This window comes from Joostella sp. (genome assembly GCF_048266025.1).
Lineage (GTDB): Bacteria > Bacteroidota > Bacteroidia > Flavobacteriales > Flavobacteriaceae > Galbibacter > Galbibacter atrarenae.
Genome location: NZ_JBLXAF010000010.1, coordinates 57,672 through 115,342 on the forward strand (window position 1 = coordinate 57,672; position 57,671 = coordinate 115,342).

General features: G+C 33.4%; 61 protein-coding genes and 1 tRNA gene (2 of these 62 cut by a window edge). 45 read left to right on the forward strand and 17 right to left on the reverse strand.

Features of this window, described 5'->3' with window-relative positions; genetic code table 11:
• The 4 genes from gcvP to ACN0TY_RS14870 all read left to right on the forward strand — a co-directional run.
• Positions 1-705: the end of an aminomethyl-transferring glycine dehydrogenase gene (gcvP, locus tag ACN0TY_RS14855; RefSeq protein WP_417445112.1), read on the forward strand. Its footprint begins 2,145 nt before the window's first position; only the last 705 of its 2,850 coding nucleotides appear in the window; the start codon falls outside the window, past its left edge; the stop codon is at positions 703-705.
• 172 nt (positions 706-877) lie between these two features.
• Positions 878-1,936, forward strand: coding sequence for a 3-oxoacyl-ACP synthase III family protein (locus tag ACN0TY_RS14860; RefSeq protein WP_417445113.1), 1,059 nt, complete (start codon positions 878-880; stop codon positions 1,934-1,936).
• A gap of 1 nt (position 1,937) precedes the next feature.
• The gene (locus ACN0TY_RS14865) at positions 1,938-2,462 is read left to right on the forward strand and encodes a methyltransferase (protein ID WP_236959844.1); all 525 of its coding nucleotides are present in this window, start codon (positions 1,938-1,940) and stop codon (positions 2,460-2,462) included.
• A gap of 13 nt (positions 2,463-2,475) precedes the next feature.
• Positions 2,476-3,327 (forward strand): glycosyltransferase family 2 protein, encoded by an 852-nt coding sequence (locus ACN0TY_RS14870; RefSeq protein ID WP_417445168.1) that lies wholly within the window; start codon positions 2,476-2,478, stop codon positions 3,325-3,327.
• A 109-nt stretch (positions 3,328-3,436) separates the two neighbouring features.
• On the opposite strand, the gene pafA is transcribed toward ACN0TY_RS14870, so the two are convergent.
• Positions 3,437-5,083: an alkaline phosphatase PafA gene (gene pafA, locus ACN0TY_RS14875; RefSeq protein WP_417445114.1), complete on the reverse strand. Its 1,647-nt coding sequence runs from the start codon at positions 5,081-5,083 to the stop codon at positions 3,437-3,439.
• Between the two features lie 111 nt (positions 5,084-5,194).
• Here pafA and ACN0TY_RS14880 point away from each other — a divergent pair, with 111 nt between their 5' ends.
• Together ACN0TY_RS14880 and ACN0TY_RS14885 are read left to right on the forward strand one after the other, a co-directional pair.
• Complete coding sequence (locus ACN0TY_RS14880) at positions 5,195-5,932, forward strand: MlaE family ABC transporter permease (protein ID WP_236959842.1); 738 nt, start codon at positions 5,195-5,197, stop codon at positions 5,930-5,932.
• A 1-nt stretch (position 5,933) separates the two neighbouring features.
• The gene (locus tag ACN0TY_RS14885; RefSeq protein ID WP_417445115.1) at positions 5,934-6,698 is read left to right on the forward strand and encodes an ABC transporter ATP-binding protein; all 765 of its coding nucleotides are present in this window, start codon (positions 5,934-5,936) and stop codon (positions 6,696-6,698) included.
• Between the two features lie 202 nt (positions 6,699-6,900).
• Here the strand turns inward: ACN0TY_RS14885 and ACN0TY_RS14890 are convergent, their stop codons facing one another.
• From ACN0TY_RS14890 to ACN0TY_RS14900, 3 genes are read right to left on the reverse strand one after another with little or no spacing between them, the layout of a single operon-like run.
• Positions 6,901-8,295 (reverse strand): radical SAM protein, encoded by a 1,395-nt coding sequence (locus tag ACN0TY_RS14890; protein ID WP_417445116.1) that lies wholly within the window; start codon positions 8,293-8,295, stop codon positions 6,901-6,903.
• Positions 8,285-9,031: a prolipoprotein diacylglyceryl transferase gene (locus ACN0TY_RS14895; RefSeq protein ID WP_417445117.1), complete on the reverse strand. Its 747-nt coding sequence runs from the start codon at positions 9,029-9,031 to the stop codon at positions 8,285-8,287. Before ACN0TY_RS14895 ends, ACN0TY_RS14890 begins: the two co-directional genes overlap by 11 nt.
• Positions 9,032-9,046: 15 nt before the next feature.
• Positions 9,047-9,778, reverse strand: a complete 732-nt coding sequence (locus tag ACN0TY_RS14900) for a biotin--[acetyl-CoA-carboxylase] ligase (RefSeq protein WP_236959837.1) — start codon at positions 9,776-9,778, stop codon at positions 9,047-9,049.
• Positions 9,779-9,869: 91 nt separating this feature from the next.
• Between ACN0TY_RS14900 and rsfS the strand changes: the two genes are divergently transcribed.
• The 6 genes from rsfS (at position 9,870) to ACN0TY_RS14930 (ending at position 14,795) form a co-directional block, all read left to right on the forward strand.
• On the forward strand, positions 9,870-10,235 hold the full coding sequence (gene rsfS / locus ACN0TY_RS14905) for a ribosome silencing factor (RefSeq protein WP_236959836.1): 366 nt from the start codon (positions 9,870-9,872) through the stop codon (positions 10,233-10,235).
• Positions 10,236-10,340: 105 nt separating this feature from the next.
• Positions 10,341-12,308, forward strand: coding sequence for an ATP-dependent zinc metalloprotease FtsH (gene ftsH, locus ACN0TY_RS14910; protein ID WP_236959835.1), 1,968 nt, complete (start codon positions 10,341-10,343; stop codon positions 12,306-12,308).
• Positions 12,309-12,428: 120 nt separating this feature from the next.
• Positions 12,429-13,037, forward strand: coding sequence for an LUD domain-containing protein (locus tag ACN0TY_RS14915; protein WP_417445118.1), 609 nt, complete (start codon positions 12,429-12,431; stop codon positions 13,035-13,037).
• A 42-nt stretch (positions 13,038-13,079) separates the two neighbouring features.
• Positions 13,080-13,895: a phosphatidate cytidylyltransferase gene (locus tag ACN0TY_RS14920; RefSeq protein WP_236959833.1), complete on the forward strand. Its 816-nt coding sequence runs from the start codon at positions 13,080-13,082 to the stop codon at positions 13,893-13,895.
• Positions 13,885-14,532 carry a phosphatidylserine decarboxylase family protein gene (locus tag ACN0TY_RS14925; protein ID WP_236959832.1) on the forward strand — a complete coding sequence of 216 codons (648 nt, stop codon included), beginning with the start codon at positions 13,885-13,887 and terminating at the stop codon, positions 14,530-14,532. Before ACN0TY_RS14920 ends, ACN0TY_RS14925 begins: the two co-directional genes overlap by 11 nt.
• 2 nt (positions 14,533-14,534) lie before the next feature.
• On the forward strand, positions 14,535-14,795 hold the full coding sequence (locus ACN0TY_RS14930) for an acyl-CoA-binding protein (protein WP_417445119.1): 261 nt from the start codon (positions 14,535-14,537) through the stop codon (positions 14,793-14,795).
• A gap of 55 nt (positions 14,796-14,850) precedes the next feature.
• Here ACN0TY_RS14930 and ACN0TY_RS14935 read toward each other — a convergent pair whose 3' ends face one another.
• Positions 14,851-17,481 carry a valine--tRNA ligase gene (locus tag ACN0TY_RS14935; RefSeq protein WP_417445120.1) on the reverse strand — a complete coding sequence of 877 codons (2,631 nt, stop codon included), beginning with the start codon at positions 17,479-17,481 and terminating at the stop codon, positions 14,851-14,853.
• A 129-nt stretch (positions 17,482-17,610) separates the two neighbouring features.
• Here ACN0TY_RS14935 and ACN0TY_RS14940 point away from each other — a divergent pair, with 129 nt between their 5' ends.
• Positions 17,611-18,000 (forward strand): DUF1573 domain-containing protein, encoded by a 390-nt coding sequence (locus tag ACN0TY_RS14940; RefSeq protein WP_417445169.1) that lies wholly within the window; start codon positions 17,611-17,613, stop codon positions 17,998-18,000.
• A 76-nt stretch (positions 18,001-18,076) separates the two neighbouring features.
• Here ACN0TY_RS14940 and ACN0TY_RS14945 read toward each other — a convergent pair whose 3' ends face one another.
• Complete coding sequence (locus ACN0TY_RS14945; RefSeq protein ID WP_417445121.1) at positions 18,077-19,396, reverse strand: PDZ domain-containing protein; 1,320 nt, start codon at positions 19,394-19,396, stop codon at positions 18,077-18,079.
• 149 nt (positions 19,397-19,545) lie between these two features.
• Here ACN0TY_RS14945 and ACN0TY_RS14950 point away from each other — a divergent pair, with 149 nt between their 5' ends.
• The 10 genes from ACN0TY_RS14950 (at position 19,546) to ACN0TY_RS14995 (ending at position 29,951) form a co-directional block, all read left to right on the forward strand.
• On the forward strand, positions 19,546-20,736 hold the full coding sequence (locus ACN0TY_RS14950; protein WP_417445122.1) for a pyridoxal phosphate-dependent aminotransferase: 1,191 nt from the start codon (positions 19,546-19,548) through the stop codon (positions 20,734-20,736).
• Positions 20,729-21,751, forward strand: a complete 1,023-nt coding sequence (gene murB / locus ACN0TY_RS14955) for a UDP-N-acetylmuramate dehydrogenase (protein ID WP_417445123.1) — start codon at positions 20,729-20,731, stop codon at positions 21,749-21,751. Before ACN0TY_RS14950 ends, murB begins: the two co-directional genes overlap by 8 nt.
• 125 nt (positions 21,752-21,876) lie before the next feature.
• Entirely contained in the window at positions 21,877-22,443 is a 567-nt protein-coding gene (locus ACN0TY_RS14960; RefSeq protein ID WP_236959826.1) for an RNA polymerase sigma factor, read from the forward strand.
• 4 nt (positions 22,444-22,447) lie between these two features.
• Positions 22,448-23,236, forward strand: a complete 789-nt coding sequence (locus ACN0TY_RS14965) for an anti-sigma factor domain-containing protein (protein ID WP_417445124.1) — start codon at positions 22,448-22,450, stop codon at positions 23,234-23,236.
• Between the two features lie 177 nt (positions 23,237-23,413).
• Complete coding sequence (locus ACN0TY_RS14970; RefSeq protein WP_236959824.1) at positions 23,414-23,617, forward strand: membrane or secreted protein; 204 nt, start codon at positions 23,414-23,416, stop codon at positions 23,615-23,617.
• 118 nt (positions 23,618-23,735) lie between these two features.
• The gene (locus ACN0TY_RS14975; RefSeq protein ID WP_236959823.1) at positions 23,736-24,305 is read left to right on the forward strand and encodes an RNA polymerase sigma factor; all 570 of its coding nucleotides are present in this window, start codon (positions 23,736-23,738) and stop codon (positions 24,303-24,305) included.
• Between the two features lie 51 nt (positions 24,306-24,356).
• Positions 24,357-25,571, forward strand: coding sequence for an Nramp family divalent metal transporter (locus tag ACN0TY_RS14980; RefSeq protein WP_236959822.1), 1,215 nt, complete (start codon positions 24,357-24,359; stop codon positions 25,569-25,571).
• 83 nt (positions 25,572-25,654) lie between these two features.
• Entirely contained in the window at positions 25,655-26,533 is an 879-nt protein-coding gene (gene lipA / locus ACN0TY_RS14985; protein ID WP_236959821.1) for a lipoyl synthase, read from the forward strand.
• 193 nt (positions 26,534-26,726) lie between these two features.
• Positions 26,727-27,728, forward strand: a complete 1,002-nt coding sequence (gap, locus tag ACN0TY_RS14990) for a type I glyceraldehyde-3-phosphate dehydrogenase (protein ID WP_236959820.1) — start codon at positions 26,727-26,729, stop codon at positions 27,726-27,728.
• A gap of 78 nt (positions 27,729-27,806) precedes the next feature.
• Positions 27,807-29,951 carry a response regulator gene (locus ACN0TY_RS14995; RefSeq protein WP_417445125.1) on the forward strand — a complete coding sequence of 715 codons (2,145 nt, stop codon included), beginning with the start codon at positions 27,807-27,809 and terminating at the stop codon, positions 29,949-29,951.
• A gap of 2 nt (positions 29,952-29,953) precedes the next feature.
• Here ACN0TY_RS14995 and lpxK read toward each other — a convergent pair whose 3' ends face one another.
• Positions 29,954-30,952 (reverse strand): tetraacyldisaccharide 4'-kinase, encoded by a 999-nt coding sequence (gene lpxK / locus ACN0TY_RS15000; RefSeq protein ID WP_417445126.1) that lies wholly within the window; start codon positions 30,950-30,952, stop codon positions 29,954-29,956.
• 44 nt (positions 30,953-30,996) lie between these two features.
• Here lpxK and ACN0TY_RS15005 point away from each other — a divergent pair, with 44 nt between their 5' ends.
• The 3 genes from ACN0TY_RS15005 to ACN0TY_RS15015 all read left to right on the forward strand — a co-directional run bounded on the left by ACN0TY_RS15005 (position 30,997) and on the right by ACN0TY_RS15015 (position 34,865).
• Positions 30,997-32,091, forward strand: a complete 1,095-nt coding sequence (locus tag ACN0TY_RS15005; RefSeq protein WP_417445127.1) for a Nif3-like dinuclear metal center hexameric protein — start codon at positions 30,997-30,999, stop codon at positions 32,089-32,091.
• Positions 32,092-32,096: 5 nt separating this feature from the next.
• Complete coding sequence (locus ACN0TY_RS15010; protein WP_236959817.1) at positions 32,097-32,876, forward strand: zinc ribbon domain-containing protein; 780 nt, start codon at positions 32,097-32,099, stop codon at positions 32,874-32,876.
• A gap of 150 nt (positions 32,877-33,026) precedes the next feature.
• The gene (locus ACN0TY_RS15015; RefSeq protein ID WP_417445128.1) at positions 33,027-34,865 is read left to right on the forward strand and encodes an ABC transporter ATP-binding protein; all 1,839 of its coding nucleotides are present in this window, start codon (positions 33,027-33,029) and stop codon (positions 34,863-34,865) included.
• A gap of 1 nt (position 34,866) precedes the next feature.
• Here the strand turns inward: ACN0TY_RS15015 and ACN0TY_RS15020 are convergent, their stop codons facing one another.
• From ACN0TY_RS15020 to ACN0TY_RS15030, 3 genes are all read right to left on the reverse strand, one after another.
• Positions 34,867-35,514, reverse strand: a complete 648-nt coding sequence (locus tag ACN0TY_RS15020; protein WP_417445129.1) for an NAD(P)-dependent oxidoreductase — start codon at positions 35,512-35,514, stop codon at positions 34,867-34,869.
• Positions 35,515-35,609: 95 nt separating this feature from the next.
• The gene (locus ACN0TY_RS15025) at positions 35,610-35,954 is read right to left on the reverse strand and encodes a n-acetylglutamate synthase (RefSeq protein ID WP_417445130.1); all 345 of its coding nucleotides are present in this window, start codon (positions 35,952-35,954) and stop codon (positions 35,610-35,612) included.
• Positions 35,954-37,297, reverse strand: a complete 1,344-nt coding sequence (locus ACN0TY_RS15030) for an FAD-dependent oxidoreductase (protein WP_417445131.1) — start codon at positions 37,295-37,297, stop codon at positions 35,954-35,956. Before ACN0TY_RS15030 ends, ACN0TY_RS15025 begins: the two co-directional genes overlap by 1 nt.
• A gap of 138 nt (positions 37,298-37,435) precedes the next feature.
• Between ACN0TY_RS15030 and ACN0TY_RS15035 the strand changes: the two genes are divergently transcribed.
• From ACN0TY_RS15035 to ACN0TY_RS15055, 5 genes are all read left to right on the forward strand, one after another.
• The gene (locus ACN0TY_RS15035; protein WP_417445132.1) at positions 37,436-38,554 is read left to right on the forward strand and encodes an alkene reductase; all 1,119 of its coding nucleotides are present in this window, start codon (positions 37,436-37,438) and stop codon (positions 38,552-38,554) included.
• Between the two features lie 76 nt (positions 38,555-38,630).
• A complete protein-coding gene (locus ACN0TY_RS15040; RefSeq protein ID WP_236959811.1) occupies positions 38,631-38,873 on the forward strand; it encodes a hypothetical protein in 243 nt (80 codons plus the stop codon).
• A gap of 370 nt (positions 38,874-39,243) precedes the next feature.
• Complete coding sequence (locus tag ACN0TY_RS15045) at positions 39,244-39,402, forward strand: lmo0937 family membrane protein (RefSeq protein ID WP_236959810.1); 159 nt, start codon at positions 39,244-39,246, stop codon at positions 39,400-39,402.
• Positions 39,403-39,605: 203 nt separating this feature from the next.
• Complete coding sequence (locus ACN0TY_RS15050; RefSeq protein ID WP_417445133.1) at positions 39,606-40,184, forward strand: Crp/Fnr family transcriptional regulator; 579 nt, start codon at positions 39,606-39,608, stop codon at positions 40,182-40,184.
• Between the two features lie 163 nt (positions 40,185-40,347).
• Positions 40,348-41,019: a hypothetical protein gene (locus tag ACN0TY_RS15055; RefSeq protein WP_417445134.1), complete on the forward strand. Its 672-nt coding sequence runs from the start codon at positions 40,348-40,350 to the stop codon at positions 41,017-41,019.
• A gap of 1 nt (position 41,020) precedes the next feature.
• On the opposite strand, the gene ACN0TY_RS15060 is transcribed toward ACN0TY_RS15055, so the two are convergent.
• On the reverse strand, positions 41,021-42,175 hold the full coding sequence (locus tag ACN0TY_RS15060; RefSeq protein ID WP_417445135.1) for an MFS transporter: 1,155 nt from the start codon (positions 42,173-42,175) through the stop codon (positions 41,021-41,023).
• Positions 42,176-42,282: 107 nt separating this feature from the next.
• On the opposite strand from ACN0TY_RS15060, the gene ACN0TY_RS15065 reads away from it, so the two are divergent.
• Positions 42,283-42,993 (forward strand): pirin family protein, encoded by a 711-nt coding sequence (locus tag ACN0TY_RS15065; protein ID WP_417445136.1) that lies wholly within the window; start codon positions 42,283-42,285, stop codon positions 42,991-42,993.
• Between the two features lie 126 nt (positions 42,994-43,119).
• Here the strand turns inward: ACN0TY_RS15065 and kynU are convergent, their stop codons facing one another.
• Positions 43,120-44,394, reverse strand: a complete 1,275-nt coding sequence (kynU, locus tag ACN0TY_RS15070; RefSeq protein ID WP_417445137.1) for a kynureninase — start codon at positions 44,392-44,394, stop codon at positions 43,120-43,122.
• A 239-nt stretch (positions 44,395-44,633) separates the two neighbouring features.
• Here kynU and ACN0TY_RS15075 point away from each other — a divergent pair, with 239 nt between their 5' ends.
• From ACN0TY_RS15075 to ACN0TY_RS15085, 3 genes are all read left to right on the forward strand, one after another.
• Positions 44,634-45,350 carry a M15 family metallopeptidase gene (locus ACN0TY_RS15075; RefSeq protein WP_417445138.1) on the forward strand — a complete coding sequence of 239 codons (717 nt, stop codon included), beginning with the start codon at positions 44,634-44,636 and terminating at the stop codon, positions 45,348-45,350.
• Positions 45,351-45,405: 55 nt separating this feature from the next.
• Complete coding sequence (locus ACN0TY_RS15080) at positions 45,406-46,179, forward strand: M48 family metalloprotease (RefSeq protein ID WP_417445139.1); 774 nt, start codon at positions 45,406-45,408, stop codon at positions 46,177-46,179.
• A gap of 179 nt (positions 46,180-46,358) precedes the next feature.
• The gene (locus tag ACN0TY_RS15085; protein ID WP_317207879.1) at positions 46,359-46,526 is read left to right on the forward strand and encodes a DUF6747 family protein; all 168 of its coding nucleotides are present in this window, start codon (positions 46,359-46,361) and stop codon (positions 46,524-46,526) included.
• 123 nt (positions 46,527-46,649) lie between these two features.
• On the opposite strand, the gene ACN0TY_RS15090 is transcribed toward ACN0TY_RS15085, so the two are convergent.
• Positions 46,650-47,051: an ankyrin repeat domain-containing protein gene (locus tag ACN0TY_RS15090; RefSeq protein WP_417445140.1), complete on the reverse strand. Its 402-nt coding sequence runs from the start codon at positions 47,049-47,051 to the stop codon at positions 46,650-46,652.
• A 224-nt stretch (positions 47,052-47,275) separates the two neighbouring features.
• On the opposite strand from ACN0TY_RS15090, the gene gpmI reads away from it, so the two are divergent.
• The 4 genes from gpmI (at position 47,276) to ACN0TY_RS15110 (ending at position 50,541) form a co-directional block, all read left to right on the forward strand.
• A complete protein-coding gene (gene gpmI, locus ACN0TY_RS15095; protein ID WP_417445141.1) occupies positions 47,276-48,793 on the forward strand; it encodes a 2,3-bisphosphoglycerate-independent phosphoglycerate mutase in 1,518 nt (505 codons plus the stop codon).
• 266 nt (positions 48,794-49,059) lie between these two features.
• On the forward strand, positions 49,060-49,620 hold the full coding sequence (locus ACN0TY_RS15100) for a thioredoxin family protein (protein WP_417445142.1): 561 nt from the start codon (positions 49,060-49,062) through the stop codon (positions 49,618-49,620).
• An 88-nt stretch (positions 49,621-49,708) separates the two neighbouring features.
• On the forward strand, positions 49,709-49,981 hold the full coding sequence (locus ACN0TY_RS15105; RefSeq protein WP_236959799.1) for a Sec-independent protein translocase subunit TatA/TatB: 273 nt from the start codon (positions 49,709-49,711) through the stop codon (positions 49,979-49,981).
• Positions 49,981-50,541 (forward strand): phosphatase PAP2 family protein, encoded by a 561-nt coding sequence (locus tag ACN0TY_RS15110; protein ID WP_236959798.1) that lies wholly within the window; start codon positions 49,981-49,983, stop codon positions 50,539-50,541. Before ACN0TY_RS15105 ends, ACN0TY_RS15110 begins: the two co-directional genes overlap by 1 nt.
• Here the strand turns inward: ACN0TY_RS15110 and ACN0TY_RS15115 are convergent.
• The 3 genes from ACN0TY_RS15115 to ACN0TY_RS15125 form a co-directional block, all read right to left on the reverse strand.
• Complete coding sequence (locus ACN0TY_RS15115) at positions 50,524-51,165, reverse strand: O-methyltransferase (protein ID WP_417445143.1); 642 nt, start codon at positions 51,163-51,165, stop codon at positions 50,524-50,526. The two genes, ACN0TY_RS15110 and ACN0TY_RS15115, sit on opposite strands and share 18 nt — an antisense overlap.
• A gap of 70 nt (positions 51,166-51,235) precedes the next feature.
• Positions 51,236-51,673 (reverse strand): GNAT family N-acetyltransferase, encoded by a 438-nt coding sequence (locus ACN0TY_RS15120; RefSeq protein ID WP_417445144.1) that lies wholly within the window; start codon positions 51,671-51,673, stop codon positions 51,236-51,238.
• 10 nt (positions 51,674-51,683) lie between these two features.
• Positions 51,684-51,971 carry a GNAT family N-acetyltransferase gene (locus ACN0TY_RS15125; protein ID WP_236959795.1) on the reverse strand — a complete coding sequence of 96 codons (288 nt, stop codon included), beginning with the start codon at positions 51,969-51,971 and terminating at the stop codon, positions 51,684-51,686.
• Positions 51,972-52,266: 295 nt separating this feature from the next.
• Between ACN0TY_RS15125 and ACN0TY_RS15130 the strand changes: the two genes are divergently transcribed.
• Both ACN0TY_RS15130 and rluF read left to right on the forward strand, forming a co-directional pair.
• Positions 52,267-52,339: transfer RNA gene (locus tag ACN0TY_RS15130), tRNA-Gly, on the forward strand.
• 59 nt (positions 52,340-52,398) lie between these two features.
• A complete protein-coding gene (gene rluF, locus ACN0TY_RS15135; RefSeq protein WP_236959794.1) occupies positions 52,399-53,133 on the forward strand; it encodes a 23S rRNA pseudouridine(2604) synthase RluF in 735 nt (244 codons plus the stop codon).
• Positions 53,134-53,241: 108 nt separating this feature from the next.
• On the opposite strand, the gene pepE is transcribed toward rluF, so the two are convergent.
• The gene (gene pepE, locus ACN0TY_RS15140; RefSeq protein ID WP_417445145.1) at positions 53,242-53,943 is read right to left on the reverse strand and encodes a dipeptidase PepE; all 702 of its coding nucleotides are present in this window, start codon (positions 53,941-53,943) and stop codon (positions 53,242-53,244) included.
• Positions 53,944-54,141: 198 nt separating this feature from the next.
• Between pepE and ACN0TY_RS15145 the strand changes: the two genes are divergently transcribed.
• The 4 genes from ACN0TY_RS15145 to ACN0TY_RS15160 form a co-directional block, all read left to right on the forward strand.
• On the forward strand, positions 54,142-54,891 hold the full coding sequence (locus tag ACN0TY_RS15145) for a carboxypeptidase-like regulatory domain-containing protein (protein WP_417445146.1): 750 nt from the start codon (positions 54,142-54,144) through the stop codon (positions 54,889-54,891).
• Positions 54,892-54,952: 61 nt separating this feature from the next.
• Positions 54,953-55,639 (forward strand): carboxypeptidase-like regulatory domain-containing protein, encoded by a 687-nt coding sequence (locus tag ACN0TY_RS15150; protein ID WP_417445147.1) that lies wholly within the window; start codon positions 54,953-54,955, stop codon positions 55,637-55,639.
• 2 nt (positions 55,640-55,641) lie between these two features.
• Positions 55,642-56,142 (forward strand): DUF6702 family protein, encoded by a 501-nt coding sequence (locus tag ACN0TY_RS15155; protein WP_417445148.1) that lies wholly within the window; start codon positions 55,642-55,644, stop codon positions 56,140-56,142.
• A 63-nt stretch (positions 56,143-56,205) separates the two neighbouring features.
• On the forward strand, positions 56,206-57,671 hold the 5' portion of the coding sequence (locus ACN0TY_RS15160) for a M1 family metallopeptidase (protein WP_417445149.1). Its footprint extends 841 nt past the window's final position; only the first 1,466 of its 2,307 coding nucleotides appear in the window; the start codon lies at positions 56,206-56,208; its stop codon lies beyond the right edge, outside the window.

The following is a 57,671-nucleotide window of genomic DNA, read 5'->3' on the forward strand; positions in this document are numbered from 1 at the left end:
ATTTGTGTTGCAGAACATTTAGTATCGTTTTTACCTTCTAATCCTGTTATTAAAACAGGTGGAGAAAATGGAATCGACGCAATATCTGCAGCTCCATGGGGAAGCTCATTAGTTTGCTTAATTTCCTACGGATATATTAAAATGTTAGGTGCAGGAGGCTTAAAACAGTCTACAAGCATGGCAATTTTAAATGCAAACTATATTAAAAATAGACTGAGTGGATCTTTTGATGTTCTTTATACAGGAGAAAAAGGAAGAGCAGCACACGAAATGATTATTGACTGTCGTCCATTTAAAGCTAAAGGAATTGAAGTAACTGATATTGCAAAAAGACTTATCGATTACGGTTTCCACGCTCCTACAGTATCATTTCCAGTTGCTGGAACAATGATGATTGAGCCTACAGAAAGTGAAAATTTAGCTGAATTAGATCGTTTTTGTGATTCTCTTATAGCAATTACTAAAGAAATTGAAGAGCTAGAAGAAGGAGATACAAATAATGTTTTAAAGAACGCTCCTCATACTTTAAAAATGCTGACTGCTACAGATTGGGACTTCCCTTACTCTAGAGAGAAAGCAGCATATCCTATGGACCATATTGCAGATAATAAGTTCTGGCCAACGGTAAGACGTGTGGACGAAGCTTATGGAGATCGTAATTTAATGTGTACTTGTGCACCTATTGAAGATTACATCGATGCATAAAAAAAGTGTATAAACACTATGAATATTTAAAAGCCTTTCATTAACTTGAAGGGCTTTTTATTTTAAAACCAGCTAGTAAGCTTAAAAAAACTTACGTTGGGCATCGTAAAATAAATTATGCATGCATAACATATTATGTATATAATCGTACCTTTGGCAAAATTGACTCTCAATGAATATAAAGATTACGGGAACAGGAAGCTATATTCCATCTCAAGTGACTGCTAACAGCTCATTCTCGAAGCATGAATTTTTAAATGCCGACGGGAGTCCCTTTAAGCACGCTAATGAAGTTATCATACAAAAATTCAAAGCCATAACCGGAATTGAACAAAGGAGGTATGTTAACGACCAATACACAACTTCAGATATTGCATTTTTTGCTGCTGAAAAGGCTATTGAAGACGCTAAAATAGATAAAGAAACTATAGATTATATCATTGTTGCTCACAATTTTGGCGATATTAAAAAAGGAACTATCCAATCGGATATGGTTCCGAGTATTGCTTCTAGAGTGAAGCATTCGCTAAAAATAAAAAATCCAAGATGTGTTGGTTATGATGTTCTTTTTGGATGCCCTGGTTGGATTGAAGGCGTTGTACAAGCACATGCTTTTATAAAAGCTGGAATAGCAAAAAGATGCCTTGTTATCGGAGCAGAAACACTTTCTAGAGTTGTAGATGATCACGATAGAGATTCTATGATTTATTCTGATGGTGCTGGCGCTACAATCATTGAAGCTACCGAAGAGGAAGGCGGAATAAAATCTCATCTTTCTGCTACCCATGCGCATGATGAGGCTTACTATCTTTTTAACGGATGTTCTTATAACAAAGATGCAGATCAAGACACGAAGTACATAAAAATGTATGGTCGCAAGATCTACGAATTTGCTGTAACCCACGTTCCAAAAGCAATGAAGGAGTGTCTGGATAAAAGCGGATATGGTATTGATGATGTGAAAAAAGTTTTTATCCATCAGGCGAACGAAAAAATGGATGAAGCCATCTTACAGCGTTTTTATAAATTATATGATAAAACAATTCCTGAAGGTATTATGCCTATGACTATTCAAGAACTTGGAAACAGCTCTGTAGCTACGATTCCTACGTTATTTGATTCTGTAAAAAAAGGAATGGTGAAAAATCAGGAAGTACATAAAGGAGATGTTGTTATATTTGCAAGCGTTGGCGCTGGTATGAATATAAATGCGCTCGTTTATAAAATATAATATGTACGAAAATAGCTTTCCAAACAAACGCTATAAAAAAACAATAGAATTTCTAGAATCTTCTATTAACAAACCTGCAAATATCTTAGACTTAGGGGTTAAAAACCCCTTTAGTGAGATTATGCAATCTCGTGGCTATGAAGTAGAAAATACAGGAGGTGAAGATTTAGATAATGATTTCAATACTGTTTTAAATTCTGACGCTTCTGTAGTTACTGCCTTCGAAATTTTCGAACACCTTATTGCTCCTTATAATGTGCTTAAAAACATAAAGGCTGATAAATTAGTTGCTTCTGTTCCGTTAAAATTGTGGTTTTCTCCTGCTTATAGAAGTAAAACTGATATGTGGGACAGACATTATCATGAGTTTGAAGATTGGCAATTCGATTGGCTTTTAGAAAAAGCTGGTTGGGAAATTAAAAGTCGTGATAAATGGACAAATCCTGTTAAGAAAATAGGACTTAGACCTTTACTACGTACTTTTACTCCGAGGTATTATATTGTCTATGCGGAAAGAAAGCAATAATATATCTGGCGTTATGGAATATTATGTTGTTATCCCAGCACATAACGAAGAGGCCTTTATAGCGCTAACTTTAAATAGCTTAACCCAGCAAACATTACTCCCAAAAAAGGTAATTGTAGTAAATGACAATTCATCTGATACGACAGAAAACATTATAGATTCTTTTACTGCTGAATACAATTTTATAGAGAAGCTAAATTTAGTTTCTTCTTCAGAGCACATGCCTGGAAGTAAAGTTGTTAACGCCTTCAACAAAGGACTTGAAAAGCTGGATGATAATTATGACTTCATTGTAAAATTAGATGCCGACCTTATTCTTCCTGAAAATTATTTCAAAACGATTGCCACTATCTTCCAAGAAGATAATAAGATAGGTATTGCTGGAGGTTTTGTTTATGAAAAAAATGAAACTGAAGAATGGACACTTAATCATCCGATGGACAAAAATCATGTTCGCGGTGCTTTTAAGGCCTATACTAAAGCTTGTTTTAAAGCTATTGGCGGCCTAAAAACAGCAATGGGATGGGATACGGTAGATGAACTCCTTTGCAAATATCATGGTTTTTCTACACAAACAAAAGACAGTCTTAAAGTAAAACATTTACGCCCTACAGGGAAATCATACAATAAAAAAGCGAAGCTCCTACAAGGGAAAGCGATGTACACCATGCGATACGGTTTCTTAATTACCGCCATCGCTTCTGCTAAAATGGCTTTAAAGCAAAATAAACTTCAGACTTTTATAGATAATATGAAAGGCTTTATGAATGCTAAAAAGAATAACACCCCTTTTTTAGTTTCTGAAGAAGAAGGTGATTTTATTAGAGCATATCGGATAAAAAATATTAAAAGAAAACTTTTTTAGCCCTGATTGAAGCGGCATCCTTTTAAAAAAACAGCCTTCTCTTGCGAAACAAAAGAAGGCTATTTTTTTAAAAGATATAGCGTAAAGCAGGATATCGCTCCTAAAGAAATTACTGTATAACCTCTGGAATTGGCTCTCCACTTTTACCGCTAGGAAATGTAATTCCCAATAACGAACAAATGGTATTTGCTATATCTGGAATCTCAGTGCGTTTAACCGTTTGCCCGTGATTTATTCCCTGACCAAAAAATAACAATGGCGCATGTGTATCGTAAGCGTAACCAGTTCCGTGAGTGGTTCCTTTACGCGAAGTAGAATTAATATATCCTGGACTCAAAGCTAGGAGCACATCTCCAGATCTATTGAAGTTATACCCCATTTGAAGCCTACTTGCCTGCCCTTTTGTGAACTCTTGATTTCTCATTGAAGTCCCAGTATAAGCTTCAGCTACGTTCTTGTAATTTTTAACTTCCCCTACAATAGCATTCTCAACCTCTTCTGAAGTAAGACCTAATTTTTTTATAAGCTCTTGATCTAGGAAAAGCTGCTCATTAGAGAAATTCTTTATCAACTTATCACTTCCAAACTTAGTGTTTAAAAATGCATTTAATGGGGTGTAAAACTCTTTCTTACTGAAATTCCCACCTGGAATATTTTCAGCTTCTAAATAACTCGGCACTTCTACAGCAGCATGGTCGGAAGTTAAGAAAACAGTGTATGTTCCCTTTCCTACTTCTTTATCTAAAAAAGTAAAAAGTCTCCCTAAATCCTTATCTAATCTTAAGTAAGTATCTTCTGTTTCTTTTGCACTCACTCCAAAACGGTGCCCAACATAATCGGTAGCCGAAAAGCTAATTGCTATGAAATCTGTAATCTTATCTGCCCCAAGGTTTTCACCTTTTATAGCAGCTTCAGCAAAATCTACAGTTAGAGAATTACCAAAAGGCACTCCTTTTAACAAGTCGAATTTTCCGTTATCATCCCATAATTTTGGAAGGTCATGAGGGAAAACTGGAGCTTCTTCTCCTTTAAAATACTGTTCGAAGTCATTATTATCTGCAATACTTTCTGTGTAAGTATCTATATCGTAAAGTGTATTCCATACTTTTTTATATTTTTCTGCAGCATCAGATTTATTGAATTTCTCTACCCAATTAGGAAGCGCATCCATATAATAAGTACTGGTTACCCAATGTCCCTCATCTTTCCCTTGAAACCAATATGCACCATCTGCTGCATGACCTGCTGGCAAAATAGAACCTCTATCTTTTAGAGAAACCCCAATCACTTTTCCTTGAGAAGCAGTAGCCAATTTTAACTGGTCTGTCATTGTACTAGAAACCATTCTTCGAGGAGACATTTTTCCAGCATCTGTAACCGTTCCTAATGAGTTTACAGTTTCATCTTCTGTACAATAAACAGATCTATCTTCATTTTTATCATACCAATCATTCCCAATTATACCGTGTGTTTTTGGCGTAGTTCCTGTGTAAACAGAAGCATGCCCAGCGGCAGTTTTAGTAGGGATATAATTGAAATGATTATTCTTACAATTAAAACCTTCGTTTATCATTCTCTTAAAACCATCATCTCCGTATTTATCATAGAAGCGCACTAAATAATCGTATCGCATCTGATCCACAACAATACCTACAACTAATTTTGGTCTTGTAAAGGGTTCTTTTTCGGATTTCTGTTGAGCTTTAAGTCCAACAATACTAAAAAATAGCAAACCTGCTATAAGGACGTTTTTCATTTTAAAATACATTTTCCACAAAATTACAGATTTAAAATATTTAGAACTTTAAATCTAGGTTAAAAGAGATGTAATTTTATTTTTTTACTTTAGCTGTTCTATTTTTGATACATGATATACATAGAAAATATTGGTCGGTACTTTTTAATGTTAAAAGAAGTTTTTAGTAGGGCTACAAAATGGTCTATGCTGAAAAAGCTTATTTTTAAAGAAATTGATGACCTTATTTATGGCTCGTTAGGAATCATTATTTTTATTTCTTTCTTTATTGGAGGTGTTGTTGCTATACAAACAGCATTAAATATTGACAACCCTTTAATTCCTAAATATTTAATAGGATTTACCACTAGGCAATCGGTAATATTAGAATTTGCACCTACGTTTACATCCATTATTATGGCTGGAAAAGTAGGTTCTTACATTACGTCTAGTATCGGAACCATGCGAGTAACAGAGCAAATAGATGCGCTAGAAGTTATGGGGGTTAATTCTTTAAACTACTTGGTTTTCCCAAAGATAATCGCCCTTATGCTTTATCCTTTTGTAATCGCTATTGCTATGTACATGGGGATTTTAGGAGGTTGGTCTGCAGTTGTATTTGGAGGCTATAGCACGAGTGCAGAATTTATTAGAGGACTACAAGATGATTTTAATACGTACCATGTAGTTTATGCATTTGTAAAAACTTCGGTTTTTGCATTTATTCTTGCAACCATACCATCTTTTTATGGTTTTTATATGAAAGGCGGAGCTTTAGAAGTAGGAAAGGCAAGTACATCTTCTTTTGTTTGGACGAGTGTTGCCATTATTGTTGCCAATTATTTATTAACCCAAATGTTATTAGGATAAAATGATTGTAGTTGAAAATATACATAAATCGTTTGGTGATACTGAAATATTAAAAGGTATCTCCACTTGTTTTGACAAAGGAAAAACAAACCTAATTATTGGGCAAAGTGGTTCTGGAAAAACTGTTTTTCTAAAATGCTTATTAGGATTACATCACCCAGAAGAAGGGAATATTATATATAACGAAAGGATTTACGCTAATTTAGATGAAGACCAACGTACTAGCCTACGCCAAGAAATGGGAATGGTTTTTCAAGGAAGTGCCTTATTCGATTCTATGACCGTACAAGAGAATGTAATGTTTCCACTTCGGATGTTCTCAAAATTTCCTAAAAATGAAATGAGCGATCGTGTAGACGAGGTATTAGCCAGAGTAAATTTAGTCGACGCACACAACAAATTGCCTTCAGAAATTTCTGGGGGTATGCAAAAAAGGGTTGCTATTGCACGTGCTATTGTAAACCGTCCGAAATATCTTTTTTGCGATGAACCTAACTCTGGTCTTGATCCAAAAACGGCCATTGTTATAGATCAATTAATCCAAGAGATCACTCAGGAATTTGGAATTACAACCGTTATAAACACCCACGATATGAACTCCGTTATGGAGATTGGTGAGAAAATCGTATTCTTAAAAAATGGATTAAAAGAATGGGAAGGCACTAATAAAGAGATCTTTAAAACAGATAATGAAGCGGTTACCGATTTTGTATATTCTTCAGATTTATTTCAAAAAGTAAGAGAAATTTATATCAAAGAAAATTAAAGCTTTTATTAAGATACTAAAAATCCACAAGTCCCCAAAGAAACAATTAGGTATAAAACGGCAAGTATAAAAAATACTTTTGCTGGTTTATTCTTCTTTTTATACAGAAGGACCCCCCCTATTAAGGAAAAAAGGATCGCAGGCCCAAACATTATTATTGCAATGAATGTTACTATTCCATCATAACTTCCTTCTAAAAATATCATATCATTTCTTTTTTAAGCTCATTTAAATAAGCAACTTTATCATCTCGATAAAAAAGATTCATTGTCTCAAAAGGAATGATCTTGTAATCTTTGTTTACAATATGAACACAGGATTTTTTTACCGCACGGACATCAAAATTATAAGCATCGATAAATTGCATGATTATAACTCTAAATAAATTATCGTAGCCTAAATTTGGAGCATCTATATTTGGCAAACAACACATAATCGATTTTAAATTCTCTTCAGCTACTTCCACAGAATTCCCCGTACTAAAAAGTTCGATCATTTTACCTTGTAGGCTTTCATCTTGCTCATAAACAATAGTATTTTTACTGTTGTTCAGTAGATCTTCCGGATTTATATAGCGCGTTAAAGGAAAAACCTCTCCATCGAGCTTTAGTGCATACCCCATTGCCAAAGCATCTGGATTGCATGGAACAGGAAGAATATCATCTTCATTAAAAATATCTGTTTGCTCTAAAATTTTTCTACGCACTTCGGTAAGTGTAATTCTATCTTTTTCTAAGTTAAAGTTCTCCAATCTCCCTGCGATCTGCGTAGGTTGAAAAGTAACTCCTCTTACACATTTTTGTTTCAAAGCATAATCTATAATATCTCCAGCTTCTCCATCATTTAATCCCTTCTGAAGTGTTACAACTAATGTTGTAGAAAGATTCAGCTCATTAAGGTTTTCAATAGCTTGCTTGCGTATACTACTTAGCGTTGCTCCTCGCATTTCCTTTAGCACTTCGTCATCGAAAGAATCGAATTGAAGGTAAATTTCAAAGTCTGGAGTGTATTCTTTTAAGCGCTTAGCGAATTCTTTTTCCTTAGCAATCCTCAATCCATTTGTATTCAGCATTAAATGACGGATAGGTAAAGATTTTGCATAATCCATAATTTCAAAAAAATCTGGATGGATAGTAGGTTCTCCTCCACTTATTTGAACTACATCTGGATTCTTCTCATTAGCTACAACAGCATCCAACATTTTTTTTACTTCTTCTAGTGTTCTGTGCCTTCCATAAGTGGGTGAAGAGCCTGCATAACACGTTGGGCAAGTTAAGTTACATCGATCTGTAACTTCTACAATAGTTAAGCAAGAATGCTGTTCATGATCTGGACATAAGCCACAATCATAAGGACACCCATAATCTGTTTTTGTATTGAATTTATAAGGTGTTTCTGAAGGTTTATTATAATTCCGTAAGTTTTTATAATATGGAATATCATCAGCAATTAGCACTTTTGAAGAACCGTGTTCTCTACATCGCTTGAGCATGTATACATTTTCGTCTTCAAATACAATTTTAGCATCCACACGCTTTAAACATTCTGGACAAAGGCTTAATGTAAAATCGTAATATGTATATTTTCTAGTTGGCATAAAAAACTTTTTTTAAGGTGCTCCCGTAATAAATAAAACACGCAATACATAGGAGTTGAATACTGCTTAAACTTAAAACAAAAAATGTATTTGGCTTCAGAAACTCTATAAAAAAACGAAAACCAAAATAAAGGAGCATAAAGTACTTAAATAACAATCCATTTTCGAGCTCATTCTTTTTTCGTGCTCTATAGAAAAAAACAAAGATTACTATCAGAAAAACAAGTTCATATAACGCAATAGGATGACGCTTAATACCATCTCCTAAATTCATCCCCAAGAATGAAGTAGTTTGCTTTCCATAAGTAAACTCATTTATTCCACTTAAAAAACACCCTATTCTCCCTATAAATATTCCTAAAATTATAGGCAACACAAATAAATCTCCTGATGATTCTTTTTCGCCTATTATTTTCTTTGTTATCTCCACTCCTAACAAACCACCAAAGAGTCCTCCCATTATAGTTTTAATATTCATAAGAGATAAAATTTCTTTGAGGGAATTTATTGCTACAGGATTTTCAAGATAGCCTATTAAACGAGAGCCTAAAAAAGCTCCAATAGCTGCTCCTAAAACAATTGAAAACCTATTGGAAGTATTAATTGAATCTTTTGTATTTCGTCTTAAATAAAGGTAATAACGAAAAGCTACAAAAAAAGCAATATACTCTAATAGCAAATGTATATTTATTTGTGTATTTAAAACTTCAAGTTCAAAAGGTAAGGATATCGGCATTTTTTAAAAATTCAACTAGTACAAAAGTTTCAACTCTTTTAAGTCAAATTCTTTAATGATGTTATCTTCCATAAGTACAATTAAACAACCATTTACTGCAACTCCTTTTATAAAGCCCATGATAAGTTCTCCATTGGCTAATTTAAATGTAGAAGGCTTATCTTTTCTGAATAAATGATTCTCAAAAGTCTCCTTTATTTTTAAAAGCGCTCTATCTACAACCCATGTTTCGTATTTTTTTATCATCTCTACGATTTTAGACATCACCTCTTCTTTATTATAATGGATTCCTGTAATACTTTTTAAAGAAGATGCATTGGTGACTCCATCAAAAGTAGTTTGGTTTAAATTAAGTCCTATTCCAATTATAGAAGCACTCATTTCACCATTTTTTATAATACTTTCAATTAAAATTCCACAAATCTTACTATTCACTGACAAAATGTCGTTAGGCCATTTTATCTTTAAATATGGAATTGCAAAATATGTTAACGCATCATATATAGCCAAAGAAACGGCCATACTCAGGTAAAATTGTTCATTCTTATCTAAGCACGTAATCTTTTTAAAAACGCTAAAAGTAAGGTTCTTTCCCGCTTCAGAAACCCATTGGGTTCCCATTTGGCCTCTTCCTTCCATCTGTTTTTCAGCCATTACTACGGTATAATCTTGCAGTTCTTTATGAGCTGCTAGTCTCCTTAAAAAGGAATTTGTCGAATCGGTGGCATCAAGTTTGATTAAATTCATAGAAATAACTACATTTATTATGTAATGTTATGTTAATTAGAATAGCACAAATTCTAAAAAAATAATAACTTTGTGAAAATAAAAATTTTTAATGGCAAAAACGAATAGTAGCACAGATCAATTAATAACATTTATCTTAAAAGGAATTGAAGAGGTTAAGGGTAATGATGTAAATATTTTAGACTTAAGGGATATTGAGAATACGGTTTGTGATTACTTTATAATCTGCAATGGTACTTCAAACACACAAGTAAATGCCATCGTAAGCTCCATACAAAAAGTTGTAAGCCGCGAGTTAAAAGATAAGCCATGGCACATTGAAGGTACAGACAATGCCGAATGGGTGCTAATGGACTATGTTAATGTTGTGGTTCATGTTTTCCAAAAGCATGTTAGAGAGTATTACGATATTGAAGGACTATGGGGAGATGCAAAAGTAACTGCAATCTCAAACTAGACGTTACAATTTCAAGAGATTTTCAAAGCTTGAGAGTTACAAACACAATTTGAACACTCAATAGCAAAGAGATATAATGCCCAAAAGGGTTGAATAAAAAAATTAATGGCAAAAGAAAACAAGAACAATACAAGCCCAAAAAAACCTAAATTCAGTTCATACTGGATTTACGGAGCTATTTTAGTTATAATTATTGGTATGCAACTTTTCTCCGGAGGTAGCGGATGGCAAACTCCTCCTGATATTACTCCTGCAAAATTACAGCAGTACTTAAAGGATGGAGACGTTAGCAAAATCCAGATTGTAACTAATACAAGAGAAGCTGAAGTATTTTTAACTAAAGAAGCTCAAGACAAGGACATTCATAAAAGTGCACTTAGCAAAACATTGATTCCTTCTTCTGAGCAGATCCCTCAGTACCAATTAGAGTATGGAGATTTACAGAACTTTGAAAACGATATTAAAAACACAATCAAAGAAAACGATCTTTCTGCTTCTTTGGAATATAAAAAAGAGTCTAATCTCTTCGGAGAGTTGTTATTTTCTATCCTTCCATTTGTAGTAATCATCGGAATTTGGATTTTCTTAATGAAAAGAATGTCTGGTGGTGGTGCTGGAGGTGCTGGAGGTCAAATCTTCAATATCGGAAAATCTAAAGCTCGTTTATTTGACGAAAAAACAGATATCAAAGTAACTTTTAAAGATGTTGCTGGATTAGAAGGTGCGAAAGAAGAAGTTCAAGAAATTGTAGACTTCCTTAAAAACCCTGAGAAATATACATCTCTTGGTGGTAAGATTCCTAAAGGAGCTCTTTTAGTAGGTTCGCCAGGAACTGGTAAAACCTTATTAGCAAAAGCAGTTGCTGGAGAAGCTAAAGTACCTTTCTTTTCTCTTTCTGGTTCTGATTTCGTAGAAATGTTTGTTGGAGTTGGAGCATCTAGAGTTCGTGACTTATTTAAACAAGCTAAAGATAAATCTCCTGCTATCATTTTTATTGATGAGATTGATGCCATTGGTAGAGCTAGAGGTAAAAATAATATGACAGGAAGTAATGATGAGCGTGAAAACACACTTAATCAATTACTAACAGAAATGGATGGTTTTGGTACCAATACAAATGTAATTGTATTAGCCGCTACCAACAGAGCAGATATTTTAGACAAAGCGTTAATGCGTGCTGGTCGTTTTGACCGTCAGATATATGTTGACTTACCAGACGTTAGAGAACGTAAAGAAATCTTTGAAGTTCATTTACGTCCTATAAAAACTGCTGAAGCTTTAGATGCTGATTTCTTAGCGAAGCAAACACCAGGTTTTTCTGGAGCAGATATTGCCAATGTTTGTAATGAAGCTGCATTAATTGCTGCTAGAAACGGTAAGAAAGCAGTTGATAAACAATCTTTCTTAGATGCTGTAGATAGAATTGTAGGAGGATTAGAGAAAAAGAATAAGATTATAACTCCTAATGAAAAGAAAACTATTGCATTCCACGAAGCTGGACATGCTACAGTTAGTTGGATGCTAGAGCATGCAGCTCCTCTTGTAAAGGTTACTATTGTTCCTAGAGGACAAAGTTTAGGAGCAGCTTGGTATTTACCTGAAGAACGTTTAATTGTTCACCCTGAGCAAATGGCAGACGAAATGTGTGCTGCTTTAGGAGGTAGAGCTGCAGAAAAAGTTATGTTCGATAGAATTTCTACTGGAGCACTTAGTGATCTTGAGAAAGTAACCAAACAAGCTAGAGCAATGGTTACTATATATGGATTGAATGAGAAAATTGGAAACTTGACATACTATGATTCAAGCGGACAAACAGACTATAATTTCTCGAAACCATATAGTGAGGAAACAGCTCAACTTATAGATAAAGAGATTTCTAAAATTATAGAAGCCCAATATATAAGAGCTATCAAACTACTAGAAGACAACAAAGATAAACTTACAGAGCTTGCGGAACACCTTCTTGAAAAAGAGGTTATCTTTAAAGATGATCTAGAAAGAATTTTCGGCAAGAGACCTTTTGCTAAAGATGTTGAGGCAGCAGCGGCAGAAGAAAAATTATTAGATAAATAATAAACAACGGGGGTAATTATAAAATTTACCCCCGTTTTCTACGTTATACTTAATAATTTCATACTTTTATATTAAGGTATTGCATTAATTAAAATATTAACTGCCCCCATTAAATTAATAATGAGCTTATTTAAAAAACTTTTCGGATCTAAACAAAAAAAGGAAGTTTCTGGTAAAGGAACTGGTCAAAGGGGAGAGTTCATGCCCGAGATCAAGCTTCCTACAGATGAAAAATTTACTATCAATTTCAAGAAAAATGGAGGTAAATTTCTGTATTGTGATTCCCTTGAAGAAATACATAATAGCTTTAAAAATATTCTTGCTGAAAATAACTGGTCTCCAGAAGATGTATGTTGCATCGATTCTAAAGTTAGCAATGTCTTCAATCAATTTAATTTCAGTAAAAACAGTAATTGTCAAGGTGCCACATTACTATTATCCCCATGTGAAAATCTAGTAGCAGATAACGGTGCTATTCTTATCTCTTCCAATCAGATAAAAGAAAGTAAGCTAAACGAGTTGCCAGATAATTTTATAATATTCGCAACTACTAGTCAGCTTGTAGACACTATTGGAGAAGGGTTGAGAGGAATTAAAAATAATAACAAGAATCAAATTCCAACCAATATCACTACTATAAAACACTTCAGCATTAAAGAAGAAAATGATTTTCTTACCTACGGAAGTAGTTCAAAAAACTTATATTTGCTCCTTCTGGAGGATCTATAAGATCTACATAACAGAAAACAGTATAAATTTAAACCCATCTATGTGAAAGAACTTTTAAAACGTGTCTTAACAGGTATTCTTTATGTTTTTTTACTTCTGTCAGCGGTATTTCTAAGTCATGATGCTTTTGACTTCCTCTTTCTTATTTTTGGATTAACATGCATATATGAATTCAAAAAAATAATAAGACTAAGAGGCTATGCTATATTCTTAGTTTTCTTAGGTGTTTGGTGGGTCTTCATATACCTTCTAGGCGTGTTAGAACAACAAAATATACTTAGAATAATATTTTTAATTCTATGTATCACTGTGAATCTATCATTAGTTGCTAGATTATACTCAAAAGAAAAGCTTAACTACACAAATACTCAGAAATTTATAATTACACTATTCTATATTGGTGGAGGTTGTATCTTTTTAACGATGATTCCTTATCGTGCTGAACATTTTGTAGAATCCTTAATAGTTGGTATTTTTATACTGATCTGGGTGAACGATTCTTTTGCCTACCTCGTAGGAAAAAGTATTGGAAAACATAAACTTTTTCCAAGCGTGTCACCAAAGAAAACAGTTGAAGGTTTTATTGGTGGGCTTATATTTGCTTTAGGCGCAGCATATATATTATTTATATACAGCGGAGAACTCAATCTAGTACAATGGATGGTTTTAGCGCTTGTAGTAGTCGTTACTGGCTCTGTTGGTGACTTAGTAGAATCTAAATTTAAACGTTTAGCAGGAGTAAAAGATAGCGGTGCAATTTTACCAGGTCATGGTGGACTTCTAGACAGACTTGACAGCTTAATCTTTGCTGCTCCATTTGCATATTTAACACTTCAAATTTTTAATTATGTTTCATAAAGAGGGTCATAAAATAATAGCTATCACCTTTATTCTTATAGCTGCGGGAATCATTATATCCCAATTTTATATCGACATCTATTGGTTAAAAACAATAATCCAAGTAGCATTACTCCTTGTTCTTGTTTTAATACTACAATTTTTCAGAAACCCTACACGTCTTACAGAAATTAGCGATGAGAATATCATAGCTCCTGTAGATGGTAAAGTTGTTGTTATCGAAGAAGTATTCGAAAAAGAATATTTTAAAGATAAACGTATTCAGGTTTCTATATTTATGTCTCCAATCAACGTACACGTTACGCGCTACGCATTAAGCGGAAAGATTAAATTTAGTAAATATCATCCTGGTAAATTCTTAGTCGCTTGGCATCCTAAAGCCTCTGAAGAGAACGAAAGAACTACTGTTGTAATCAACAATCCTTCTTATGGTGAAATTCTATACAGACAAATTGCTGGAGCCCTAGCAAAGCGTATTGTAAATTATGCCAAAGAAGGTGACGAAGTTATTCAGGGAACTGATGCTGGGTTTATAAAATTTGGCTCTAGAGTAGATTTATTTCTACCATTAGGTACAGATATCAAAGTGGCGCTCAATGATAAAGTTAAAGGAGGCATTGATATAATTGCAAAATAAAAATGAATTCTGAAGAACTAAATAAAGAATTTGAAGAAGCTGTTGACCGAGTAAATAACTATGAGAGTTTATTTCCGGCTGACTTTCTCTTACGTCTTTATGCCTACTATAAAAAAGCAACCCATAATAGTGAGCCGCCAAGCAGCAAACGATCTATTATAAATGCTTTTAAAGCAAATGCTTTGTTCCAAGCAAGAGGAATGACTGAAGATGAAGCAAAAGAAAAATATGTAAAACTCGTTAAAGAATATTTTAACTATTAAATATAAAAAAGCCGCAAATTGCGGCTTTTTTATTGAATTCATGTCTGTTAGTTTATTATTTCAAACTAGCCAAGCTCTCTTTTAAGGTTTCTATTTTAGAAAGTGCATCTGCTTCTTTCTGCTTTTCTATTGCAACCACTTTTTCTGGAGCACCAGCAACAAAACGCTCATTAGATAATTTCTTCTGAACAGATTTAAGGAAACCTTCTGTATATTTTAACTCCTCCTCTATTTTCTTAATCTCCTCTTCAACATCTATCGCCCCACTTACCGGAATAAAATACTCATTAGATTTCACACGGAAAGATAAAGCACCATCCACTTTTGAAGAAACATAAGAAAGCTCATCTATATTTCCTAACTTACTTATAATAGTATCAAAAGTATTAGAGACCTCATCATTATTAATAACAGAAAGAGAAATTTCGTTTTTAAAAGCTATATTCTTTTCCTTTCTAATAGTTCTAACCCCCGATATTACCTCAGCAGCAAAATCAAACTCTGCAATAATCTTTTCATCAGCTGTAGTTTCCTCAGGCCATTTTGCAACTATTAAAGCTTCTTCTGGCGTACGCTCTGCCATTAATTGCCATATTTCTTCTGACAAGAATGGCATAAAAGGATGTAGAAGCTTTAAATTCTCTTCAAACAATACAATTACATCATTATACGTCTTAGCATCAATAGGCTGTTGGTATGCTGGTTTTACCATTTCTAAAAACCAAGAACAAAAATCATCCCACACCAATTTATAAGTCGCCATTAAAGCATCAGAAATTCTATATTTAGAGAATTGCTCTTCTATATTTTTTAAGCTATCCTGAAACTTGTTTTTATACCAAGTAATAGCTGTAGCTGCATATTCTGGCTGCTCTATGTCTGCTACCTCCCATCCTTTTACTAAACGGAAAGCATTCCACACCTTATTGGCAAAGTTTTTTCCTTGCTGACATAGACTTTCATCAAATAATAAGTCGTTTCCAGCAGCAGAGCTCAATAATAATCCTACACGAACACCATCTGCTCCAAACTCTTCAATAAGCTTTAACGCATCAGGTGAATTTCCTAACGACTTCGACATCTTTCTACGTTGCTTATCTCGAACCAATCCTGTTAGATACACATTATTAAATGGCTTCTGATCACGGAATTCATACCCTGCAAAAATCATTCTTGCCACCCAAAAGAATAAAATATCTGGCCCCGTTACCAAATCGTTGGTTGGGTAATAATATTCTATCTCTTTATTCTCTGGCTCCATAATACCATTAAAGACACTTATTGGCCATAACCATGAAGAAAACCACGTATCTAAAGAATCTTCATCTTGTTTTAAATCGGAAACCGTAAGACTAGCATTTCCAGATTTTTCTTTTGCTCTTTCTAGCGCTTCCTCTATACTTTCTCCAACTACAAAATCATTTTCTCCATCTCCATAATAGTAAGCTGGGATTTGATGTCCCCACCATAATTGACGAGAGATATTCCAATCACGGATATTCTCCAACCAATGACGGTACGTATTTTCAAACTTAGAAGGGAATAATTTAATTTCCTTATCAGTTAACACAGCATCAATTGCTGGCTTAACTAAATCTTCCATTTTTAAGAACCACTGATCAGAAAGCCTAGGCTCAATAACAGCCTTTGTTCTTTCAGAGGTTCCTACTTTATTGATATGAGTTTCTGTTTTCACTAAAAACCCTTTTTCCTCTAATTCTTTAGAGATTTCTTTTCTTACAACAAATCGATCTTTGCCTTGGTAATGTAGTCCATTACTATTTAAAGTAGCGTCGTCATTAAAAATATCGATTACTTCAAGCTTATGTTTATCTCCAAGATTTTTATCATTCTCATCGTGTGCAGGCGTCACTTTTAAACAACCTGTACCGAACTCAACATCTACATATTCATCTTGAATAATAGGAATTGTACGATCTGTTAACGGAACGATTGCCTTCTTACCTTTTAAATGCTGGTAACGTTCATCATTAGGATTAATACAAATAGCAGTATCCCCAAGAATAGTCTCTGGTCTTGTAGTTGCAATAGTTACTTTCTCATCACTTCCTTCGATTGCATATTCTAAATAATAAAGTAATCCTTGGCGTTCTTCATAAATCACTTCCTCATCAGAAAGTGTTGTTTTAGCCTCAGGATCCCAATTTACCATTCTATAACCACGGTAAATCATTCCTTTATCATGTAAATCAACAAAAGTTTTAATTACAGACGCTGACATATCGTCATCCATAGTAAACTTAGTACGATCCCAATCACAAGAACATCCTAATTTTTTTAATTGATCTAGAATTACACCACCATACTCATCTGTCCAATCCCAAGCGTGTTTTAAAAACTCATCTCTCGTAAGGTCGTCTTTACTGATCCCCTGCTCCTTTAGTTTCGCAACTACTTTTGCTTCAGTAGCGATAGAGGCATGGTCTGTTCCAGGCACCCAACAAGCGTTCAAGCCTTTTAAACGGGCTTTTCTAATTAACACATCCTGAATAGTATTATTCAACATATGCCCCATATGTAATATTCCTGTGACGTTTGGTGGCGGAATTACAATGGTATATGGTTCTCTTTCATCTGGCACAGAACGAAAATAACCGTTCTCAGACCAGTAGTCATACCACTTGTTCTCAACCGATTTGGCATCATATTTAGATGGAATATTCATATTTTGGAACACTTTTTGGATTAAGACTGCAAAAGTAACTATATCCGCAAGATTATAAAAGACAATCGATAAATTTTGCTGGTTACTTAAAAGTAGTTAAATTTGATGTTCACTTAAATCTGAAAAATGATGAAAAAATTAATTATGCTTTTATTTGTCGGAGTTATAGGCTTTGCAGCTACAGCTCAAGACAAAACGGCTAAAATAGAATTTAAACAAGATGTGATCGACTACGGTGAGATCGCTAAAGGGAGTGATGGTGTACGTGTATTTGAATTCACTAATACTGGAGCTGTGCCTTTAGTTGTTACTAATGTTAGATCTAGTTGTGGATGTACAATCCCTAAAAAACCTAAAGGACCTGTAGCTCCTGGAGAAACTGGAGTAATTGAGGTTAAATATGACACAAACCGTGTTGGACCAATTAGAAAAACTATTACAGTAGAATCTAATGCTGCAACACCTACTGTAGCTGTTAAGATTAAAGGAACTGTACTTGCTAATAGCTCGGGAAAATAATTTAAACTTTTAGTTTAACTATTACAAAAGCGATTTCAGAAATTGAAATCGCTTTTTTTTATGCTTACTTCAATAATTACAGCACCTTCATTAACTGAAAAGCAAACTTCAACTCTGACCCGTTTCTATCTACCGTTACAATTACTTTTTTCCCTACTTTTTCATTTATCATCTCACTCACCTCTTGCAAAGAATACTCATGCACTTCTCTATTATTAACCTTCATAATCACATCCCCTGGGCGTAAACCTACAATCTCAGCTGGACTTCCCGCTCGTAATTCTGCAATCTCTAAAGCTGGGTGAAGTTTAAAATCATACTCCCCATGTAAATAGATTTTCTTTCCATTATCAGCAAGGTTGTTAGCTTCATTAACCATAGCTTTCACCATTCTTAGTCCGTTATGCTGCAACTCAATTCCACTCATATTATATTTAAAAGGATCTTTAAAATTTCCGTTTTTCTTAAAAGTTATCCTTCCTCCGGGATAATCTAAAACTAAATCAAACCGCCTTAGTATTTCGGAACCTATAGATCCATTTCTATCTCTCAATGAAGTGAGATATTTCAATGCTGTAGCATCAGGATAAGCGACTTTAGCTTCTTTTAGCTGAAAATCGCCCAAAGAAAACCGCTGAATTCTAGCTCGCTTGCCATGTATTTTTCCACTGAGACCAAACCCTAAGAAATCATCGAAAAATTTAAGAGGTCCTGAAATTTCTTTTTCCGTATTTTGAAAGAGCCAAATAGCATCGCAACTACCGGTATCTAAAAGTAATTTTACTTTCTTTTTATCCAAAGAAGTAAATTGTTTTATATCTGCATACACATAAGCTTTACTATCTTCAAGCTCTAAAGGCAGAGTTTCACACTTTCTACAGTTTTTATAATTATAAGAATCGACATTACTAAACTTAATTTTTTCTGAAGAATAATCAATTTCAACAATAAAATTTTTCAGTAAATCGTAACCAATAATACCATGCACCTTATAACCTATCCGAGGCGAAAAATTTATATTACTATCAGATATAAGATAAAAGTCCTGACTATAATTAAATACATTTCCTAGCTTAAAAGTATTGCCTTCAGAATGAAGTGCTTTTATAGGATCACCGTCTCCTAACCCACGAATGTGGATTTCCTTGGTGTTTTTAATCTGTATAGAATCCTCTGGAGTAATATTGAAGAGAATTGGCTTGTTAACTCCAGTATCTAGAATAAATGAGAGTTCCACACCATTTACTTCTATGGGCAATACGATAAGATTATTTACAAAGTCAAATCTTATTTTTTCGAACTTCTCATTCTCTTTCAAAGAGAAGTTACCTTGACCATAAGATATAAAGCAAACGATGAATATTGATAAAACAAAACTATGTTTTAACCTTTTCATCTCCCTAAATTTGTTGTATTCTTATAAATTTAATAAAAAAAACGTTTCCCTTCATTAAATTTAACATGTAACACTCTTAAGAAGAACCTTCTGTTTATAAGGAATTATAAAATATATTTCGCAAATTTGCAGCACATAAAATTTGAGATATGCCAACAATTTCTGAGAAAGGTATTAAAATGCCTGAGTCCCCAATAAGAAAGCTAGTTCCCTTTGCAGAAGATGCTAAGAAAAGAGGAGTAAATGTATTTCACTTAAATATTGGACAACCCGATATTAAAACCCCACAAGTAGCTCTTGATGCTGTTAAAAATAACACACTAGAAATACTTGAATATAGTAGAAGTGAAGGTTCTGAAGAATATAGAACAAAATTAGCTAATTATTACGGCGGAAGAGATATCGATGTAAATCCGAACGAGATAATTATTACTACTGGAGGCTCGGAAGCACTTATGTTTACCATGGGTACGATTACCGATATTGATGATGAAATTATTATTCCTGAACCATTTTATGCCAATTATAATGGTTTTGCAACTGCTTCTGGCGTGAAAGTTGTCCCTGTGGAGTCTAAAATTGACAATAACTTTGCTTTGCCTCCAATCGAGGATTTCGAAAAGCTTATCACTCTAAAAACAAAAGCTATTCTAATTTGCAACCCAGGGAATCCAACTGGATATCTTTATACTAAAGAAGAGATTCAAAAATTAGCAGCAATTGTAAAAAAACACGATTTGTTTTTAATTGCTGATGAAGTATATCGTGAGTTTGCATATGACGGTGCAGAGCATTATTCTATATTACAAGTAGAAGGATTAGAAAAAAATGCAATTGTAGTCGATTCTGTTTCTAAACGCTACAGTATGTGTGGCGCACGTATTGGTTGTATGATTTCTAGAAATAAAGAAGTTATGACTACAGCATTAAAATTTGCACAAGCAAGGTTGTCACCTCCTTCTTTTGCTTTAATTGCTAGTGAGGCTGCTTTAGATACACCTCAAAGTTATTTTGATGAAGTAATTGAAGAATATGTAGAGAGAAGAGATCTTTTGATTTCTGAACTTAATAAGATCGAAGGTGTTACTGTAGCAAAACCACAAGGAGCTTTTTACTGTATCGCTCAGTTACCTGTGGAAAATTCTGATGACTTTGCACAGTGGCTTTTAGAAGATTTCCAATTGGACGGAGAAACTGTAATGGTAGCTCCTGCAGCTGGCTTCTACTCTACTCCTGGAATTGGAAAAGATCAGGTTCGTATTGCTTATGTACTAAAGAAAGAAAATCTAATTAAAGCAGTTTCTATCCTTAAAGAAGCTTTAAAGCAATACAATGCATAAAGAAAATACCATTGCTCACAACATTTCATTAAAACCATACAATACATTTGGAATAGATGTAGATGCAAAAAATTTTATTACTGTCTCCTCTGTTAGTAAGCTTAAGGAAGTACTCTCCTTAGAAGAGTATCCTGAGAAATTTATTTTAGGAGGAGGCAGTAATATGCTTCTAACTAAAAATGTTGAAGCATTGGTAATTCAGCTTAATCTTAGAGGAAAGGAAATTCTTGAAAAAGATGAGGATTACACTTATATAAAAGTACAAGCAGGCGAGAATTGGCATGAATTTGTTTTATGGGCAATAGATAATAATTTAGGAGGGATTGAAAATCTATCTTTGATTCCTGGGAATGTTGGCACTGCTCCAATACAAAATATTGGAGCGTATGGAGTAGAACTTAAAGACGTCTTTTATTCATGCGAAGCATTAAACACAAAAACGTTAGAAACCAAAGTTTTCTCTAAAGAAGCATGCGAATTTGGCTATCGAGATTCTTACTTCAAAAACAACAAAGGATTATATATTATTACGTCTGTTACTTTTAAATTGAAATCGGAACCTAAAAATATAAATATCTCTTATGGAGCGATTGAAAGTGAGCTTGAGAAGCAAAATATTACGACTCCCTCTATTAAAGATGTTTCTGATGCTGTTATTAGCATCCGTAAAAGTAAACTTCCAGACCCTAAAGAGTTAGGAAATAGCGGTAGTTTTTTTAAAAATCCGATTATTAGTGATGCAGATTTTAAGGAACTTCAACAAAAGAATCCTGCTGTTCCGCATTATATAGTTTCTTCTTCTGAAATAAAAATTCCTGCAGGTTGGTTAATTGAGCAATGTGGCTTTAAAGGAAAAAGATTTGGAGATGCTGGAGTTCATAAAAACCAAGCACTTGTTCTTGTTAATTACGGAAATGCAACAGGAGAGGAAATATGGAATCTAGCTCTTAAAATACAAAAGAACGTTAAAGAAAAATTCGGTATCACTATTGAACCCGAAGTTAATATTTATTAATTGCCATCTATAAAATATACGTACATGTGTATTTTATCGTTTTAATTAATAAATTTGAGCCCCATAGATTTTTAAGATATAACTTCTGTGGAAATCTTTATTATATGTTACAAGCATAAATTTACATGAGTCAACTTCTTGAAAAAAATATAATTACACTTCTAAATGAAGGAGATGAAAAAGGCATGTCTCTTTTATATGAGTATTATGGTGATACTCTTTTTGGAGTTGCGCTTAAGATCACTAAAGACGAGGATTTAGCCAAAGATGTTCTTCAGATAAGCTTGATGAAAATCTGGAAAAAAATTGACACTTACGACGCTAAAAAGTCAAAACTTTTTACATGGATGTTTCGAATTACTCGAAATACAGCAATCGATAAAATAAGAAGTGTAAATTTAAAAGGCAATCAGGAAATCCAAATCGAAGTTTCAGACGTATATAATTTAGGAGTTGAAAGTGTAAACCCAGACCATATTGATATTAAAAAGCATTTAAGTACGCTCGACGATAAATATCAAATAGTAATGGAAGCCTTATTCTTCCAAGGCATGACTCAGCAAGAAGCCAGCGAAGCATTAGACATCCCTCTAGGAACTATCAAATCCCGACTCAAAATTGGACTTAGAGAGTTAAGACGAATCTATGATCCTGCTATAATAGCTATTTTGTTTTATTTGATAATTCAGTAAAGCCATGAAAGACGAGATAAAAATATTTTTAGAAAGTGATTTGTTAGAACGCTACATGATAGGCGAAACAACTCATGAAGAAGAAGTTCGTGTTGAACATTATCTTGACACGTACCCAGAAGTACAACAAGAATACGAAGTACTCCAAGAAAATTTGGAACTCTACGCTAAGGCACATGCTAAACAAGCTCCTATCAGCGTAAAAGAGGATGTACTGGCTCAATTAAAATCTGAGACAAAAGAACTCAACGCGCCAAAGAAAGGAATTCCTTGGTATTTTGTAGCTGCTTGTATTACTACTTTCCTCTTTGGAGCCACTACAATTACTCTTTGGAAGCAAAACAAATTATTATCAAACGAGAAAAGTACAATTGCAACTCAAATTGATAACCTTAAAAGCGATATCATAAATACTAACTCCAAGTTGGAAAATATGAAAAGTAAATATGCTGTTCTTAATGACCCTGAAACACGTAAATATGTGATTTATGGTAATGAACGTGCAAAGAACTTAAGATCTGTAGCATATATAAATCCTAAAGAAAAAATTTCGGCCATCAATGTATTATCAATGCCAAAACTCCCAGAAGATAAAGAGTTTAAAATGTGGGCAGAGGTAAATGGAGAAATGGTAAGCTTAGGTGTTTTAGAAAAGGCTGACAGAAAATTAATGTCATTACCATTTCAAGACAATGCATCTAACTATAAAATAACTATAGAATCTAAAGGAAATAATGATTTTGCCTCTATAGATAGTGAGGTTGCTAATATTAAAATTGAAGAAGAAGAATAGCATAAAGCACATATAAAAATTGATAAACCCCTTAACTAAAACTTAAGGGGTTTTATTTTTAAGATAGCTTTATACCTATTTATACTGATGTTTTGTACCTTTGTAGTGACTTTTTCGAGGTGAGATGAAATGTTCGTAAACCTCATACGTCTAACTACATAAAGAAAGTAACAAGAAATGAAACTTTTATTAATTAGTATTGTATTATTAGGTTTAGCTTTTGCTGGAATTGCAATTAAAATCTGGGGTAAAAAAGATGGTAAATTTGCTGGAACATGCGCTAGTCAATCGCCATTTTTAAACACAGAAGGAGAAGCGTGTAGCTTTTGCGGAAAAATGCCAGATGAGCAAGATTGTAAAGCTGAAAATAAGCAAAAGTAAATTCTAGCTCCCATTATATTTAGATCTTTTGATTGATTCTTCTTAAGAATTTTGTTGTATCCTTCTTATTACCATTATCAATTTATTATCTTTATTAGGAACGAAAAATAAAATTGTATTGCAAGAAACAACCAAACACATCCAAGAATATATTAATCATGCGAAAGAAGGTGATCAGAAATCATTTAGCTTTCTCTTAAATAAATTCTGGGTAGATGTTTATAGCTTTCAATTATTGCGTACAAGAAATGAAAATGAAGCTGAGGATATTACTATCAGAACTTTCTCTAAAGCCTTTGATAAAATAAATACGTATAATGAGGACTATGAATTTAAAACATGGCTCATTACAATCTCCAAGAATGTACATATAGATTTAGTTCGAAAGAAAAAATCTGAACTGTCGCATAAAGCTTTTCAACAGGAAGAAAACAATATTTATAATCTTGCTGATGATACTCCTACTGCAGAAGACAATTTAATTACAGAGCAAAATCTTGCCACCCTACTTCAGCACATAAAAAAACTAAAACCTCATTATCAACAAGTAATAAACTTAAGATATTTTCAAGAACTGTCTTATGCTGAAATTGCTAAAGAATTAAATGAGCCACTGAATAATGTAAAAGTAAAACTCTTAAGAGCTAAAAAATTACTTGCTGAAATAATACATCAGAAAAAGAAATAATATTTTATTATTTTCACCCCGAAATAATCAGTAAGCAACCAAATTACCAACTTGAAAGACTTTCTTAAAAAACTAGGTCCAGGACTGTTATTTGCTGGAGCCGCTATTGGTGTATCACATTTAGTACAATCCACACGCGCCGGAGCAGATTACGGCTACGGATTATTATGGGCACTTCTATTAGCTCATCTTTTTAAATATCCATTCTTTCAATACGGACCTCGTTATGCAATGGCTACTGGAGAAAGCCTTTTAGATGGCTATAAAAAACTTGGCAAAGGTGTATTGTATATCTACTTTATACTGAATCTAGCCACTATGTTTACTATCCAAACAGCAGTAACCATTGTAACAGCTGGATTAGCTTCTAACTTATTTGGTATTTCTGCCGACCCGATATTATGGAGCATCGTCATTACAATTATCTGTATTACCATTTTAATTTTAGGGAAGTACAAGCTCCTAGACAACCTTATGAAGGTTATAATTACGATGCTCACAATTTGTACACTAACTGCGATAATTTTAGCAGTAACAAGAACTACAGAAACTATAGATTTCACTCAAATATTACCTACAGAAGCTACAGGCTTGGCATTTGTAATTGCCTTTATGGGATGGATGCCCGCTCCTTTAGATATTTCTGTTTGGCATTCTTTATGGGCTATCGAGAAAAAGAAAACTTTAAAATCTTATAAAACAAAGCGATCCATTACTGATTTTAATATTGGGTATTTAAGCACTATAATTCTAGGCGTATTCTTTCTTAGTCTTGGCGCTTTAGTAATGCATCAAACGGAAGAGCAGTTTAGTAGTGGAGCAACGCAATTCGCTTTTCAGTTTATAAATATGTACACCGAAACTTTAGGGCCTTCAACCTATTATATTATTGCAATTGCTGCTTTTACTGCCATGTTTAGCACTACACTAACTACATTAGATGCTTCTCCACGAGCTATGACAAAAAGTACAGCGCTTTTATTTAATATTAAAGGGAAGCATGTTTCTATAAGCTGGATTATTATTCTTGCTATCGGGACAATTTGCATATTGCTTTTTTTAATGTCTGAAATGAAAACACTAATAGATATTGCCACTATTTTATCTTTTGTCACTGCTCCATTTTACGCAATTATAAACTACAAATTAGTAACCTCTAAACATATGCCTAAAAAATGGAGACCAAGCAAAGGCATGCACTTTTTAAGCTGGGCTGGAATTGCTTTTTTAGTAGGTTTTTCTATTTGGTATCTTACCACACTCTAAAAACAAATCCCCTATTCATAATTAAATTATGATCACTTAATTTTCAAACTTAACTTCGTATCTTTGTCATCTAAAATTTCGATATGAGTGTAGATACTGAAAGTAGCATTGCTCCTCCTAAAAAAGGAAAACCAAAATGGTTACGAGTAAAGTTACCGACTGGAAAGAAATATACAGAGTTAAGAGGTTTAGTTGATAAATATAACCTTCATACTATTTGCACCTCCGGTAGTTGCCCTAATATGGGAGAATGCTGGGGTGAAGGAACTGCAACTTTTATGATCCTAGGTAATGTTTGTACAAGGTCATGTGGTTTCTGTGGTGTGAAAACAGGAAGACCAGATACTATTGATTGGGAAGAGCCTGAAAAAGTAGCTCGTTCTATCAAGATAATGAGCATAAAGCATGCTGTTATTACTTCTGTAGACCGTGACGATTTAAAAGACATGGGATCTATTATATGGGCAGAAACTGTTAAATCTATCCGTAGAATGAATCCTACTACCACTCTAGAAACGCTAATTCCAGACTTTCAAGGAGTAGAACGTAATATAGATCGAATTGTAGAAGTAGCTCCAGAAGTTGTTTCTCATAACATGGAAACTGTTAGAAGATTAACTCGTGAGGTTCGTATACAAGCTAAATACGACCGTAGTCTTGCTGTTTTAAAATACTTAAAAGATCAAGGAATTAATAGAACTAAGTCGGGAATAATGCTTGGTCTTGGTGAAAAAGAAGATGAAGTCATCGAAACATTACACGATCTAAGAAATGCCAATGTAGATGTAGTAACTATAGGTCAGTATTTACAGCCTTCAAAAAAGCATTTACCTGTAAAACAGTTTATTACTCCAGATCAATTTAAAAAATACGAAGAAATTGGTTTAGACTTAGGATTCAGACACGTAGAGAGTGGAGCTTTGGTAAGATCTTCTTATAAGGCGCATAAACACCTTGAATAAATAATTCTTAGAGACAATATTTTCAAAGAATTTATCTGAAACATTTTCAATCTAAAATAAGATGTAAGATTAGATTTAAGAGATCAATCCTTACATGATTATATCGGTAATAACACATTTTATAAAATAATTAAAATTCACTAGATTATATAAATCTTGGAATTTACCCTTTGCAGGGATAGAATAAACAATTTTGGGAAAAACAAGAATTGCCATTAATGGCTTTGGAAGAATAGGACGTACAGTTTTTAGATTACTTTTAGATCATCCAGAATTAGAAGTAGTTGCTATAAACGACCTTGCGGACGCAAGAACTTTAAGCCATTTAATAAAATACGATAGTATTCATGGCGTTTTACACGAAGACGTTCAATACGATAGAGATCATATTATTGTAAACAACACTTCTTTTCCTTTACTGAATTGTAAAACTTTAAATTCTATCAACTGGCAACCATTTAATGTTGATATTGTAATTGAAGCTACTGGAAAATTTAAAACTAGAGATCAGTTACAGCATCATATTATTGGCGGAGCAAAAAAAGTAATCTTATCTGTTCCTCCTGATGATGAGTCTATAAAAATGGTTGTTTTAGGAGTAAATGAAGGTATTCTGGACGGAAGTGAAGACATTATTTCTAATGCTTCTTGTACTACCAACAACGCAGCTCCGATGATAAAGGTTATAAAAGAGCTATGCGGAATTGAGCAGGCTTATATAACCACGGTACACTCCTACACTTCAGACCAAAGTCTTCACGATCAGCCTCACCGCGATTTACGAAGAGCTCGCGCCGCAGGACAATCAATCGTTCCTACAACAACGGGTGCTGCAAAAGCTTTAACAGGTATTTTTCCTGAACTTAGTAAAACCATTGGAGGATGTGGAATTCGTGTTCCCGTTCCAGATGGATCTTTAACAGACATTACATTTAATGTAAGTAAAGAAACTTCTATCGAAGAAGTTAACGAAGCATTTAAAAAAGCTTCAGAAGGTTCATTAAAAAATATCTTGGCATACACAGAAGATCCAATTGTATCTGTAGATATTATCAACAACCCTTATTCTTGTACATTCGATTCCCAAATGACCTCGGTTATTGGTAAAATGATCAAAATAATTGGTTGGTATGATAACGAATACGGATATAGCAGTCGGATTATCGATTTAATTCAACTTATTAAACAGAAATAATTATATTTACTGCATAGCACTTATGTAATTATGCGCTTTGTAGCCCTTTTAATCTTTATACTTACGCTGCCCTATACTATGGCAGCACAAGACAGTATTGTCTTTAAAGACAGTATTGAATCTATAACTAAGCGCGTATACAAACATAAAAATAATGGTGATTATGAGATCGCTTTATCAGAAATTGAAAAAGGACTTCAGATTGCCGCAAGTACTGATAACATTGAGTCTATTGTAGATTTCTACAACCTTTCTGCCCGACTAAATATTCAATATGAGAAACCTATAAACCCTGATATTTATTTAAAAGAAGCTCGAGAAGTTCTAAATTTATATAAATACAATAATGGGAGAGCTCTTACAGCAATTTTAGAAGGTTACTTACACGCTAAGAATAAAGAATCTGATAAAGCATATGCCTCTATAAGTGAATCTTTAGAAGTTTTAGATTACAAAAACACAAGCCTTTTAAATACTGTTCTCTTTTATCAAGGACTTATCTACACTGAATTAGGAGAAACAGGTAAAGCCAAGACTATTTTCCAAAAAATGATCCCTCCAGATCATAAATATGAAAAAGAATATTTATCTGCTGCTACACAACTTACACTAGCAAAAATTTATGCCGATGGTGACAATATTCAAAGTGCAGAAATACTTTTAGATAATGTCTTAAGAACAGCTGCACGACATAATTTCCCAGAAATATTACTCGGCACCAATTTATTAAAGAACCAAATAGCAAGTAACAAAGGAGATTATTACGCCGCTTTACTTTATTACAAAAAGGCGGATAGTATTCGTTTAAAATATTTTGGACCTGATATTGTAAGAAAACAAAATGAAGCAGCATACACAAACGAGGCGAAGTTCTTAAACAATGTAATTGCAAGAATGAGTCAGGATGAGATTGAGCAACAGCAAAAAGTAAATATCTCTAAGTTAACTTCTGTTCTTAGCTCTGCTCTTTTGATAATAATCTCATTATTGACCATTTCATTATATAGAAATAATCAAATAAAATTTAAAACAAACGACCTTCTTTTAAAGAAAAATAAAGAATTACAACTAGCAAAAGAAGAAGCTGAAAGAGCGATGCGCGCTAAAGGTCAGTTTTTATCTACTGTTAGCCATGAATTGAGAACACCATTATATGCCGTTACCGGATTAACACATTTATTGTTAGAAGAAAACCCAAAAGACAGTCAGAAAGAACACCTAAAATCTTTAAAATTTTCTGGTGAATACCTTTTAGACTTTATAAATGACATCCTTCAAATCAATAAAATTGATGCTAATAAATTAATTGCTGAGAAACTGATTTTCGACATCAATAAAACTCTTGAAGATGTTGTTTATTCACTCAAGCAAACAGCAAAAGAGAATAAGAATACCATCATTTTAAATATTGATGAAAACGTTCCTCGAAAATTAATTGGGGATCCATTAAAACTATCTCAAATATTAATTAACCTTGTCGGAAACGCTCTTAAGTTTACTGAAAATGGGAAAGTAATCGTTAATGTAAAACTCATCAGTTCACAACAAGACATCTATAAAGTTCATTTTGAAGTTAATGATGAAGGAATAGGAATTTCTGAGGAAATGCAGAAAAACATATTTGAAAGTTTCTCGCAAGGTTCCATCCAAATAAATAGAAAATATGGAGGAACGGGACTTGGACTAACTATTGTAAGGAGCTTACTAAGCATGTTTGATAGTGATATTAATGTGAAAAGTGAAATCGGAATGGGAAGCTCTTTCTATTTCGATCTAGATTTCTTGTTACCTGAGCCTTCAGAAATTATTGAAGAAGAAACCGAAGAACTAGAAGAAGCTATTCTGAAAGATTTATATTTCTTAGTAGTTGAAGACAATAAAATCAACCAGGTTATCACTAAGAAAATGTTAGCCAAAAAAGGAATCACCTGTGATGTTGCCGACAATGGTTATGACGCAGTTAAACTCGCTAAAGAGAACAACTACGACCTCATCTTAATGGATATCCATATGCCTGGAATTAGCGGCTTGAAAGCTACAGAAGAAATTCGAACTTTTGATCGCGCCATTCCTATAATAGCATTAACCGCACTTACGATAGATGAAAGTACAGACGATTTCTTTGCCGCTGGTTGCAACGATGTAATTACAAAGCCATTTAAACCTGATTTATTCTATAAAATAATAGGGAACTCCATTTTAAAATCTAGTAGCAGAGTTTAATTTTACTTACCAGCAAATGCTAAGATAGAAGCATCAAAGCCTTCCTCATCGTTTACAAATTTAGTTTCAATTGGAAGATAATATACATTTGAAAGATACTTTTCTAGTCTTACAAAATCCTTTTCAGTAGTAAGAATAAAGTCTTTCGCTTTAAACATTTCAATTTCTGAAGTAGAAAAATTATGGTGATCAGGGAATTTATGGTGGTCAAAGCTAATTCCTTGTTCCTTTAAATGAATTAAAAGTGGTTCTGGATTCGCAATTCCAGTTACCAGCGTCACATTTTTGTTTTTTAATTCCTCTAAAAAAATAGACTCCTTATTAGATAGCACTTTTTCTTTGTATGAAATTGTTGCAAAAAACACTTTTTGACTTGCCGCTACCTTCAACTTATTAATAATTTCTGTTTGCCTATTCTTCGATAAATCACTTGGGCATTTTGTTACCACAATGATTTCTGCTCGCTTGGCCTGTCCTTTTAAATCGCGTAAATTACCTGCAGGAAGAAGCAGATCATCAGGATAAAGGTCACCGTACATTGTTAAAAGGATATTTAATCCAGCTTTAACTTTACGATGCTGAAAGGCATCATCCAATATAATTACCTCGGGATTTATAGCTTCCCTCAAACTAAAAATACCATGTTGCCTATCTTCATCTACAGCTACAGTAACACCTTTTAATTTATTATGATATTGAAAAGGTTCATCTCCAATGCCTTCTACAGTAGCCTTATCTGCTGCTAAAACAAAACCTTTGGTTGCTCTTTTATATCCCCTACTTAATATTGCTGTTTTAAATGTATCTTTAAGAAGTTGCGAAACATATTCTGTCATCGGAGTTTTTCCAGTTCCTCCTACACTAAGATTCCCGATGCAAATAACAGGGAACTGATATTCCGCTGATTTGAAAAACTGAATATCAAATAAGTAATTCCGTACAAATATTATAGCTCCATAGATCCATGAGAATGGTAAGAGCAATTTTCTCCATCTTCGCATATAAGCGAAATTAGAATATTTTATCTTTGAAAAAAAATGATCGTATGCTTATTAAAGATGTAATTAATATCATTGAAGAAATAGCACCACTTTCCTATGCGGAAGATTTTGACAATGTTGGCCTATTAGTTGGTGATAAAAATGAAAATCTAACTGGCGTTTTGGTATGTTTAGACACCTTAGAGGCTGTTGTAGATGAAGCTATCGAGAAAAAATGTAATCTTATTGTAAGCTTTCATCCTATTATATTTGGCGGACTAAAAAAGATTACTGGTAAAAATTATGTAGAGCGTGTCGTTCTAAAAGCCATAAAAAACAATATTGCTATTTACTCGCCTCATACCGCTTTAGACAATAGTTTTGTAGGTGTAAATGCTAAAATATGTGATTTCTTAGGGTTAAGAAACAAAAAAGTTCTAATTCCGCAGAAAGACACCATAAAAAAACTAGTCACTTTTGTTCCTAACAAAAATGCAGAAGCGTTACGAAAAGCATTATTCGAAGCAGGAGGAGGTTCTATTGGTAATTATGAAGAATGTAGTTTTAATATTAAAGGCACAGGAAGTTTTAAAGGAAATGAAGCCTCTAACCCTGTTGTTGGCACAAAAGGAACTACTCATTATGAGGAAGAGACTCAAATAGGAATCACTTTTCCGAAGCATAAAGAAGGAGCTTTACTAAAAGCGCTATTCAATAATCACCCCTATGAAGAAGTTGCTTATGAAATAACAAGCCTCGAAAATACCAACCAACATATTGGTATTGGGATGATTGCAGAACTAGAAACTACGCAAAATCCAATAGAATTTCTTAAATTCGTAAAAGAACGTATGCAAACTGGATGTGTAAGACACTCAGAGTTATTAAATAAAAAAATTAAAAAAGTGGCTGTTCTAGGTGGTAGCGGCGCGTTTGCAATACCTAATGCTATTGCTGCTGGTGCTGATATTTATATTACTGGAGACGTGAAATACCACGACTTTTATAAGGCTGAAAATAAGATAATTATAGCAGATATTGGCCATTATGAAACAGAACAATACACAAAAGATCTTTTAGTTGAGTATCTTACGAAAAAAATCACTAATTTTGCAATCGTTTTATCAGTTTGTAATACAAATCCCGTCAAGTATTTATAAGTAATATGGCAAAAAAAATAGAAGCAACAGTAGAAGAAAAGTTAAGAACCTTATACGACTTGCAGCTTATCGATTCTAGAATCGATGAAATTAGAAATGTTCGTGGTGAATTACCTTTAGAGGTAGAAGACCTAGAAGATGAAGTAGAAGGCTTAAGAACACGTATGGATAAACTCAACGGGAGCCTTGAAGAAATAACTCAAGAGATTTCTGCTAAGAAGAATCTAATCGAGGAATCTAAAAGTTCTATTAAGAAATACAACGAGCAACAAAAAAATGTTCGTAATAACAGAGAGTTCAACTCTTTATCTAAAGAGATTGAGTTCCAAGAATTAGAAATTGAATTAGCTGAAAAGCACATTAGAGAATTCAAAGTTCAAATTGAGCAAAAGAAAGAGGTTATCAATCAGTCTAAAGAACGTTTAGCTGAAAGAGAAAGCCACTTAAAGCACAAAAAAGGAGAACTTGATGATATTCTTAAAGAAACTGAAAAAGAAGAAAAAACTTTAATGGACAAGAGTCTTTCTTATGAAGACCTTATCGAGCCAAGACTTCTTTCAGCTTATAAAAGAATTCGCGAGAATGTTAAGAATGGTTTAGCAGTAGTTGCTATCGAGCGTGGAGCTTCTGGAGGATCTTTCTTCACAATCCCACCTCAAGTACAGATGGAAATTGCTTCTCGTAAAAAAATTATTACTGATGAGCACAGTGGTAGAATTTTAGTTGATCCTACACTTGCTGAAGAAGAAAAGCAAAAAATGGAAGCTCTTTTCGCTTCAATTTAAGCTCATAATATTTTCATTAAAAAGCCTCGCATGTGCGAGGCTTTTTTTATGGGATCATTTAAAAATACATTTCCTATTTTTAATATTAGATATAAAGTATAATTATTACCACGCTAGAGGTAAACTCATAATATATATAAAAAATAAAAATTGGCTAGAAAACTACAATCCTTAAAAGAAAAGAAAAAGGAGAAAACCTCTCTTAGAGATTCTTTTGCTGCCTTTAAATATATCCCTAGATTTCTATCAGAAATATGGAAAACGCATAGGTCGATGTATGTCATAAATACCTCCGCAAGACTTCTAAATGCATTTTCTCCAGTAATCTTATTATGGGTTGGAAAACTTATTATAGATGAAATTATTCTCCAAATAAACACTCCAGACAAAGACTACACCCTATTATGGAAATATGTAGCTTTAGAATTAACGGTGGCTATCCTTTCTGACTTAATAAGTAGATTAATTACATTAACAGACAGCTTGCTAGGCGACTTATATGCTAATAAATCTTCGGTTACTATCATAAAAAAAACAAACGAAATTGAAATTAGTCAACTTGAAGACCCAGAATTCTATGACAAATTAGAAAGAGCAAGAACACAGACAACGAGTCGAGTAAACCTCATGTCTAATATCCTGACTCAAGTCCAAAGTATAATCAGCATGATTTCTTTAATTGCTGGTCTTATCTACTTCGAACCTATTCTTATTGTTATTTTAGTGCTCAGTATCATACCTTCTTTTATAAATGAAATTAAATTTAGTTCCCAAAGTTATTCGCTAGCTAGAAGTTGGACTTCCGAACGCAGGGAATTAGATTATTTAAGATATGTTGGAGCGAATGATAAAACAGCTAAAGAGATTAAACTTTTTGGATTAACAGATTATGTGGCCAAAAGATTTAAAGTCCTTTCTGACGAGTATTACCTTTTAAATAAAAACATTGCTTTAAAAAGAAGTACATACGGCGCACTTTTTAATCTCCTTGGTGTATTATCTTACTATGCTGCATTTGTACTTATTATTTATCGTGTTTTAACAGGTGTAATTACTATTGGAGAGCTTACTTTCTTAAGTGGATCCTTTAATAGACTAAGAACTAATCTACAAGGTTTCTTTACAAGATTTACTAGAATCTCGCAAAGTGCATTGTATTTAAAAGACTATTTCGACTTCATTGATTTAAAGATTAAAAAAAGTACAGAGGCAGAAATTCCTTTTCCTGAAGAAATTAAACACGGTTTTACTGTTGAAAATGTAACTTTTAAATATCCAGGAAATACAGAGTATACGCTAAAAGGAATTTCTTTTAAGCTTAAGGCGGGAGAAAAAATGGCTTTTGTTGGTCAGAATGGCGCTGGAAAAACAACCCTAATAAAATTATTTTTACGCTTTTATGAACCTACATCTGGAACTATTTATTTAGATGGGATTGATATTAAAAAATTCAACAAAGATGAATATCAGAAGATATTTGGTGTGATTTTTCAAGATTTCTTTAAATATGAGTTTACAGTAAAAGAAAATATTGCTGTTGGTAAAATCGATGAGATTGAAAATATTGATCGGATAAAGAAAGCTGCGGAACAGAGTTTAGCTTCTGAAGTGGTTAGTGAATTAAAAAAAGGGTTTGATCAGCAGTTAGGAAAACGCTTCAATAAAGGTCAGGAGTTATCTGGTGGACAGTGGCAAAAAATTGCACTTGCAAGAGCATATATGAAAGATGCCGCTGTTTTAATCTTAGATGAGCCAACCTCAGCCCTTGATGCTAAGGCGGAATTTAATGTCTTTGAACGATTTATAGGACTTACTAAAGGAAAGACAAGTATAATTATCTCTCATAGATTTAGCACCGTTAGAATGGCAGACACTATTTTGGTTTTGAAAGACGGAAATGTGTTGGAAATTGGAACACATGAAGCGCTTATGGAAAACAATAAACTTTACTCAGAATTATTCGACTTACAGGCTTCTGGATACAAATAGATTAAGCCTTTTTTGGCACAGTACATAAAGTAAATGCTTTTCCTATATATTCAGGATTCTCAATATTATCTATAATAAAATGAGCTACGTCTGATCTATAAATGCGATCTGTAGGAACACGTCCTTTCTCTAAAGCAACATAACTTACTTCTCTTGAGGTTTCTTCTTTCAAACCTACAGGACGAACAATTGTATATGGTAATGAGCTGTTTCTAACTATATTCTCTTGATTAGTATGATCTTCTATATGCCCTTTTAGGATTGTTTTTACAAATGTTTTACTTAAAAAGCCTAACTGATCGATACTTTCATTCGTTCCTGCAGAACTAACAACCCAAAGGCGGGCTTTACTATTGCTAGCCTCTAATGCGGAAACAATATTTTTAGTGCTTTCGGCACGCACAGAAGAGCATTTTAAACCTGCTGCTCCTACAGCTATTACAACAACATCAAATTTATTATTATTAATAAGGTTCTTCACTGTAATTTCATCCAAAGCATCACCCTTAACCACCTTAACTCCTGTTTCAGGTCGGTTTAATTTCTCTGGAGACCTTACAAAAGCAGTAACATGATGCCCTCCATTCAATGCTAATTTTACTACGTGCTTACCAGTTCTACCAGTAGCGCCAATTACTAGAATTTCCATAGTTATAAAGTTAAGAGAACTTATTGAAAATAAATATTTTGTAATAATTTATTTTAATTCTAAAAGCGTTTAATTTATTTCAGTCGAAACAAAATCTACACCTCTTCAATCATAGAAGTCCCGCTAGAAAAATCTCCTGAAGTCCATTCCCAAACTTCATGAAGTCTTATTTTTCCATTTTTCAATACTTCAGGGGTGGATATACAGCTTCCTGTCCTTATTATATTATTATCATCCACTTGATGGTAACGCATATCTATCTTATTCTCGGCATCTACGATTCCTATCAAATGTCCTTTTATTATACATCCACCATTATATTCAGCAGTAATAATATTCCCTTCTTGTTTATAGTAAAATAATGTTTCATGTGAGGTTTGTCCGTTCTCAGAATTAGCGACTGCTCGAAACACTTTATTATTATAATTCAACCTTTTCATTAACTTGACAATGCTTTTAGAATTGTATTCTCAACCTCAAGGCTATCCCACTTAGACTCGATATCCTTAATTTTCATTACTCCGTCCATTATATTTCTTTGAAAATCTCCTACGCGTAATGCTTCAGAATAAGGAGCTTCAGAAAAAGTAACTCTACTGTATAAAGGCATCCATTTATCAGGATGCTTATCAGAAAAATGCTTTTCAATTTTCTTACGAAGTAAAAAATTTGCGTCTGCAGTTTTCGAACTCATTTCAATAAAATTCCTATAACTTAACTCTGCAATCGCATCGGTATTTGGTTTTCTAGATGCTCCATATTCAGAAAAAATTGTTTTCCAATCATCTCCATATTCGTCCATAAGTTCATTTAATACAGAAATATCTTCAAATCCAGCATTCATCCCTTGTCCGTAGAATGGAACAATTGCATGGGCGGCATCTCCTATCAAGGCCACTTTATCTTCAGAAGACCAAGGCTCACACTTAATCGTTACTAATGCGCTTGTTGGATTCTTAAAAAAATCTTTCATAAGATCTGGAATCACTTCCATAGTATCTTCAAAATGATTTCTAAAAAAAGAATCCAATTTACTCTTTGTATCTAATCCTTCAAAAGAATTCTCTCCTTCTAAAGGCATAAACAATGTACAAGTAAAACTACCATCCAAATTAGGCAAAGCAATAAGCATAAACTCCCCTCTAGGCCAAATGTGCAGCGAATTACTATTTAATTTATGAGAGCCATCTTTATTAGCAGGAATACTAAGTTCTTTATAGCCTGTTTTTAAGAAATCCTGACTATAATTAAACATGCTACGACGTTGCATTTTATGGCGGATTCTAGAGAAAGCGCCATCTGCTCCAAAAACAATATCATATTGATGCGGTGTCCACTCCCCTTTTTCAGAATCTCCAGTATATATTATTGCTTCCTCCAACGAGACATCCCATACTTTAGATTCAAAAATAAAATTCACGCCAGCTTCTTCTGCTAAATCGATCATTTTCTTATTTAAAACCCCTCTAGAAATCGAATAAATAGCCTCCCCTTCTTTACCATAATGCTGAAAATAAACCGGTTTTCCTGGGGTGTGAATTGCTCTTTTATCCATAGGAATAGAAATCTCTTTTATCGGCTGATCGATTCCTATATTTTCCAAAGCTTTCCAACCTCTCGTAGACATCGCCAAATTTATAGACCTTCCAGAAAACTCCATGGTCCTAATATCTGGACGTCTATCGAAAACATCTACATGATGACCTCTTTTTCTTAAATAAATTGCTAATAAACTTCCTACGAGTCCGCTACCGGTAATCGCTATTTTTTTTGGCGTTTGCATGAGGATATAAATATAAAAGTCCCGCTTATGCGGGATTCTTTACAAAGTTAACAAATTATCCTGTTTTATTAACCTATGTCAACCTTATCAATACCTTTCTATCACTATATTTGAGTAAGAACATGAAAATTAGAACATATGAAATCGAATCAACCGCTATTAGCGTCTTATAATTTAGGAAATATAACATTAAAGAATAGTATTGTGATGGCTCCTATGACTCGCTCTAGAGCAGATAATAAAGAGAATGCTCCTACAGATATGATCGCAGAATATTATGAACAAAGAGCTGGCGCTGGTTTAATTATTTCTGAAGGAACACAAGTATCTAAAGAAGCTGTGGGATATATAAATACTCCAGGGATATATTCTAAGGCACAAGTTGAAGGCTGGAAAAAGGTAACCAAAGCTGTGCATAATAAAGAAGGAAAAATATTTGCTCAACTCTGGCATGTAGGAAGAATATCGCATCCTTATTTTCATAACGGAGAACTCCCACTTGCTCCTAGCCCAATAAACCCTAATGAGAAAGTATTTACGCCAAATGGTTTTGAAGAGACTGTTACTCCCAAAGAAATGACAGTTGAGGATATTAAAAGAACTATTAGCGATTTTAAAAAGGCAGCAATAAATGCTAAAGAGGCTGGTTTTGACGGGGTAGAAATACACTCCTCAAACGGATATCTTTTCCATCAATTCTTTAACAACAGTTCTAATAAAAGAACTGATGATTACGGAGGAACAATTGTAAACAAAACGAGGTTCTTTTTTGATGTATTAGATGAAATAAAACAAGTGTTTCCAGAAAATAAAATTGGAGTTCGACTAAATCCTTCTTTACATGGTGTTTTTGGAATGACAGCAGACGAAGAAACTATTCCAACTTTTGATTATATCGTTGAAAGGCTTAACGATTATAATTTAGCTTACTTACACCTTTCTGAACCCTTTACAGATGTATCTGAAGTTCCATTTTTAGTGAAAGAAATTGCAAAGCATTATAGACCACTTTATAGCGGAACACTAATGATTAATACCAATTTTAATCAAGAAAGAGGAAATGAAATTTTAGAAGAAGGGGATGCAGATCTTGTAGCGTTTGGAAAACCTTTTATTTCCAATCCAGATCTTCCTGAGCGTTTTGCTCTAAATGCTCCAATAGCAGAATGGGATCAAGATACATTTTATGTTCCTGGAGCTAAAGGATACATAGATTACCCCACTTACAGAGAGTCTCAAGAGTCTAAAAATAGCTAATGTTATAAAAATTTCGTATCTTATAATGGAATAATTATTTAACCCCCAGCTTTTTGGGCAAAAAAAATTAAAAATTATGAGTGAAAACAAATTGGAGAGAATGCAAAAAATACTTTCTAAATTAGAGGATATTAAAAATACTCAAGAAAGTAGCATTGATAAAATCAACCATGTCATTACAGATCTATTTCAGCATCCAGATGCTAAACTAGAAAAAGTAATGGAAGATGCGCATCAAAAAGCATCTGATAACGTAGATATGGTTAGAGAAGCTATTAACGATTACCAAGAACGTGTTAATAAGCTCACTCCACAATAATATTACAGATTTATCTTTAAGAAAGGGCTGCCAATTGGCAGCCCTTTCTTTTTAGTTTTATTTAACAAAACCATAAAATCCAGACCTTCTTTTGTGCCGTATATATTAAAAGCATACATAAAATAACGCTTAACGCGCCCATATATATTTCAATGAACCCTTACTAATTAGTAAGGGTTTTATCTTTTTACCTCTTCATTAAACTTCAAGATTTATAAATTAACAGCACAAATCTATATTTCACAATAACAGTAATTTACGCGTTAAAATTCGTTAAATAGCCCTACAAAAAGAAATCAAATGATTAATTTAATGATATAAACCAACTTTTCATCTGCTATCAGTTAGATGAAAAATAAAAAAGAAAATTATGAGAGATATTATTTGGTTAATCGTTGTTATTTTAATTATTGGGTGGCTAGTAGGCTATTTTGGGTTTGGAGAAGCCGTAGGGAGTCTTATCCATATCTTATTGATATTAGCCATTATAGGAATACTTTATAGACTCGCAACAGGGAGAAGACCATAAAAAATTAAAAAAAATCAATTTTAAAAGATCCAAACTTAAAATTGAAGCGTATATAAAGTAATCATTACATAGTAGTAGGTATTAGTTTAGGGGAAAAACCTCTCGTTTAATTACGAGAGGTTTTTCATTTATAAGAGGTTCATACTATTAAATATTTTTATTCTATAGATTATTATTCTTAGCATATCTCCTATTTTTGCAAGATGCAAAGTTCGATATCCAATCACATTTCAGAATATATTTCTTTAACTCCAGAGGAAAAGTCTTATTTTTTTAGTCTTTTGACTCCACTTACTTTAAATAAAAAAGAAACTCTAATTAATGCAGGCGACGAAGTAGATGCTCAATATTTTGTTGTAAAAGGATGTTTAAAAGCCTATGAAATAGACAGCCAAGGCGATGAACATATTTTACAATTTGCTATTGAAGATTGGTGGATTAGCGATTTCAAAGCTTTTTTCCATGGACAGAAGGCTACTCTCAATATTGATTGTATTGAAGATGTAGAGTTATTAAAAATTACGAAAGCCGATTTAGAATTGCTATTTGAAAAAGTACCTAAATTCAATAAATTCTTCAGAATAAAACTTACAAACGCCTTTTTAGCTATGCAAGACAGAATTTTATCTGCCTTAGATAAAGACAGTGCAGAAAGGTATCTAGATTTTCTAAACACATATCCTACTATTGAACAACGCGTTCCAAATTATCTAATTGCAAACTATCTAGGCATTAAGGCGGAAAGTTTGAGCAGATTAAGAAGGAAATTAACAAATCTCTAGTTTATAAAAACAAGTAAGCAAAAAGGAAACTTTAATAATTTACATTCAATTAGGAGTCAGTTATTATAAAATAGTTTAATAGTATTTATAATTTTGCAAAATCTGATTATTAACACGTATCTTTTAAATTATATTTACATTTATAAAAAAAATCCAGAATCGCATGAAAAATATAACCCTACTTATACTTACTCTTATTTTTATTTCAAGTTGTAAAAAAGAAAAAGAAGTAACCGCTGCTACTCATAATCCATTAGAAGAAATTGCATACGCTAATGGTTTTGAAAACTGGGATACTGTTGAAGAAATAAAATTCACTTTCAACGTAGACCGAGACACCACCCATTATGAAAGAAGTTGGATATGGAAACCAAAAAAGAATGATATTACCTTTATAAAAGATGGTGAAGAATTAACTTTTAATAGAAGTCAGATTCTTAGTGATGCTGAACTTTCTGCCGACAAGAACTTTATAAATGATGTATATTGGTTACTTGCTCCATACAAACTTATATGGGATGACGGCATTGAATATACAGAGCCTGTTATGGAAATTGCTCCAATAAGCCAAGATTCTCTGCAAAAAGTAACAATTACCTATAGCAATGAAGGAGGATATACTCCTGGAGATGCTTATGATTTTTATGTTGATAAAAATAAAGAAGTAAAAGAATGGGTATATCGTGAGAACAACAGCACATCAAAATGCATGATGACTACTTGGGAAGACTACAAAGATTTTAATGGAATCAAAATAGCTACGATGCATCAAAATGAAAATGGTATTTTTAGACTGTACTTTACAAATATTGATGTAAAAACAACTAAGGAGTAAACTATTTTTTCTTTTGTTTCAAATAAAATGCCGTAAGAAAGACAACTCCTGCGGCAAATAGTAATACAGTATAACTAAGTCTCAATGAAGAGATATCTGCCAAAAAGCCTAAAATAACAGGGCCAGATAAAAAACCAACATAGCTTATTCCTGCAATAAATGAAATTCCTTTTGCAGGCTCAACCCCCTCTACTTTTCCTGCTAAACGGAATAATTCTGGGATAATAACTGAAAACCCAAGTCCAACGAGACCAAAGCCAAATAGTGCTGCGTATGTATTTGCGGTTAGTACAAAAGCATAACCTAAAACTCCAATAAAAGCGCCTCCAATTATTATTTTTAAGGCTCCATATTTATCGCTCACATAATCTCCAAAAAACCGACCAATAGTCATTGTAGCAGAAAAAATGGTATACCCCAATCCCATTAAAATTGTGGAGTTAGTAAGTGTAACATTTTCAAGGTAAAGACTACTCCAATCTGCAATAGCTCCTTCACTGGCTAAAATTAAAAAACCAATAACACTCAATCCTATTAGTGGTTTTAAATATTTAAGCTCTAATCTTCCACTTGCTTCTGTAGAACCTTTTACATGAACATAATATTTAAAAAGTATCAGGTTTGTAAGAACTACAAAACACATTACATACATTATATGATGTAAGGGCGTATCTAAATACAACTTTAAAAAACTCCCTATCCCTGCTCCTATTACACCTCCTAAGCTAAAAAAACCATGTGAAGCTGACATAAAGGTGACATTCTCGTCTTTTTCAACTTGAGATACTAACGTGTTCATTGCAATATCTGTAAATCCAGAAGTTAAACCTACCACAAAAAGAGAAGCCCCCAACATAAAATATGAATTTGCCAAAAAAGGCAACAAAAAGGAAATAGCATAAAGTGAAACGGCAATAACTGTTGCCCTTCCCAAGCCTAACTTTTTTATTATAATTGGAGTTATAGGAATAAAAACTAAAGTCCCTAGAGCGAAAAAGAATAAAGCTATACCTAATTCCCCTTCTGAAATAGCTAATTTCGATTTTATATCAGGAATATAAATTGCCCAAGTACCAAACATTATATTTAATGATGCAAACACCCATGCTGGAGCAAAATATTTCTTATTGCTTAGAATTAATTGCAATGAATTCATTTATATATTGATTTTTTAGGGTGTTTATAATACTTTTAAAGTCTTTTCATTGTGTAAGAAAATCTACAATTTTACGTCTAAATAACAGTAAATATAATTAAAAAGAGATGAAAACAACATTATATAAAGCAGACACAAGAGGACATGCTAATCACGGTTGGTTAAACGCATACCACAGTTTTAGTTTCGCTAATTATTTTGATCCAAAACGAATGAATTTCGGGGTTTTAAGAGTTTTAAATGATGACACTATTGCTCCAGGAATGGGGTTTGGAAAGCACCCTCATGATAATATGGAGATCATTACCATTCCACTATTTGGTGATTTGGAACATGAAGACAGTATGGGGAATAAAAAGGTCATAAAAGAAGGTGACGTACAGTCAATGTCGGCAGGAACTGGTGTTGTACATAGCGAGTATAATAAAAATCGCGATAAAGAGGTAAAACTTTTACAAATATGGCTAATGCCGAAAAAAAGAAATGTAACTCCTTTTTACGATCAGATCAGTTTAAAACTAGAAGACAAAAAAAACAAATTCCAGCAAATAGTTTCTCCAAATAGTGATGATGATGGTGTAACTATTAATCAAGATGCATGGTTTAATATTACTGAAATGGATGCAGGAAAGGAATTGGAATACAATTTACATAATCCAGAAAATGGAGTTTATGCTTTTGTCCTAGAAGGAGATATTTCTATAAATAATGAAAAATTAAACCGTAGAGATGCCTTAGGAATTGAAGCATCTGAAAAGTTAGAAATAATTGCAGATACTAATGCTAAATTACTTTTGATGGAAATCCCTATGGCTTAACACATCCTAAAAGCTCAAAAAAAAACACCCCAAAAAGGTTTTCAACCTTTTTGGGGTGTTTTTTTTTTGAGTATGTCCATCTTAAAATAAAGATACAGATTACTTAAGGCTAGACAGTATTACTATTTAGTTTCCTAAAATTCCTTGCTTTAGAATTTGACCAAAACGATACATCTCTTCAAAAGAGTTATAAAATGGTGTTGGCGCTAACCTTATAACATTAGGCTCTCTCCAATCGGTTATCACCCCATTTTCCATTAAATAATCAAACAATGCTTTCCCTTGACCGTGTAAAAAAACCGACAATTGGCAACCACGATCTTTAGGTGTTATTATTTCAAATGTATTCGAAGTTCCTAATTCAGCATCAATTGCCTCCAAAATAAACTCTAAATAAGCAGTGAGAAGCTTACTTTTATCCATCAAAGTATCCATATCTACCTCATCAAATAAAGATAGAGAGGCTAAATAAGGCGCCATAGCCATCACTGGAGCGTTGCTAATTTGCCAAGCTTCGGCATTTGGCATAGGATCAAATTCAGGTTCCATTAAAAAACGGGTTTCCTTTTTTGTTCCCCACCAACCTTCAAAACGCGGGATATCTTTTCTTCCTAAATACTGCTCATTTACATAAATCCCAGAAGCATTCCCTGGGCCGCTATTCATATATTTATAACTACACCAAGCAGCAAAATCTACATTCCAATTATGCAGTTCTAATTTTATATTTCCTGCTGCATGAGCTAAATCCCAACCTACAAAAGCACCTTGTTTCTTACCTGCTTCTGTGATTTTTTGCATGTCAAAAACTTGTCCGTTGTAGTAATTCACTCCACCAATCAGTACAAGCGCTAATTCATCTCCAACCTCTTCTATGGTTTTTAACACATCTTCGGTGCGCCAAGAATGTTCTCCTTCTCTCTTTTTAACCTCAACAATAACATCTTTTGAATCGAAACCATGAAAACGCGCCTGGCTAGCTAGCATATATTGATCTGAAGGAAAGGCCTTCTCTTCACAAATAATTTTATAGCGTTTCTTTGTAGGCCTATAAAAAGAAACCATTAGCAAGTGAAGGTTTACAGTAAGCGTATTCATTACAGTTACTTCTTCTGGCTTCGCCCCTACTACTTTTGCTAAAGGTGCAGCTAAACGCTCGTGATAATCCCACCAAGGTTTTTCTGCTTTGAAATGACCCTCTACAGCTAGGCCTCCCCAATCGTTCATTACATCGTTTACAAATTTCTGACTCCTTTTAGGCTGAAGTCCCAACGAATTTCCAGTAAAATAAATTACTTCCTTCTGATTTATAACAGGAAAAATAAACTCGTTTTTATATGCTGCCAGCTTGTCTTTAGCGTCTAATGACTTTGCAAACTCGCTTGTATTTTTAAATTCCATCGGATCGAGGTTTTTACAAAAATAATGACTTAATTCGGAAGCGCGAAGTTAAAAAACCTAAGTTGCCTAAACCTATATTATGTATTACATTTACAAAAATACACCTACAAAACTTACTAGCCCTGATTGAGGCGACTGCCCCGATTGGCTAGTAAAACTAGACAGGCGTGTAGTGACGAAAGCAGGCAACAACACTAGCAATTACACAACATATAATGAGCTTCAAAAAAATAAAAATAATGAAAATATATCATTTACTAAGCATTTCAATTTTCACACTTTTCGTCTACAAAGCAGGTATAGCTCAAGAAAAATATAGCGAAGAGATCCTTATTGGAAAAGGAAACCCAGAATTATTTGGAGACGGAATAGGCTTACAAGACCAGGCCTACAAAGCATTTTTAGAGATGCAAGCTGCAGCAAAAAAAGACGGAATTTCGATAAGAGTTGTCTCAGGATATCGAAACTACAGCAGACAAAAAGCTATTTATGAGCGTAAATATAATTTGTACACCAAAGATGGATTAACCCCAGAAGCTGCTATTGAAAAAATAATTAGATACTCCACAATTCCGGGTACATCGAGGCATCATTGGGGAACGGATATTGATATTATTGACGGTTCAAAAAAAGTAACTGGTGATGTTTTAGTACCTAGTAAATTTCATGGTCAAGGTCCTTTCTGTAAGCTAAAAGAATGGATGGATAAAAATGCCAGTGATTATGGTTTCTACATTGTTTACACAGATAATCCGAATAGAAAAGGCTTTAAATATGAGCCTTGGCATTACAGTTATCAGCCAATTTCTAAACCTATGCTGGATGCATATTTAAAGCTCGATATTATAGAGATTTTAAAATCTGATAATCTTTTAGGGAGTGAATCTCTTACCCCAGAATTTATGAATACTTATATAGAAAATAACGTGTCGGATATTAATCCTGCGTTAAAATAACAGCTTTTTTGCGTAAATTTATAATGTTTATTCGCTTCTAATTAATTCTTAAAAAATGCGAGGAAAAAGTAGAATTAGGCTTTTTATTGGGCTTGCTATAGCCTTATTTGCGGTTATTAAATATTGTGCATCTTCTGATGAGAACCCTTATACGGGCAAAGATCAACATATTACTTTATCTCCTGAAGAGGAGATTGCAATTGGTTTACAAAGCGCCCCTCAAATGGCACAGCAATATGGAGGTTTGTATCCAGACAATAAATACCAGGCTCATGTAGATGCTGTTGGAGAAAAGTTGGTGAAAAATAGTATTGCTTCTGAAAGTCCCTATCAATTCGATTTCCATCTCTTAGGGGATTCGGAGGTAATAAATGCATTTGCTCTTCCTGGAGGGCAAGTTTTTATTACTTACGCTTTATATTCTAAATTAGAAAATGAAGATCAATTGGCTGGCGTTTTAGGTCATGAAATTGGTCATGTCGTAGGAAGGCATTCGGCTGATAGAATGTCTAAACAAGGACTTACACAAGGTATTTTAAGTGGAGTTGCTGTAGGAAGTGAAAGTTTATCTACAACACAAATAGCAGCTATGATTGCCAATGTTGTTAATATGAAATACGGTAGGGATGATGAATTAGAAAGTGATAATCTTGGAGTAAAATTTATGATTGAAGCAGGATATAAACCTGAAGAAATGATAGGTGTTATGAAGATTTTAAAAAGTGCTTCCGGACCAAATAGCGTTCCTGAATTTCAAAGTACACACCCTGATCCTGAAAATAGAATCGAGAAAATCCAAGAGGCAATAGAAATGTATAAAACCCTATAATATTGCATTTTAACTAGAAATATTGTACCTCAACGTTTCTTAAACTTTAACACTTTTTATCTACATTAAAATACTTTAGTTTTATGGGAGTAAACCAATTTTTAGTCCCTACACTCTAACTCTGTAATAATCTATTTAAAGCTAAAAAATCATTTATTAATTAGTTTTAAATATTTTGTATGACAACACTTCTACTCTTAAAAGAGCTATATCGTAGTTCTTTTTCTGATCTAGAAAATGCTTTTGCGGCCAAAATTTTAAAAGTCTTCGCATGGTTATGCTTTGCTTTTATTTTGGTTGCTATCTATGCATTTTTCTATCGCTTATTTACCGGATTCCCTATGTAGCATGAGCTATATTGGAAGAAACTGCTTTGTTGGTAAGAACTGGCAAGGAAGTTATTAAAAAGAAAAATCCCGCTCATTGCGGGATTTTTTAGATCGCTAAATCAAATAAATTAAACTCTGAGATTAAGAATTTAATGCTTTCTCCAGCACAGCTTTTGCATCTTGAGCATTAGATAGCTCTGCATAATCCATGGCTGTAAATCCTTTTCCTGAACATTTAGTTTTTAAATTTGCCTCATTAGAAATAAGCAATTCTAAAATGTCTACACGATTAAATTTTGCTGCATACATTGCTGGTGTTAATCCGTTAGATTTAGAATTTACATCCGCTCCTAAATCGATTAACTTTTTAACTGTTTCAAAATCTCCCTTTACAATAGACATACAGAAAGGTGATACTTTTGGTGTTGTCTTAATTAGCGAAACCTGATGAGTAGTTTCTAATGCTTTTTCGTTTTTTGATGTGTGTGCAAATGTTACTCCTACTGCAAGGAACAAAGTGGCTACAAATACTAACTTTTTCATGATTACTAGTTTTACTGGTTATATTGAAAAGACGCACGGAGAATTATAATGTTTCACCAAAAAGAAGGGTTTAACGTATCTTTAACTTTAATGCTAACAGATTGTTACATAACTATTGATTCTTTAAAATTATTTTAAAGTTTGCCATGTTTTGTAACAAAGGGGCTTCCAGCTTTCCATAAAATCTATTATAATGCTATCTTTGAGTTATAATAAATTATGAAATGGAAAAAAAAGTAATACTTATGATTTTGGATGGATGGGGAAAGTCTCCAGATCCAAAAATATCAGCAATAGAAAAGGCAAATACTCCTTTTATAGACTCTTTATATAAAAAGTATCCTAATGCAAACCTTCTAACTGACGGAATGAATGTTGGTCTTCCTGAAGGGCAAATGGGAAATAGTGAAGTTGGACATATGAATTTGGGAGCTGGTAGAATTGTATACCAAGATCTTGCAAAGATAAATCTAGCTGTAGAAAAAAACACTTTAGCTAAAGAAGAGGAGCTTAAAAAAGCTTTCGAATACGCTAAAGAGAACAACAAAAAAGTACATTTTGCAGGTCTTTTAAGTGATGGTGGAGTACATTCTCACATTAAGCATTTGGAAGGGCTTTTAAACGCTACTAATTCTTACGGATTAAAAGATGTATATGTTCATGCTTTTACTGATGGGCGCGATGTAGATCCGCAAAGTGGTAAAGGTTTTATTGAAGAAATCCAGAAACATTGTGCTAAAACAAACGCAAGATTAGCGTCTGTTATTGGTCGTTATTATGCTATGGATAGAGATAAAAGATGGGAACGTATAAAATTAGCGTACGACCTTATGGTAAATGGCCAAGGTGCTCCTTATAAGAATGCACTAGAAGCGATACAAGAAAGCTATGATAATGGTGTTACCGATGAGTTTATTAAACCAATTTCTCTTCAAGATGCAGATAATAATGCAATAGCGAAAGTAGAAGAAGGAGATGTTTTAATATTCTTTAATTTCCGAACTGATAGAGGAAGACAGTTATCGCAGGCACTTACTCAGCAAGATTTTCCAGAAGAAAACATGCATAAGTTAGATTTATATTTTGTTACGATGACAAATTATGATGAGACTTTTAAAAATGTTCATGTCGTTTATAATAAGGACAATATTGTCGACACGCTAGGAGAAACAATTGCTAACGCTGGTAAAAATCAGATTAGAATTGCTGAAACCGAAAAGTATCCTCATGTTACTTTCTTCTTTAACGGAGGTCGCGAAGAGCCTTTTACTAATGAGAAGCGTTTACTTTGTCCATCTCCGAAAGTTGCTACTTACGACTTAAAACCAGAAATGAGCGCTTACGAGATTCGTGATAGCATTGTTCCTGAACTTAAAAAAGGAGACGTAGATTTTGTATGCTTGAATTTTGCAAATCCAGATATGGTAGGGCATACCGGAATTATGGAGGCTGCTGTTAAAGCTTGTGAAACAGTAGATAAGTGTGCACAAGATGTAATTACTACCGCTACAGAAAATGGATACACTACAATTGTTATTGCCGATCATGGAAATTGTGATACAATGATAAATCCAGATGGGAGTCCAAATACAGCACACACTACAAATCCAGTGCCTTTAATTTTAGTAGATGAGAATATTAAAGAAATTAAAGATGGTGTTTTAGGAGACATTGCTCCTACAATTTTAAAGCTGATGGGAATTGAACAACCAAAGGCTATGACAAGACACGCATTGGTATAAAAATATTTTCATTAACTTAGAAATATTATCCCTAAGACTATAATAAACTAAAACCATATCTCTTTGAGTGGAGTTGAATAAGTTTTACTAAAATTAGTAATTAGTAGGTTTTCGATTCCACTCAATCTGATGGTTTTAAAAGGTAAAATTATAGCGTACAAGCCTATTAACTCTCTTTACTAAATGTAAGGTTCTAAGTTTTAAAAAGACTGTATATAGGAATCTATAATATTTCTTTTTTCAGAAGAAAAACAATAAAAAATTTTATGAAAAAGCAATTTTTAATATTAGCATTGGCAGCAATTACATTTTCCTGTGGAACGAAAACTAAAAAAGCTGAGAATACCACCCCCAATACTACAGTAGCTCAAGAAGAAAATACTGAAGAAGATATCCTCATAGGATTTCACACTAGAGAAGACCTAAAAGAAGAACCGCATAACGAATGGTTTGAAAGCACTTACAGTGAATACACTCCAGATGAAGAAACTGTAAATGCTCTAAAACCTTTGGTGAAAAATCAAGAAATTAAAATTTACATGGGTACTTGGTGTAGTGATAGTCAGCGCGAAGTTCCTCATTTTTTTAAAATAATGGATCAAGCTGGTTACACATATGATGATTTTAAATTAATAACAATGTCTCGTGAGAAAACTACTCCAGACAACTTAGAAGAAGGATTAAACATCACTAATGTTCCTACAATAATATTTTATAAAGACGGTAAAGAAATAAACCGAATTGTAGAATATACTATCGACAGTTTAGAAAAAGATATGCTTAATATTCTTGAAGGAAAGGATTACAAGAACGCTTACGCCGAATAATTTAATTTGATTCGTTAAAAGTTTTTATTTTTGGTAATAAACTTCATTATATTTGTAATGACTTAAAGGTCGACAAAAAACAAAAAGTATGTTTTTATTTATTAGCGGAGGAGAAGTTGTATTCATCCTATTTTTAGTAGTGATGATTTTTGGTGCGGACAAAGTCCCTGAAATCGCAAGAGGATTAGGAAAGGGTATGCGTCAACTTAAAGATGCAACTAATGAGGTGAAGTCTGAGATACAGAAGAGCGCAGACAAAAATGGAGTCGATACTAGTTTTACAAAAGACATTCAAAAAGAAATAGGGCAAGTAAGAGACGATATTGAAGACTTTTCTGGTTCTGTAAAGCGTAAACTTTAATGCTAAAGAAACTCCTGGAATATGACCGGGATGTTCTCATTTTCTTAAACAATCTCGGTGTTGAAGATCATGATGGGTTTTGGAAAATTATAACAGAACCCCTTACATGGATTCCCTTTTATATATTTATTATAATCTTAATTTCCCTTACCTACAAGAAAGCTCGATTATATAAAACACTATTTTTAAGTCTTGCTGTTGCTCTTACTACTAGCGGATTTACACATCTTGTAAAAACTACAATTGGTAGAATTCGCCCTACTGGAAATGATGAGTTTTCTGAAGCGCTACGAATCATCATAGAACCTACATCTTATAGCTTTTTCTCTGGACATGCAGCCAATTCTTTTGCTGTTTGTACATTCTTTGTACTCATCCTAAGACATAAATATAAATGGATTTACATTTGCTACTTGTGGCCTATTTTATTTTCAGCTAGTAGACTTTACTTAGGAGTTCATTACCCATCAGATATTTTAGTTGGTGCCTTGGTTGGTGTATTGATGGCTTTAATATTTAATAAAATTCATCAAAAATGGGTTTTAGAGAACCCTGCTTAAGGTAAGACCGTCTCTAATAGGCAGCAATACCGTTTCTACTCTTGGGTCTTCTTTTAGTCTTTTGTTGTATTCTAGTAGTGTCTCTGTACTTTTATCTCCCTTTTTGAGCTCTTCTACCACTTTCCCACTCCATAAAACATTGTCTGATAAAATTATACCTCCAGGGTTCATCTTATCTATAATAAGATCAAAATAATTTACATAGTTTGGCTTATCTGCATCGATAAATACAAGATCGAATTTAGTATCCAGCTCAGGAATAATTTCCAACGCATCTCCGACGTATTGCTTTATTTGATCACCATAACCACTCTTGTCAAAATATTTACGCTGTAAATCGTGTAACTCCTCATTGATATCTATCGTATATAGCGTACCATTTTTCGCCATTCCTTCCGCCAAACAAATAGCAGAATACCCTGTAAAAGTTCCTATCTCTAAAATTGCTTTAGGATATATCATTTTAGATAAAAGACTTAAGAAACGACCTTGGAAGTGGCCACTTAACATTCTTGGCTGCAAGGTTGTTAAATTTGTTTCCCTATCCAATTCTTTTAAAACTGTAGGTTCGTCCTCAGAATGCTTGGTAACGTAATCTTCTATATCGTCTGATAAAAAATGCATAGCTAAATTTTATTGCAAAAATAATGGTTTTTACGAAAGCAAACTAACCAATAGAAGTGGTTTGGAACTCCTAAAAAGCTTTAATCATTAAATAATGAAGTCCTACTTTAGGGACTATAAAAGAATCTCCATAGATCTCGTACCCCATTTGCTTATAAAAAGGAACTGCAATTTCTCTTGCATTGAGCCAAATAAAACGTCCTCCACGCTCTTGCATTATTTCCTCTGCTTTATTTACCAATAAAACTCCTAATCCTTTTCGCTGCTGATCCTGTAAAACTGCCATCCCACGAAGTTGGTATTGATTATCAGCAGAAAAAATAGCATTCACTTTTTTAATTAAAGTTACTGTACCAACTGGTTTCTCATCAATAGTTACACCTACATGAAAAGTATCCTCATAATCATCATCAGGAAAAATTGCAGATTCAAAAGGTTTCCCTTCTCGTAAAACTGGATGGCGTACTGTATGCGCTTCCGCCGAACTAATTTCTCTTACTGTATACAAACTAATCTATTTAAACGAGTATGTCGTGATATTCCTTATTTTTTTCGATCTGTGCTTTTGCAAACGGACAAAGTGGAATCACTTTTATGTTTCTGCTTCTTACATATTCCACCAATGCAGCTAATAACTTATGCCCTACTCCCTGTCCTCTTAACGTTTCACTCACATCGGTATGATCTATAATTATCTTATCTGTCCCAGCCACAGAATATGTCATTTCTGCCAATGTTTTATTACCTTCTTCAATATAAAATCTACCTTTACTGGCCGATTCTTCTTGCTGAATATTAAATTCCATGATTTTTAATTTTAAAACTTATTAAAGGTAGTGCTATTCTTTAAAATGTAAAATACATAATCAGCAATATATAGCATTGGAAAGATTTTTTTCTTCTGAAAAATGATAAGCATCCATAAAACAGCACGTATTCATTCCAAATTCAGATAAAACCCATTAGACGTATAATTTTAATCTACAAGCAGTTGACTAATCTTATCGTTTAAAGAATTAAAAACAATTGATATTCTTTAAAAAAAATCACAATTTTCTTTGGATAGAAAAGAGGAGTTTCTTTATATTTGCCCTCACGAATGCGAGAGTAGCTCAGTTGGTAGAGCGTCAGCCTTCCAAGCTGAATGTCGCGAGTTCGAACCTCGTCTCTCGCTCTAAAAGCCTTACTTAAAAGTTGGGCTTTTTTTATGGAAAATATGTACCTTTAAGGGATATGGAAAAGGAAGTAACAAGAATCAATAAGTATTTAAGCGAAGTAGGCTACTGCTCTCGTAGAGCTGCCGATAAACTTATCCAACAGCGACGTATTACCGTAAATGGATCCATACCAGAAATGGGAACTAAAGTTAGCGCTGATGATGAGATTCGTGTTGACGGTAAACTTATTGCAGAACCTAAAGAAGATTTTGTATATATCGCTTTCCATAAACCTATCGGCATTGTTTGCACTACCGATACCCGCGTTGAAAAAGATAATATCATTGATTATATAAACTACCCAAAGCGCATATTTCCTATCGGGAGATTAGATAAACCAAGTGAAGGACTCATCTTCCTAACTAATGATGGAGACATTGTAAATAAAATTTTACGTGGTAGAAATAAACACGAAAAAGAATACATTGTTACTGTTGATAAAATAGTAACGGATGACTTCATTAAAAGAATGGGAAATGGAATCCCGATTCTAGATACGATTACAAGAAAATGTAAGGTCGAAAAAATAGACTCCAAAACTTTCAAAATCATCCTTACACAAGGATTAAACCGACAAATACGTAGAATGTGTGAGTTTTTAGGCTATAACGTAACTGCTTTAAAGCGTACTCGTATTATGAATGTATCGTTGGATATTCCCGTTGGAGAATGGAGAGACCTTACTAAAGAAGAGCTTAGCGAAATAAATAGGCTCGTAGCTACTTCTTCAAAAACAAATCAGATTAATTAGAAATCTCCATCTTATAAACGGCAATTCTATTTTCTACTAAAAGCATTATTTAGCTATTTAATGCTATAAAGTAGTGAATCACAATATTGATTGTCTGATTGCAGAAATCTAAAACTTCACCTCACTCCCACTATCCATTTCATAAGGCTCTTTGCCTTGCTCAAAGATTCTAGCTTGCAATGTCCCTCTCAAATAAATACGTTCATCTTTTACTTCCAACCAACTCCCTTCTCGGAGGCCAATTACAGGTTGTGTATTAATTGTATGAAATTCTTTAATCCTAGTTTCTCGAGTTTCCCCTTTATGGGTGCTCTTGGTATCTGGATCTAAATAATGTGGATTTATATTAAAAGGTACCGCTCCTAAAGTCTTAAAACTCGGAGGATAAATAATAGGCATATCATTGGTAGTTTGCATCGTTAGTCCAGTTATATTTGCTCCTGCACTGGTTCCAAAATAATGCATCCCTTCAAAAATACGCGCTCTTAAAACTGCCATTACATCATTTTTATAAAGCTGAGTAACCAATAAGAATGTATTACCTCCCCCTGTAAAAACTGCTTTTGCCTCCTTTAGAGCTTCAACTGGATTAGAAAAGGTATGAAGTCCTATAATTTTTTTACCTATTGTAGCAAATCCCTTCTGGGCTACCGCCGTATATTCATCATGAGAAATTCCCCCTGGGCGAGCATACGGAATAAAAATAATCTCATCTATATCTTTAAAGAATTCCGATAGGTCGCTTAAAATATATTCTAAATAACTGCTCCCATGCACGGTAGAAGTACTTGCTATAAGTAAATTTTTCATGTTTTTTGCTTGAAGATTTTTTGTAAATTTATGTAAGAACTTTTATAAACCTTTTTAATTATCTAAAAATATCTCTGTAACTGTTATTTTCGGACTAAAATTCACACTATACATATAGCGTGATTTAACAAAAGATTACCACGACTTTCTTTTATATTTCATCGGGATATGATTTATTTACTTAACAAAACTAAACTAATGCAAAAACAATTACTATTACTTCTATTCGTTTTAAGTCCTATTTTTATCTTTTCTCAAGATGGAGCAACTACGTTATTAAGAGGAAAAGTACTTTATAGAAATACAAGTGTTGCGAATGAAAACGTAATCAATATATCTACTGAAAGAGCTACTATTACAAATGAGCAAGGGGAATTTGAAATAAGAGTGAAAAATGGAGATAAGCTTGCTTTTACAGCTATGAATTACCAAATGAAAACGGTAGAAATTACGGAAGAAATCCTAAAGAATAACCGTTTAGTAGTTGAAGTAAATGAGAAAATAACAGAATTAGATCAAGTAATTGTAACTCCAGAAGACAGACAGGCATACATAGAACTAAAGAATGAAGAATTCAAGCAAGTAGATTATTATACGGATAAATCTACTGAGGTTACAAATTACGCAATTCCTGTGAGCCAGAGAGGAATGAAAGATGGAATCAATTTTGTTAACATCTACAAAGCGCTATTTAATTCTAACAAAGATAAAAATCAAGACCAGTCGAAAGTATTACTACCAAGCCAAGTATTAAGACAGGTTTACGATGACGAGTTTTTTGTGATGGATTTAAACATCCCACAAGATCAGATTGATGAATTTCTATTTTATGTAGACGACAAACTTCCGTCACAGACATTGATGAAAAGGAGTCATGAATTTGAACTCATCGATTTTTTAGTTGACCAAAGCAAAGATTTTAACACCCTTAAAGCCTCTGAAGAATAAACTATCCTTTATTTTCCTTTTTGCATGTAGCATTGCCTCCGGACAAATTTTTAAAACGAGTTTGAAAGGTAAAATCACGAATTCTAATTCGGAGGTCGAAGGTATTTATATCCTTAATAAAACAGCAAATATTTCAACGATTACCAATCATGAAGGAGCTTTTGAAATCGATGTGAGTGCTAAAGACACTCTAGTATTTTCAGCACTTCAATACAATATCAAAATAATTCCTGTTACGGAAGAAATACTAGAAAGTAATTTTTTAGAAGTACTACTTTCAGAAAAAATAAACGAGCTATCTTCAGTAACCATTACTCCATATAGTTTGTCTGGAGATTTATCAAAAGACATCAATAACAACCCAATAGAAAACCCCATAAACTCTGTATCTCTAGGCCTTCCAAACGCTACTGTAAAAAAGAAAACACATGCGCAAAGAATGCTATACACTGCGTCTAGCGGCCCACTAGATCTACTCCTAAATACTATAAATGGGAAGATTAAAAAAATAAAAAAACTTATAAAACTTCAGAAACTAAATGCCAAGACCGCAGATACAAAAGAGATTTTTGAGGTTGATTTTTATGTTAAAGATTTAGAAATTCCAGAAGACTATATTGATCGCTTTATGTACTTTTGTGCTGTTGACCCTATTTTTGAAGAAATTCAAGATAAAGACGCACTTACCATTTTGGAATATATGAAAGCCAAAAGTTATGACTTTAGACTTTTAAATGAATTAGAATAGAAATGAAAAAATATATAGTTCTCTTATTAATCCTTCCTTTACTTAGTTTTGGTATCTATCATAAGTTTTATCTAAGTGTAACAGATATAAACTACGCTGAAGAGGATCAAGCTATACAGATGATATCGCGCTATTTTATAGACGACTTAGAAAAGCTCTTTAAAGAACGCTACGGGATCGATGCGCAACTAAAAACTAAAGAAGAACTTAAAAATATAGACTCTTATATTGAAAAATACCTTCATGAAAAGTTTATTGTCTCTATAAATGGAGAAGAGGTTCCTTGGAATTTTATTGGAAAAGAATACGATGTAGATGTTATGAAATGTTATCTTGAAATTCCGAAAATAAAATCTAAAAAAATAAAATCTATCAGTGTAGAAAGTAAAGTTTTATTTGATGTTTATCCAGAACAACAAAATGTGGTACATGTTAATATCAATGACCATAAGAAAAGTTTTATGCTGATAAAACAGAATGATAAAGCTATGTTAAAACTGTAAGTTTAACCCTATAAAAAGTTCAAATTATTTAATTTTCAATCCTAATTTATTTCTAAACAAACTATGCACAAATTCAAGTACCTATTAGCAGGCTTTTGCTTCTTGTCTTTTAGTATTGTTTTCGCTCAAGAAAACGGTAATAAAGAACGAGAACAAGGCCACACAAACACAAACAAATTCCGACAAATGTATGAGGAGTTTGCAACTCCAAATATGTACCGTACTGGTTCTGGAGCTCCAGGTCCTGCTTACTACCAACAGCAAGCAGACTATAAAATGGATATCGAATTAAACGACGATACTCAGAAGCTTACTGGAGAAGAAACTATTACTTACACAAATAACTCTCCAGATAAATTAGAGTTTTTATGGGTTCAGTTAGATCAAAACGTAAGAGCTAAAGATTCTAAATCTCCACTTAGAGATGGTGGCGGTGTTCCTCCAGCAGAAGAAACTGCTAGTTTCGCTAGTAAATACTACAAAGCTCCTTTTGACGGTGGTTTTAATATCCAACATGTAAAAGACACAAAAGGTAAAAACTTACCATACACAATCAATCAAACGATGATGCGTGTAGATTTAGACAAGCCACTTGCGCCAGGAGAAAAATTCTCTTTCGAAATTAAGTGGTGGTATAATGTAAACAACCACCTTGTAGATAGAGCAAGAAGTGGATACGAAGAATTTCCTGATGGAAATAAAAACTACGTAATCGCTCAGTTTTTTCCACGTATGGCTGTTTATAACGACGTAGAAGGATGGCAAAACCATCAGTTCTGGGGAAGTGGAGAATTTGCACTTCCATTTGGAAACTACGAAGTTAATATTACGGTACCTTCAGATCATATTTTAGATGGTACTGGAGTACTTCAAAATCCTAAAGATGTACTTTCTGATGCGATGTATGATCGTTATGAAGATGCTAAAAAATCATACTCAAAACCTGTTTTTATAGTTACTGAAAGCGAAGCTAGACAAAACGAAAAAGGACATTCTACTGATAAAAAAACTTGGAAATTAAAAGCAGAAAACGTTCGTGATTTTGCTTTTACTACTTCAAGAAAATATATTTGGGAGCAACAAGCTGTTAAAATGAATAATGGAAAAACAGTAATGGCTGTTTCTATCTATTCTAAGGAAGGGAATCCACTTTGGGAAGAGTATTCTACAAAAGCAGTTGTTCAAACATTGAAAACATATTCACACCACACATTCGATTATCCTTACCCTAAGGCTATTTCTGTTCATGCAAAAAATCAAGGAATGGAATATCCTATGATTTGTTGGAATTACGGTCGTCCTGATGAAGACGGAAACTATAGCGACCGTGTGAAGTACGGAATGATAAGTGTTATTATTCATGAAGTAGGACACAACTATTTCCCAATGATTGTAAACTCAGACGAGCGTCAGTGGGGATGGATGGACGAAGGTATCAATACTTTCTGCCAGTTTTTAGCAGAGCAAGAATTTGCTAAAAACTACCCAGAAGCTGTTGGTCCAGATGGAAAATATCCTTCTAGAAGAGG

Bases quoted from the DNA above. Each gene is read 5' to 3' on its own strand.
- ACN0TY_RS14860 (WP_417445113.1), top strand. From the start codon at position 878: ATGAATATAAAGATTACGGGAACAGGAAGCTATATTCCATCTCAAGTG.
- ACN0TY_RS14865 (WP_236959844.1), top strand. From the start codon at position 1,938: ATGTACGAAAATAGCTTTCCAAACAAACGCTATAAAAAAACAATAGAA.
- ACN0TY_RS14870 (WP_417445168.1), top strand. From the start codon at position 2,476: ATGGAATATTATGTTGTTATCCCAGCACATAACGAAGAGGCCTTTATA.
- pafA (WP_417445114.1), bottom strand. From the start codon at position 5,083: ATGAAAAACGTCCTTATAGCAGGTTTGCTATTTTTTAGTATTGTTGGA.
- ACN0TY_RS14880 (WP_236959842.1), top strand. From the start codon at position 5,195: ATGATATACATAGAAAATATTGGTCGGTACTTTTTAATGTTAAAAGAA.
- ACN0TY_RS14885 (WP_417445115.1), top strand. From the start codon at position 5,934: ATGATTGTAGTTGAAAATATACATAAATCGTTTGGTGATACTGAAATA.
- ACN0TY_RS14890 (WP_417445116.1), bottom strand. From the start codon at position 8,295: ATGCCAACTAGAAAATATACATATTACGATTTTACATTAAGCCTTTGT.
- ACN0TY_RS14895 (WP_417445117.1), bottom strand. From the start codon at position 9,031: ATGCCGATATCCTTACCTTTTGAACTTGAAGTTTTAAATACACAAATA.
- ACN0TY_RS14900 (WP_236959837.1), bottom strand. From the start codon at position 9,778: ATGAATTTAATCAAACTTGATGCCACCGATTCGACAAATTCCTTTTTA.
- rsfS (WP_236959836.1), top strand. From the start codon at position 9,870: ATGGCAAAAACGAATAGTAGCACAGATCAATTAATAACATTTATCTTA.
- ftsH (WP_236959835.1), top strand. From the start codon at position 10,341: ATGGCAAAAGAAAACAAGAACAATACAAGCCCAAAAAAACCTAAATTC.
- ACN0TY_RS14915 (WP_417445118.1), top strand. From the start codon at position 12,429: ATGAGCTTATTTAAAAAACTTTTCGGATCTAAACAAAAAAAGGAAGTT.
- ACN0TY_RS14925 (WP_236959832.1), top strand. From the start codon at position 13,885: ATGTTTCATAAAGAGGGTCATAAAATAATAGCTATCACCTTTATTCTT.
- ACN0TY_RS14930 (WP_417445119.1), top strand. From the start codon at position 14,535: ATGAATTCTGAAGAACTAAATAAAGAATTTGAAGAAGCTGTTGACCGA.
- ACN0TY_RS14935 (WP_417445120.1), bottom strand. From the start codon at position 17,481: ATGAATATTCCATCTAAATATGATGCCAAATCGGTTGAGAACAAGTGG.
- ACN0TY_RS14940 (WP_417445169.1), top strand. From the start codon at position 17,611: ATGAAAAAATTAATTATGCTTTTATTTGTCGGAGTTATAGGCTTTGCA.
- ACN0TY_RS14945 (WP_417445121.1), bottom strand. From the start codon at position 19,396: ATGAAAAGGTTAAAACATAGTTTTGTTTTATCAATATTCATCGTTTGC.
- ACN0TY_RS14950 (WP_417445122.1), top strand. From the start codon at position 19,546: ATGCCAACAATTTCTGAGAAAGGTATTAAAATGCCTGAGTCCCCAATA.
- murB (WP_417445123.1), top strand. From the start codon at position 20,729: ATGCATAAAGAAAATACCATTGCTCACAACATTTCATTAAAACCATAC.
- ACN0TY_RS14960 (WP_236959826.1), top strand. From the start codon at position 21,877: ATGAGTCAACTTCTTGAAAAAAATATAATTACACTTCTAAATGAAGGA.
- ACN0TY_RS14965 (WP_417445124.1), top strand. From the start codon at position 22,448: ATGAAAGACGAGATAAAAATATTTTTAGAAAGTGATTTGTTAGAACGC.
- ACN0TY_RS14970 (WP_236959824.1), top strand. From the start codon at position 23,414: ATGAAACTTTTATTAATTAGTATTGTATTATTAGGTTTAGCTTTTGCT.
- lipA (WP_236959821.1), top strand. From the start codon at position 25,655: ATGAGTGTAGATACTGAAAGTAGCATTGCTCCTCCTAAAAAAGGAAAA.
- ACN0TY_RS14995 (WP_417445125.1), top strand. From the start codon at position 27,807: ATGGCAGCACAAGACAGTATTGTCTTTAAAGACAGTATTGAATCTATA.
- lpxK (WP_417445126.1), bottom strand. From the start codon at position 30,952: ATGCGAAGATGGAGAAAATTGCTCTTACCATTCTCATGGATCTATGGA.
- ACN0TY_RS15005 (WP_417445127.1), top strand. From the start codon at position 30,997: ATGCTTATTAAAGATGTAATTAATATCATTGAAGAAATAGCACCACTT.
- ACN0TY_RS15010 (WP_236959817.1), top strand. From the start codon at position 32,097: ATGGCAAAAAAAATAGAAGCAACAGTAGAAGAAAAGTTAAGAACCTTA.
- ACN0TY_RS15020 (WP_417445129.1), bottom strand. From the start codon at position 35,514: ATGGAAATTCTAGTAATTGGCGCTACTGGTAGAACTGGTAAGCACGTA.
- ACN0TY_RS15025 (WP_417445130.1), bottom strand. From the start codon at position 35,954: ATGAAAAGGTTGAATTATAATAATAAAGTGTTTCGAGCAGTCGCTAAT.
- ACN0TY_RS15030 (WP_417445131.1), bottom strand. From the start codon at position 37,297: ATGCAAACGCCAAAAAAAATAGCGATTACCGGTAGCGGACTCGTAGGA.
- ACN0TY_RS15035 (WP_417445132.1), top strand. From the start codon at position 37,436: ATGAAATCGAATCAACCGCTATTAGCGTCTTATAATTTAGGAAATATA.
- ACN0TY_RS15040 (WP_236959811.1), top strand. From the start codon at position 38,631: ATGAGTGAAAACAAATTGGAGAGAATGCAAAAAATACTTTCTAAATTA.
- ACN0TY_RS15045 (WP_236959810.1), top strand. From the start codon at position 39,244: ATGAGAGATATTATTTGGTTAATCGTTGTTATTTTAATTATTGGGTGG.
- ACN0TY_RS15050 (WP_417445133.1), top strand. From the start codon at position 39,606: ATGCAAAGTTCGATATCCAATCACATTTCAGAATATATTTCTTTAACT.
- ACN0TY_RS15055 (WP_417445134.1), top strand. From the start codon at position 40,348: ATGAAAAATATAACCCTACTTATACTTACTCTTATTTTTATTTCAAGT.
- ACN0TY_RS15060 (WP_417445135.1), bottom strand. From the start codon at position 42,175: ATGAATTCATTGCAATTAATTCTAAGCAATAAGAAATATTTTGCTCCA.
- ACN0TY_RS15065 (WP_417445136.1), top strand. From the start codon at position 42,283: ATGAAAACAACATTATATAAAGCAGACACAAGAGGACATGCTAATCAC.
- kynU (WP_417445137.1), bottom strand. From the start codon at position 44,394: ATGGAATTTAAAAATACAAGCGAGTTTGCAAAGTCATTAGACGCTAAA.
- ACN0TY_RS15075 (WP_417445138.1), top strand. From the start codon at position 44,634: ATGAAAATATATCATTTACTAAGCATTTCAATTTTCACACTTTTCGTC.
- ACN0TY_RS15080 (WP_417445139.1), top strand. From the start codon at position 45,406: ATGCGAGGAAAAAGTAGAATTAGGCTTTTTATTGGGCTTGCTATAGCC.
- ACN0TY_RS15085 (WP_317207879.1), top strand. From the start codon at position 46,359: ATGACAACACTTCTACTCTTAAAAGAGCTATATCGTAGTTCTTTTTCT.
- ACN0TY_RS15090 (WP_417445140.1), bottom strand. From the start codon at position 47,051: ATGAAAAAGTTAGTATTTGTAGCCACTTTGTTCCTTGCAGTAGGAGTA.
- gpmI (WP_417445141.1), top strand. From the start codon at position 47,276: ATGGAAAAAAAAGTAATACTTATGATTTTGGATGGATGGGGAAAGTCT.
- ACN0TY_RS15100 (WP_417445142.1), top strand. From the start codon at position 49,060: ATGAAAAAGCAATTTTTAATATTAGCATTGGCAGCAATTACATTTTCC.
- ACN0TY_RS15105 (WP_236959799.1), top strand. From the start codon at position 49,709: ATGTTTTTATTTATTAGCGGAGGAGAAGTTGTATTCATCCTATTTTTA.
- ACN0TY_RS15110 (WP_236959798.1), top strand. From the start codon at position 49,981: ATGCTAAAGAAACTCCTGGAATATGACCGGGATGTTCTCATTTTCTTA.
- ACN0TY_RS15115 (WP_417445143.1), bottom strand. From the start codon at position 51,165: ATGCATTTTTTATCAGACGATATAGAAGATTACGTTACCAAGCATTCT.
- ACN0TY_RS15125 (WP_236959795.1), bottom strand. From the start codon at position 51,971: ATGGAATTTAATATTCAGCAAGAAGAATCGGCCAGTAAAGGTAGATTT.
- rluF (WP_236959794.1), top strand. From the start codon at position 52,399: ATGGAAAAGGAAGTAACAAGAATCAATAAGTATTTAAGCGAAGTAGGC.
- pepE (WP_417445145.1), bottom strand. From the start codon at position 53,943: ATGAAAAATTTACTTATAGCAAGTACTTCTACCGTGCATGGGAGCAGT.
- ACN0TY_RS15145 (WP_417445146.1), top strand. From the start codon at position 54,142: ATGCAAAAACAATTACTATTACTTCTATTCGTTTTAAGTCCTATTTTT.
- ACN0TY_RS15155 (WP_417445148.1), top strand. From the start codon at position 55,642: ATGAAAAAATATATAGTTCTCTTATTAATCCTTCCTTTACTTAGTTTT.